Below are 47302 nucleotides of genomic sequence, written 5' to 3'. Positions count from 1 at the left end.
GAGCCCGTGCACCCGACGTACCACCGCCAGCTCTCCCAGGCACAGGTCCCGCACCCGCGGCGTGCCCTCACCACCGATGTCGACCAACCGGTCCCACCCCGACGCCCCCGGGTCATCACGCGGGTCACTGCCGTGCAGCAGCGCCCACTGCGCCACCAGCCGCAGGTCCTCCACCTCCACCGCCCGCCGCGCCACCAACGCACACTCCGCCCGTTCCAGCACCCCCGCAGCATCCAGCTCGTCGAGAGGGAGCACCTGCCCCTCGATCGACCCGCAGGCACTCGGCAACGTCATAGACCCCAGCATATTCGAACAGGTGTTCGAGGACTATCGCCCAGACTGGGGATCCGATTGACGGCCGGCGACTCGCCTAGTCGGAGCCGAAGAGGTCGCGGGTGTAGACGCGGTCGGCCACGTCTGCGATGTCGTCGGTGAGGCGGTTGGCGACGATGACGTCGGCGGTCTTCTTGAACTCGTCGAGGTCGCGGATGATGCGGGAGCCGAAGAAGGTGTCGTCGGTGAGCTCGGGTTCGTAGACGATGACCTCGATGCCCTTGGCCTTGATCCGTTTCATGATTCCTTGGACCGAGGAGGAGCGGAAGTTGTCGGAGCCGGCCTTCATGATGAGGCGGTGGATCCCGACGACGGCGGGTCCTCGGGCGAGGATGTCGTCGGCGATGAAGTCTTTGCGGGTGCGGTTGGCGGTGACGATGGCGGAGATGAGGGTCTGGGGGACTTCGGAGTAGTTGGCCAGGAGCTGCTTGGTGTCCTTGGGCAGGCAGTAGCCGCCGTAGCCGAAGGAGGGGTTGTTGTAGTGGGTGCCGATCCGAGGGTCCAGGCCGACGCCGTCGATGATGGCGCGGGTGTCGAGGCCGCGGGTGATGGCGAAGGAGTCGAGCTCGTTGAAGTAGGCCACGCGCATGGCGAGGTAGGTGTTGGCGAAGAGCTTGATGGCCTCGGCCTCGGTGGGGGCGGTGAGCAGCACGGGGACGTCGTGGTCCAGGGCTCCGGCCAGGAGGAGGTCGGCGAAGCGTCGGGCGCGGGGTGAGTTCTCGCCGACGATGATGCGGGAGGGGCGCAGGTTGTCGAGCAGTGCTTTGCCCTCGCGGAGGAACTCGGGGGAGAAGATGATGTTCTCGGTGCCCGTGCGGGCGCGGATGTCTTCGACGTACCCGACGGGGATGGTGGACTTGATGACCATGACCGCGTCTGCGTTGGCGGCCAGGACCGCGGTGATGACGGCTTCGACGCTGGAGGTGTCGAAGTAGTTGGTCTGGGCGTCGTAGTCGGTGGGGGTGGCGATCACGACGTACTCGGCGTCGGCGTACGCGGCGGCGGGGTTGAGGGTGAACGTGAGGTCGAGGTCGCGGGTGGTGAGGTAGTCCTCGATCTCGGGGTCGTGGATCGGGGAGCGACGGGCGTTGAGGGCCTCGACCTTGTCGGGGTCGACCTCGAGGCCGACGACCTCGTTGTGCTGGGAGAGCAGTACCGCGATGGACAGCCCGACGTACCCCAGCCCGACGACGGCGATCTTGGTGGTCACGGCGGTGAGTCTAGGGCGCCGGCGCCAGTCACAGCGCCGCCGCGACCTCGGTCCCCTGACGGATCGCGCGCTTGGCGTCCAGCTCGGCTGCCACGTCCGCGCCGCCGATGAGGTGCACGCCGCCACCGATCAGGCGGCCCTGCTCCTCCAGGGTGTCGTAGAGCTCCCGGACCGACTCCTGTCCGGCGCACACCACGACGTGGTCGACCTCGAGCAGGCGCTTCTCGTCGCCCACGACCAGGTGCAGGCCCGCGTCGTCGATCCGGTCGTACGTCGCCCCGCTGACCTGGATGACCCCGGACTGCTTGAGCACCGCCCGGTGCGCCCAGCCCGACGTCTTGCCCAGCCCGATGCCGATCGGGGTCTCCTTGCGCTGGACCAGCGTCACCTCGCGGACGGAGTGCCGGGGCTTCTTCTCCATCAGCCCGCCGCGGTGCAGCGACGGGTCGCCGACGCCCCAGTGGGCCATCCAGTCCTCCTGGGTCTCGCCCGCGTCGTGGGTCAGGAAGTGGCTGACGTCCACGCCGATGCCGCCCGCTCCGATCACCGCGACGCGCCGGCCCGGGATTACCCGGCCGGACAGCACGTCGGCGTAGGAGACCGACTTGGGGTGGTAGATGCCCTCGATCTCGGGCATCCGGGGCTCCACGCCGGTCGCCACGACGACGTGGTCGAAGTCCTCCAGCTGCCCGGCGCTGGCGCGGGTGCCTAGGCGTACGTCGACCCCGAGCACCTCCAGGCGTCGCCCGAAGTAGCGCAGCGTCTCCGCGAAGTCCTCCTTGCCGGGCACCTGCATGGCCAGCCGGAACTGGCCGCCGATGTCGCCGGACTGCTCGAAGAGCGTGACGGCCAGGCCACGCTCGGCCGCGCTGACGGCGGCGGAGAGCCCGGCCGGCCCCGCGCCGACCACCGCGACACTCTCGCGACGGCGTACCGGCCCGAGGACGAGCTTGGTCTCGTGGCAGGCGCGCGGATTGACCAGGCAGGAGGCGGTCTTGTTCTCGAAGACGTGGTCCAGGCAGGCCTGGTTGCAGGCGATGCAGGTGTTGATCTCGTCGGCGCGACCGGCCGCGGCCTTGTTGACGAACTCCGGGTCGGCCAGCAGGGGCCGGGCCATCGAGACCAGGTCGGCCTCGCCCGCGGCCAGGATCTCCTCGGCTGTGGTGGGGGAGTTGATCCGGTTGGAGGCGCAGACCGGCACCGAGACCGCCGCCTTGAGGCGGGCGGTGACCGAGCGCCAGGCGCCCTGCGGCACCTGGGTGATGATCGTGGGCACCCGGGCCTCGTGCCAGCCGATGCCGGTGTTCAGGACGGTGACCCCCGCGTCGGTCAGCCGGTGGGCGAGCTCAGTCGTCTCCTCCCAGGTCTGGCCGTCCTCGACGAGGTCGAGCAGCGAGATCCGGTAGATGATCGGGAAGTCGCCGACCAGCTCGCGGGCCCGGCGCACGACCTCGACGGGGAAGCGCATCCGCTTCTCGGCGGTGCCGCCCCACTCGTCGGTGCGCTCGTTGGTCCGGGGCGCCAGGAACTGGTTGATCAGGTAGCCCTCCGAGCCCATGATCTCGACCGCGTCGTAGCCGGCCTTGCGGGCCAGCGCGACGGACTTGGCGAAGTCGGTCGCCGTCGCGTCCACCGCCTTGGCCGACAGGGCGCTGGGCTTGAACGGGTTGATCGGCGCCTGCTTGGCCGAGGCGCTCACGCTGAACGGGTGGTAGGCGTAGCGGCCGGCGTGCAGGATCTGCATCGCGATGGCGCCTCCCTCGGCGTGCACCGCCGCGGTCACCCGACGGTGCCGCATCGCCTGCAGCCGGGTGGTCATCTCGGAGCCGAGCGGCTTGAGCCAGCCGCGCTTGTTGGGTGCGTAGCCGCCGGTGATGATCAGTCCGGTGCCGCCGCGGGCCCGCTCGGCGAAGTACGCCGCGAGCCGGTCGATGTGCCACGGCGCGTCCTCGAGGCCGGTGTGCATCGAGCCCATCACCACCCGGTTGCGCAGGGTCAGCGGCCCCAGGGTGAGCGGGGTCAGGAGGTGCGGGAAGTCGGTCACGTGGTCGTCCTTGTCGTGGGGGTGGCGGTGCTGCGCTCGTGGGCGGCGAGGTAGTCCTCGAGCCAGGCGATCCAGAACTGCTCCAGGCCGATTCCCCCTCGGAGCACGAGGTACTGGTCGAGCTCGTGGCCGGTCAGGGTCGACGGGTCGTCGTACTCCTTCTCCAGCTGGCGGTAGTGCGCGAGCCGGAGCTGGTGGTCGGCGGCGTTGCCGCGCAGCACCTCGAGCACCGCCTTGCGGTCGCCGAAGGAGGCGCCGCGCATCCGGACCGCGACCTCGCTGCGCAGCTCCTCCATCGGGGTCGGCGCGGCCAGCCAGTCGCTCAGCGCCTGCGCGCCGGCGGTGGTCACCCGGTAGACCTTCTTGTCGGGCTTGCCGGACTGGCCCACGACCTCGACGGCGAGCCAGCCGTCGCCCTCCATGCGGCCCAGCACCCGGTAGATCTGCTGGTGCGTGGCGTGCCAGAAGAAGCCGATGGAACGCTCGAAGCGGCGCGCCAGCTCCAGCCCGGAACCGGGCTTCTCGCTGAGCGCCACCAGGAGCGCGTGTTCAAGAGCCACCGGGGGAGGATGGCACAGCTATGCAACTCGTTGCAACGACGCCCGGGCGGCTGGCCTGTGCCGGAACCTGCCGGGACTGTGACAGTGGTTCTGTCACAATGCCGACATGGTCTACGAACTCGGTCAGGGCACGGGCCCGCTCAGGGGCGTCAAGGTCGTCGAGATCGCCGGCATCGGTCCCGGGCCGCACGCGTGCACGATCCTGGCCGACCTCGGCGCCGACGTGATCCGCGTGGAGCGCCCGGGCGGCAACCCGCTCGGCGGCGGACCGAGCGACCTGCTGACGCGTGGGCGCCCCAGCGTGGCGCTCGACCTCAAGCGCCCCGAGGCGGTGGCCGCGGTGCTGGAGTTGGTCGCGAGCGCCGACGTACTGGTCGAGGGCATGCGGCCCGGGGTCACCGAGCGCCTGGGGCTGGGCCCCGACCAGTGCTGGGAGCGCAACCCCGCCCTGGTCTACGGGCGGATGACCGGCTGGGGCCAGGACGGCCCGCTCGCCGAGGTCGCCGGCCACGACATGAACTACCTCGCCCTCTCCGGGGTCCTGCACGGCCTGGGCCAGGACCCCGCCCGGCCGCACTTCCCGACCAACCTGCTCGGCGACTTCGGGGGCGGCTCCACCTACCTGGTGATCGGGGTGCTCGCCGCGCTGCTCGAGGCGAAGGTCTCCGGTCGGGGTCAGGTCGTGGACGCCGCCATCGTGGACGGCGCCGCCCACCTCAACACCATGTACGCCGGCCTGCTGGGGATGGGCGTGCAGCGCGAGCAGCGGGCGGTCTCCCTGCTCGACGGCGGCGTGCCCTTCTACGACGTCTACGAGACCAGCGACGGCCGTCACCTCTCGGTGGGTGCGCTGGAGCCCCAGTTCTACGCCGAGCTGTTGCGGCTGCTCGACCTCGAGCAGCTGCCGGACCGCAACGACCCGGCCAACCTGGCCACCATCCGCGAGGCCTTCACCGCGCGCTTCGCCGAGCGCACCCAGGCGGAGTGGGCCGAGGTCTTCGACGGCACCGACGCCTGCGTCGCGCCGATCGTGCCGATGACCGAGGCCGCCCGGCACCCGCACCTGGTCGCGCGGGGCACCTACGTCGAGCGGGACGGGGTCGTGCAGCCCGCGCCCGCCCCGCGCTTCTCCCGGACCCGGCCCACGATCGCGATGTCGCCGCCGGCCACCGGCGGGCAGACCCGTGAGGCGCTCGCCGCCTGGGGGGTGACGGCGGTGGACGCGCTGCTCGATTCCGGGGCCGCCGTCCAGGCCTGACGGTGTTGGAAAAGTCCGGGGCACCGACGGTGGGTGGGCCTAGGCTGGTACGGACATGCTGATCCGACTTCTGCGCGAGCACCTCGCGCCCTACCGCTCCTGGCTCGTGGCAGTCGTCGCCCTCCAGGGTGTCAGCGTGCTTGCCGCGCTGGTCCTGCCCAGCCTCAACGCCGACATCATCGACAACGGGGTGACCACCGGGGACACCGGCTACATCGTCCGGGTGGGCGCGGTGATGCTGGCGGTCTCCCTGGTCCAGATGGTGGGCTCGGTCGGCGCCGCCTGGTTCGGGGCGCGCACCGCGATGAGCGTGGGCCGGGACCTGCGCGCCGCGCTCTTCCACCGGGTCGGCAGCTTCTCCGCACGCGAGGTGTCGCAGTTCGGGGCGCCCTCGCTCATCACCCGCACCACCAACGACGTCCAGCAGGTCCAGATGCTCGTCGCGATGGCCTGCATCATCGCCGTCACCTCACCACTGATGATGGTCGGCGGGGTGGCGATGGCACTGCGTCAGGACCCGGGCCTGGGCTGGCTGCTGGCCGTCGTGGTGCCCGCGCTCATCATCAGCGTCGGCTTCGTGGTGAGCCGGATGGTGCCGAGCTTCCGGCTCATGCAGGCCCGCCTCGACGCCGTCAACCGGATCCTGCGCGAGCAGATCGCCGGCATCCGGGTGGTCCGCGCCTTCGTCCGCGAGCCGTACGAGACCGCCCGATTCGGCCGCGCCAACGACGAGCTCACCGAGGTGGCGGTCCGCGCCGGCAGGTGGATGGCCACGCTCTTCCCGCTGGTGATCCTGCTGGTCAACCTGGGCAGCGTCGCGGTCATCTGGTTCGGCGGCCACCGGGTCGACTCCGGGGACTCGGGCGTCGGCTCGCTCACCGCGTTCCTGTCCTACCTGATGCTCATCATGATGAGCGTGATGATGGCGACCTTCATGCTGATGCAGGTCCCCCGCGCCTCGGTCTGCGCCGACCGGATCACCGAGGTGCTGGACACCCGGACCTCCCTGACCGCGCCGTCGGACCCGTTGCCCCTGGACCCGGCCCGGCGCGGCTGGGTCGACCTGGACCGGGTCACCTTCGCCTATCCGGGCGCGGCCGACCCGGTGCTGAGCGAGGTCTCGTTCTCGGCCCGTCCGGGCCAGACCGTGGCCGTGGTGGGGTCCACCGGCTCCGGCAAGACCACTCTGGTCAACCTGGTGGCCCGGCTGGTCGACGTCACCGGCGGCGAGATCCGGGTCGGCGGTCACGACGTACGCCGGCTGGAGCCGCAGACCCTGTGGGCGGGGATCGGCCTGGTGCCCCAGAAGGCCTGGCTGTTCAGCGGCACCGTGCGCAGCAACCTGCTGCACGGTCGCCCGGGCGCCAGCGAGGACGACCTCTGGGCCGCGCTGGAGATCGCGCAGGCGCGCGACTTCGTGGCGGCGCTGCCCGAGGGGCTGGACGCCCCGGTCTCCCAGGGCGGCACCAACTTCTCCGGCGGCCAACGGCAACGCCTGGCCATCGCCCGCGCCCTGGTGCGCCGTCCCGCGGTGTACCTCTTCGACGACTCCTTCTCCGCCCTCGACGTCGCCACGGACGCCCGGCTGCGGGCGGCGCTGCGGCCCGTCACCCGGGACGCGACGGTCATCGTGGTGGCGCAGCGGGTCTCCTCCATCACCAGCGCCGACCAGATCGTGGTCCTCGACGACGGCCGGGTGGTGGGGCACGGCACGCACGCCGAGCTGCTGACCGACTGCCCGACGTACCAGGAGATCGTCACCTCCCAGCTCGGCACCGACGAGGGGGCGCTGGCATGAGCGAGTCCCAGGACCGGCCCCTGAGCCAGACCTCGAGTCAGGACCCGGACCAGGTCAAGCGCCCGCAAGGGCTCAAGGAGACCGAGCGGATCGCCCCGCCCGGCCCGGGCCACGGGCCCGGCGGCGCGATGGTCGCCCAGAAGGCCGAGAGCTTCGGGGAGTCCGGCAAGCGGCTGATCGGGCTGCTCCGCCCGGACCGGGTGACCGCGTCGCTGGTGGTGGCGTTCGGCGCGCTCTCGGTCGTCCTGACCGCGATCGGCCCCCGGATCCTCGGCCACGCCACGGACCTGATCTTCACCGGCGTGCTGGGCCGGCAGTTCGCCCCCGGCACCCCCGACTCCGAGCTGCCCGAGGCCATCCGCGGCCAGGACGTGGTGCCCGGCGCGGGCGTCGACTTCGGCGCGGTCGGCCAGGTGCTGCTGATCGTGGTGGCCGTCTATGCCGCGGCGTCGTTGCTGGCCTGGCTCCAGGGCTACCTGGTCAACGACGTGGTGCAGAAGACCGTGCGCCGGATGCGTGCCGGGGTGGAGGAGAAGATCCACCGGCTGCCGCTCGCCGCGGTCGACAGGTCCTCGCGCGGGGAGCTGCTCAGTCGCGTCACCAACGACATCGACAACGTCAGCCAGAGCCTGCAGCAGACGATGAGCCAGCTGCTCACCGCGGTGCTGTCGGTGTTCGCGGTGCTCGCGATGATGTTCTGGATCTCGCCCACCCTGGCCCTGGTCTCCCTGGTCTCGGTGCCGCTCTCGCTGCTGATCACCCGCGCCATCATGAAGCGCTCCCAGGGCAAGTTCGTCGCCCAGTGGCGGCGTACCGGCGCGCTGAACTCCCAGGTGGAGGAGGCGTTCTCCGGGCACGCGCTGGTCAAGGTCTTCGGTCGGCAGGAGGAGATCGAGCACACCTTCGCCGAGGAGAACCAGGAGCTGTTCCGGGTCAGCTTCGGCGCGCAGTTCATCAGCGGCCTGATCATGCCGGCGATGATGTTCGTCGGGAACCTGCTCTACGTCGTGATCGCGGTGCTGGGCGCCCTGCGGGTGGCGAGCGGGACGATGACCCTCGGCGAGGTGCAGGCCTTCATCCAGTACGCCCGCCAGTTCAACCAACCGCTGACCCAGGTCGCCTCGATGGCCAACCTGCTGCAGTCCGGGGTGGCGTCGGCCGAGCGGGTCTTCGAGCTCCTCGACGCGGACGAGGAGCCGGCCGACCCGCCGCCCTCGCAGGCGGCGATCACCCGCGGTGAGGTGGTCTTCTCCGACGTCTCGTTCTCCTACGACCCGCAGCGCCCGCTGATCAGCCACCTGTCCCTGGTCGCCCGGCCGGGGCAGACGGTCGCGATCGTCGGCCCCACCGGCGCCGGCAAGACCACCCTGGTCAACCTGCTGATGCGCTTCTACGACCTCGACGGCGGCCGGATCACCGTCGACGGGCACGACATCGCCGAGCTGCCCCGCGCCGAGCTGCGCGGACGCGTGGGGATGGTGCTCCAGGACTCGTGGCTGTTCCAGGGCACCATCCGCGACAACATCGCCTACGGCCGGCCCGGCGCCGACGAGGAGGAGGTGCTGGCGGCGGCGCGGGCCACGTTCGTGGACCGGTTCGTGCACTCGCTGCCCGAGGGCTACGACACCGTCATCGACGAGGAGGGCTCCAACCTCTCGGCCGGGGAGCGGCAGCTGGTCACCATCGCCAGGGCGTTCCTGATCGACCCGGCGCTGCTGATCCTCGACGAGGCCACGTCCTCGGTCGACACCCGGACCGAGCTGCTGCTCCAGCAGGCGATGACGGCGCTGCGCACCGACCGCACCTCGTTCGTCATCGCGCACCGGCTCTCCACGATCCGCGACGCGGACCTGATCCTGGTGATGGAGTCGGGGGCGATCGTCGAGCAGGGCACGCACGAGGAGCTGATCGCCGCCGACGGTGCGTACGCCCGGCTGCACCGCGCACAGTTCGCTGCTGCGGTCACGTGAGTACTGGGAGTATGTTCCCCGCATGAACGCGCAGCCGGATGCCGGCGACTCCGTCCAGCACGTCGACGTCCTGATCATCGGCGCTGGGCTGTCGGGGATCGGGGCCGCCAGCCAGCTCACCCGCGAGCTGCCCGGCAAGAGCTACCTGGTGCTGGAGAGCCGCCCCCGGATGGGCGGCACCTGGGACCTCTTCCGCTATCCCGGCGTCCGCTCGGACTCCGACATGTTCACCCTCGGCTACCGGTTCAAGCCGTGGCGCGGGGACAAGGCGCTGGCCGATGGCGCCGCCATCCTCGACTACGTGCGCGAGACCGCCGGGGAGTACGGCGTGGACCGGCACATCCGCTACGACCGCCGGGTGGTGGCCGCGGACTGGGACTCCGAGGCCGCCCGCTGGAGCGTCACCGTGGAGACCGAGCGGGAGGACGTCGGGGGCGGGTCGCTGAAGGTGCGCGAGCACTACACCTGCTCGTTCCTGTGGGCCTGCAGCGGCTACTACGACTACGACCAGGGCTACTCACCGTCGTTCCCGGGCATCGCCGACTTCGCCGGCACCGTGATCCACCCCCAGCACTGGCCCCAGGCGCTCGACGTCGAGGGCAAGCGCGTGGTGGTGATCGGCTCCGGGGCCACCGCGGTCACCCTGGTGCCCGCGCTGGCCCAGGCCGGGGCGGGTCACGTGACGATGCTGCAGCGCTCCCCGACGTACGTCCTGCCGGTGCCGGGGGTGGACGTGATCGGGCAGAAGCTGAAGAAGGTGCTGCCCGAGAAGGCTTCCTACATGGTGACCCGGTGGAAGAACGTCGCCCAGGCCACGCTGCTCTTCCAGGCCTCCCAGCGCTGGCCCGGCCCGGTACGCCGACTGATCCGCCGCCTCAACGCCCGGATGCTGCCCGAGGGCTATCCGGTCGACACCCACTTCAAGCCGACGTACGGCCCCTGGGACCAGCGGATGTGCCTGGTGCCGGACGGCGACCTCTTCCGCGCCATCAAGCAGGGCGGGGCGTCAGTGGCCACCGGGACCATCGAGACCTTCGACGAGACCGGCATCCGGCTCGCCTCGGGGGAGCACCTGGACGCCGACCTGGTGGTCACCGCCACCGGGCTCAACCTGCTGGCCTTCGGCGGGATGACGCTCTCGGTCGACGGCGAGCCGATCGACCTGACCCAGACCATGGCCTACAAGGCGATGATGCTCTCGGGCATCCCCAACTTCGCCTACACGATCGGCTACACCAACGCCTCCTGGACGTTGAAGGCCGACCTGGTGGCCGAGTACGTGTGCCGGCTGCTCGCGCACCTGGACGCCACCGGCGCCCGCACGGCGGTGCCGGTCCGCGACCCGGAGATCGCTGAGGAGCCGTTCATGGACTTCTCCGCCGGCTACGTGCTGCGGGCGCTGGACCGACTGCCCAAGCAGGGGTCGACCGAGCCGTGGAAGCTGCGGCAGAACTACGTCCACGACGTCCGCACGATCCGGCGGGGGGCCATCGACGACGGGGTGCTGTCCCTGCGGTGAGCCTGGGCTGCCTGCTGAGGTGTATCTCAGGTCACACCAGTAACACCAGGATTCTCCGCTGAGCGGACGTACGGGCTACTCTGGCGTCAGACGGCTCGTCAAGTCTTGCCTCGACCGTCCTGCGGGAGCGACACGCTCGAATCCCGCCCTCACTTCTCGTGAGGCACACGCAGCAGTCCTTGACTGCCAGCCCCGCCATCCGGCGGAAGCGCGTTGGTGAGACACCAACCGAAAGATCATCACATGAACTTCGCCGAACTTGGCGTGCCCTCGAACCTGTCCGCAGTGCTCGAGGCGCAAGGCATCACCATCCCCACCCCGATCCAGGCGGCCACGCTGCCTGACTCCCTGGCCGGCCGCGACGTGCTGGGCCGGGGTCGCACCGGATCGGGCAAGACCTACGCCTTCCTGCTCCCGCTGGTCGCCCGCCTCGACGCGAGCAAGATGCCGGCCATGCCGCGCAAGCCGCGCGCGCTGATCATGGCGCCGACCCGCGAGCTGGTCACCCAGATCCGCGAGGCGCTGCTGCCCCTGGCCAAGGAGGCCGGGCTCTCCACGCTCACCGTCTTCGGTGGCGTCGGCCAGAACCCCCAGGTCGCCGGCCTGAAGAAGGGCGTCGACATCGTCATCGCCTGCCCGGGTCGCCTCGAGGACCTGATGGGCCAGGGTCACTGCGACCTCTCCGCCGTCGAGACCACCATCCTCGACGAGGCAGACCACATGGCCGACCTGGGCTTCCTGCCCGGCGTCCGCCGGATCATGGACAAGACGCCCCAGCAGGGTCAGCGGCTGCTCTTCTCCGCGACCCTGGACAAGGCGATCGACGTCCTGGTCAAGCGCTTCCTGCACAACCCGGTCACCCACGAGGCCGACTCGGCCCAGTCGCCGGTGGCGAAGATGTCCCACCACGTGCTGCACATCGGTCGCGAGCAGAAGGTCTCGGTCCTGGTGGACCTGACCAGCGCGCCCGGCCGCACGGTGATCTTCACCCGCACCAAGCACGGGGCCAAGGCCCTGGCCCGCCAGCTCAACAGCAAGGGCGTGCCCGCCGTCGAGCTGCACGGCAACCTGTCGCAGAACGCGCGCACCCGCAACATGGAGGCGTTCCACTCCGGCAAGGCCTCCACGCTGGTGGCCACCGACGTCGCGGCCCGCGGCATCCACGTCGACGACGTGGCGCTCGTGGTCCACGCCGACCCGCCGTCCGAGCACAAGGCCTACCTGCACCGCTCGGGCCGCACCGCCCGCGCCGGTGCCGAGGGCACCGTCATCACCCTGATGACCGACGACCAGGTGCGCGACGTCCGCGACCTGACGCGGCTGGCCGGCATCAAGCCGACCACCACCAAGGTCACCTCGGCGGGTCACCCGATCCTGACCGAGCTGGCTCCCGGTGCTCGCACCCTGGTGCCCGGTGGCTACGCGGCGCCGGCCCCCGCGGGTGGTCGCAGCAGCGGTGAGTCCAGTGGCGCACGCAGCGGTGGCGGCGGTCGCAACCGCTCGCGCACCGGTGGCGGCGCGCGTGGCGCGAAGAGCACCACGTCCGGCCAGTCGCGCGGCGGCTCCGGTGGCCAGTCCGCCGGCGGCCAGCGCACCCCGAAGAGCCCGGCCACCGGCGGTCGCCCCGCCGGCGGCGGTGCACGCCGTCGTCCCGCAGCAGCGGGTTCGGCCGGGAGCGGCAGCCACAGCGCCTCCAGCTTCAGCGGACGCCGCTGACGCCCAACAGCGTGAGCTGAGGAACTCCTCGGTGTGACGGTGCGTTGATCTCGTGCCGCCACCCGAGGAGTTTCTCCATGTCCGGACCTGTCCCGCATCCCCTCCAGCCCCAGGTGGACCGCCTGGTCGAGCTCGGCTACCCCGCGCTCGCCGGGCTCGACGAGACCGCCTTCCGCGCCCGGCTGGCGCCGCTGCTCGCACTCGAGCTGCCCCAGTCCGCCGGAGTCCCCGCGGACCCGCTCGAGGCGGGGCGCGTCCCCTACGTCGTGGTCGTGGACCGGACGCTGGTCGCCCCCGAGCAGACGGTGCCGCTGCTGCGTCTGCCGGGCAGTAGCCGGCCCGGGACCGTGGACCGGCACCACCCCCAGGGCGGGCTGGAGGCCTACCTGCCGCTCTCCGAGCTCGACGTGCCCGCCGGCGGGTCCTATCTGCTGGTCGACGTCGACCGCGGGGAGAAGTTCTGCGGGGTGGCTCCCGAGCAGGCCCTCGGTGTGATCCGGGAAGGCGGTCGCACCCCGCTGACCATCGAGGAGGGCATCGCGGTCCTCACCCAGGCGCCGTACCTGCTGGAGCGCAACAAGTGCTTCTCGCTGGCCGGCTCCCGCCGCGGCGACCGCAGGGTGCCGGGGCTGTGGATCAGCGACCGGGCACCCAAACTGGGCTGGTGCTGGGACGGCAACCCCCACGACTGGCTCGGCGTCGCCTCGGCCGGCGCCCGCTTGTCCGCCCCGTAGAGTCGGCCTCGTCGGCCGCGAGGTCGAGTGAGGCGGGGACATGAGCGCTGACGCGGGCGAGCGAGCTGGGTCGCCGGTGCAGATCTGGCTCCGTCGGGCCCTGTGGGACGTGGTCCCCCGGGACCAGCGCGACACCGCCGAGGGACTGCGGCGCCGCCAGGTGGTCACCCTCGCCGTGGCGGTGGTCGGCGCCCTGGTGCTCGGCTGGTCGATCCGGCTGGAGCCCGGGGACTCGCTGTTCTACGTCGGCACGTTCGCGCTGGCGGCGGTGTGGACGGTCGGTGCCTTCGCCTCCGGGCGGCTGCACCTGGGGCGGATCGCCTTCGGTGACCGGCTCACCCGCCCGGTGCTCACCCCGCTGGTGATCGGCTTCGGCCTGGCCGGGGTGTTCGTGGCCGGGGCGCTCGTGGTGCGCCAGATCCCCTGGCTCGACGAGCAGGTGCGCTCGGTGCTGGACTTCGCCGACCAAGGGTCGGTGCCGTTGCTGGTGCTGATCACCACGGTCAACGGGATCGCCGAGGAACTCTTCTTCCGGGGGGCGGCGTACGCCGCGGTGCCCCGGCACCCGGTGCTGTGGACGAGCCTGGCCTACCTGGTCGTCACCCTGGCCACCGGCAACGTGATGCTCGCCTTCGCGGCCGCGCTGCTCGGCGTGCTGTGCGGGCTGGAGCGCCGCGCCTCCGGGGGCATCCTGGGCCCGATCCTGACGCACGTGAGCTGGTCGGTCACCATGCTGCTGGTGCTCCCGCTGGTCTTCGCCTGAGGCCGACCTCCCGGGCCAGGGCCTCGCTCAGCGGCCCTGCTCGTCCAGCGCCCGGCGGACCGCCTCCTGATAGCTGAGCGGCTCGCCCGGGACCAGCTCGCGGATCGAGTGGTCGCTGACCACCACCTCGACGCCCATGGAGTCGATGAGGTTGCGTCCCGTGGTGGTGTCGGTGTCGGTGACCAGGGAGAGCCAGTGCGAGGAGAGCCGCGGGCTCATCACGGGCACCGAGACGATGGGCACGGCGTCGCCGGTCATCACCTCGGAGGCGACCTGGAGCATCTGGGTGTAGGTCATCGCCTCGGGGCCGCCGATCTCGAAGACCCGGCCGAGCGCCTGGTCGTTGTCCACCACCCCCACCAGATAGCGGATCACGTCGTCGAGGGCGATGGGCTGGGTCTTCGTCTGCGCCCACCGGGGCACCACCATGGCCGGCAGGTTCTTGACCAGCTGCCGGGTGATCTCCCAGGAGATGCCGCCTGCGCCGACCACGATGGCCGCGCGCAGCACGGTCACCGGCACCCCCGCCTCGCCGAGCAGGGACTCCACCTCGCGGCGGCTGCGCAGGTGGGCGGAGAGCTTCTGGTCGTCGGCTCCGAGCCCGCCGAGGTAGACGACCTGGCGCACCCCGGCGGCGGCCGCGGCCTTGCCGAAGGCTCGCGCCGCGTCGCGGTCCTTGGACTCGAAGTCGTCGTGGTCCAGGCTGTGCACCAGGTAGACCGCCACGTCGATGCCGTCCAGGACCGGACCCAGGGTGGTCTCGTCGTCCACGTCGGCGCCCACCGGCGTCCCCGGGCCGTCGTACTCCTGGGGGCGCCGGGTCATCGCCCGTACGTCGTACCCCTGGTCGATCAGGGCCGGCACCAGACGGCTGCCGACGAAGCCGGTGGCGCCGGTGACCAGGACGCGCGATGTCTCGGTGGCGGTCATGCTCGCCAGCGTAGGTCCGGGGTGGGCGAGTGCCCCGGCCGTCCCGCCCTGTCGGAGTACGACCAAAGGTAGTAATTTCGCCCCATGATCGGTGATGAGTCCTTTGTCCAGCTCGACGAGGCCGAGTGCTGGGAGTTCTTGCGCAGCCACGAGTTCGGCCGGATGGCCTACCACCTGGTCGAGGAGGTGCACATCGCCCCGGTCAACTACGCCGTCGACCACGGCACCCTGCTCTTCCGCACCGCGGAGGGCAGCAAGCTGCTGGGCGTGGTGATGAACCCCGACGTCGCCTTCGAGGTCGACGAGTACGACGACCGGCAGGCGGTCAGCGTCATCATCCGCGGGGTCGCCCGCAAGCTGGAGGAGGACGAGGAGCACCGGGCCGAGAACGTCCCGCTGCGGCCCTGGGTGACGTCGCTGAAGTACAACGTGGTCGAGGTGCGGCCCACCGAGATCAGCGGCCGCCGCTTCTCCCTGGCCAAGCCCTGGACGCACATGCGGCCCGACCCGGAGTGACCACGCCGCCCGAGGCGTCGACGTGACGGCTCAGCGGGCGCGCTTGCGGATGCCCTCGCGCTTGGTCTCGTCCATCGCCGCCTCGTACGCCGAGACCAGGGCGGCGACGGAGAGCGGCTTGAGGCGCTCCACGACCTCCTTGAGCCGGTCCGGCGTCATGCCCGACTCCTTGTACTTGGGCCAGACCATGGTGCGGAACAGCTCGTAGAGCTCGTGGGCGATCTCGCGTCCGTGGCGGGCGTACAGCTCGCTCGCGGCTCGTGCGGCCTCCACCGGATAGCCGAGCTCCAGCAGTCCCAGGCCGACGGAGAGCTGCGAGACCGCGACCCGGAACTGGCCCCGGGCGGCCGGCAGCACGATGTTGAGGGCTTCCAGGGTGGACAGGTCGTCCTCGGTCAGCTCCCGGCCGGCCCGGCCGCAGAGCTCGGCGCGGGACATCTCCACCGGCATCTCGTCCATCCACGGAGCGAGCATGGTGCGGTGCAGCGCGACGTCCTCGGCGCTGGCGTCGCCGGGGATGCCGGCGACGTACTTCTCGATGGCGGCGAGGGTGAAGCCGTGGCTCTGCAGCTCTTGGACCAGCTCCAGCCGTGCGACGTGGTCGGCGGAGTAGTAGCCGGAGCGGCCGCGGCGGATCGGCGGCGGCACCAGGCCCTTGGTGGTGTAGAAGCGGATGTTGCGCACGCTCATGCCGACCCGGGCGGTGAGCTCCTCCAGGGTGAGCAGGCCGCGGGCCGCGTCGCCGGCGCCCGCCGGGGTCTCGTGCACCGGTTCGGTCACCTCGTCTCTCCCTTGGCTGAGCGGTGCTGCTTCGTGGTCCGGATCACATCCACAAAGACTGCTTGACGATTGTGACAGTAATGATGTCACAATCGAGGGAGCACCCGCGTCATCGCGACGCGACACCGCACGTCACACCCAAGGACGGTCATGGCAGAAGCATTCGTGTACGACCACATCCGCACGCCCCGCGGCAAGGGCAAGGCGGCCGGTAGCCTCCACGAGGTCAAGCCCATCGACCTCGCCGTGGGCCTGCTCGACGCCGTCCGGGAGCGCAACCCCGGGCTCGACCCGGCCCGCGTCGACGACGTCGTGCTCGGCGTGGTGTCCCCCCTCGGCGAGCAGGGTGGGGACATCGCCAAGACCGCGGCCATCGCCGCCGGCTACCCCGACACCGTCGCGGGCGTGCAGCTCAACCGCTTCTGCGCCTCGGGCCTGGAGGCGGTCAACCAGGCCGCCTCGCGGGTGCGCGGGGGCTTCGAGGACCTGATCCTGGCCGGTGGCGTGGAGTCGATGAGCCACGTCCCGATGGGCTCCGACGGCGGCGCCTGGGCCCAGGACCCCGCCACGGCGCTGAAGACCGGCTTCGTGCCCCAGGGCATCGGCGCCGACCTGATCGCCACCGTCGAGGGCTGGAACCGCGACGACGTGGACGCCTACGCCGCCCAGTCCCACCACCGCGCCGCCAAGGCGTGGGCCAACGGCTACTTCTCCGGTGCCGTGGTGCCGGTGCGCGACGCCAACGGCCTGGTCGTGCTGGACCGTGACGAGACCATCCGTCCCGACACCACCGCCGAGAGCCTCGCGGGCCTCAAGCCGTCGTTCGCCCAGATCGGCGCGGACGCCGGCTTCGACGACGTGGCGCTGGAGAAGTACCACTGGATCGAGCGGATCAACCACGTCCACCACGCAGGCAACTCGTCCGGGATCGTCGACGGCGCCGCGCTGATGGCCATCGGCAGCGAGCAGATCGGCAAGGACCTCGGCCTGACCCCGCGGGCCCGGATCATCTCCACCGCCGTCTCCGGCGCCGACCCGGTGATCATGCTGACCGGTCCCGCGCCGGCCGCCCGCAAGGCGCTGGCCAAGGCCGGGCTCGAGGTCGGCGACATCGACCTGTTCGAGATCAACGAGGCGTTCGCCGCGGTCGCCATGCGCTTCATGCGCGACATGGGGATCAACGACGAGATCACCAACGTCAACGGCGGCGCCATCGCCATGGGTCACCCGCTGGGCGCGACCGGCGCGATGATCCTGGGCACGCTCATCGACGAGCTCGAGCGGCGCGACCTGCGCCGCGGCCTCGCCACGCTCTGCGTCGGCGGCGGCATGGGCATCGCCACCATCGTCGAGCTCGTCTGAGAAGGGACCACCACACACATGAGCACCACCCACAACGACCAGACGGCCGACCAGACCGCCGTCCACTACGAGCGGGACGCCGACGGCGTCGTCACCCTGACGATGGACGACCCGACGTCGAGCGCCAACACCATGAACGAGATCTACCAGCGGTCCATGGAGGCCGCGGTCGCCCGCCTCTACGACGAGGTGGACAGCGTCACCGGCGTCGTGGTGACCAGCGCCAAGAAGACCTTCTTCGCCGGCGGCGACCTGAAGATGATGGCGAAGGCGACCAAGGACGACGCCGCCCTGATCTTCGACAGCGTGGAGCAGCTGAAGTCGACGCTGCGCCGGCTCGAGACCTACCCCCGTCCCGTGGTGGCCGCCGTCAACGGCACCGCCCTGGGCGGTGGCCTGGAGATCGCGCTGGCCACCAACCACCGCATCGTCGTCGAGGACCCCAAGGTCAAGATCGGCCTGCCGGAGGCGACGCTGGGCCTGCTGCCCGGCGGGGGCGGTGTCACCCGCACCGTGCGGATGCTCGGCCTGCAGACGGCGCTGATGGAGGTGCTGCTCCAGGGGCCGCAGTTCAACCCCGCCGCGGCCAAGGCCAAGGGCCTGGTCGACGAGCTCGTCGCCACCCGGGAGGAGCTGGTGCCGGCGGCCAAGGCCTGGATCGCTACGCACCGCGACGACGCGGACGCCGCGAAGAACCCCTGGGACCGTCCCGGCTACAAGATGCCCGGCGGCAGCCCCAAGTCCCCGGCGCTGGCGGCGTTCCTGCCCGCCTTCCCGGCCCTGCTGCGCAAGCAGCTCAAGGGTGCTGACTACCCGGCGCAGAAGGCCATCCTGGCCGCTGCCGTCGAGGGCGCGAACACCGACTTCGACACCGCCTCGCGGATCGAGTCGCGCTACCTGACCACGCTGGTCTGCGGGCAGAACTCCACCAACATGATCCAGGCGTTCTTCTTCGACCTGCAGGCGATCAACTCCGGCTCCCTGCGCCCCCAGGGGATCGCGCCGTTCAAGGCGACCAAGGTCGGCGTCCTCGGCGCCGGGATGATGGGCGCGGGCATCGCCTACGTCTGCGCCCGCGCCGGCATGCAGGTCGTGCTCAAGGACGTGGAGCAGGCCAACGCCGAGAAGGGCAAGGCCTACTCGGAGAAGATCAACGCCAAGGCTGTCTCCCGCGGCAAGCTGACCCAGGACAAGAGCGACGAGCTGCTGGGGCGGATCACCCCGACCGCGGACCCGGCCGACCTGGCCGGCTGCGACCTGGTCATCGAGGCCGTCTTCGAGGACGCCTCGCTCAAGGCGAAGGTCTTCGCCGAGGTAGCGCCGTACGTAAACGCGGACGCGCTGCTGTGCTCCAACACCTCCACCCTGCCGATCACCGAGCTGTCGACCGGGGTGGATCGTCCGGCCGACTTCATCGGGCTGCACTTCTTCAGCCCCGTCGACAAGATGCCCCTGGTCGAAATCATCCGCGGCCGCGAGACCTCCGACGAGGCGCTCGCGAAGGCGTACGACGTGGTGCAGCAGATCCGCAAGACCCCGATCGTGGTCAACGACAGTCGCGGGTTCTACACCTCCCGCGTCATCGGCACCCAGATCAACGAGGGCCTGCGGATGCTGGCCGAGGGCGTCCACCCGATGTCGCTGGAGCGCGCCGCGACCCAGGCCGGCTACCCGGTGGGCCCGCTGCAGATCAGCGACGAGCTCAACCTGGAGCTGATGAAGAAGATCCGGATCGCCAACGAGGACGCGTGGCGTGCCGAGAGCAAGGACGTCGCCGCCGACCCCTCGACCCAGGTCGTGGAGAAGATGCTGGAGATCGGTCGCCCCTCCAAGCTGAAGGGCGCCGGCTTCTACGACTACGACGAGGCCGGCAAGCGGACCGCGCTGTGGTCCGGCCTGGCCGAGACCTTCCCGCCCGCCGAGCAGCAGCCGCCCCTGGCCGACATCAAGGACCGGATGCTCTTCATCGAGGCGCTCGAGACCGCGAAGTGCTTCGAGGAGGAGGTGCTCACCTCGGCGGCGGCCGCCAACATCGGCTCCATCATGGGTATCGGCTTCCCGGCGCGCACCGGTGGCGCCGCGCAGTTCATGACCGGCTACGAGGGTGCTGACGGCACCATCGGCCTGGGTGCCTTCCTGGCCCGCGCCGAGGAGCTGGCCGCAGCGTACGGCGAGCGGTTCGCGCCCACGCCGTACCTGAAGGAGTTGGCGGAGAAGGGCGAGTCCTTCCCCGCCTGACGCCTCCCGCCGGGTTTCCCGCCGCACCATCCATGTAACGCGCTGTTGGTCGCGCTCCACGTCCCCACTGGCGGGGGGTGGAAGTGCGAAAAACAGCGCGTTACATGCGTTCAGCGGCCAGAATCAGCGGGTGACCCCGCCAGAGCCCGCCCCCAGGCCAGCCGTCGCCGTCGACGACCTGCACGTGCGGTTCGGCGAGGTGGAGGCGGTCACCGGCGTCTCGCTTCAGGCGTACGCCGGCCAGGCGACCGCGCTGCTCGGGCGCAACGGCGCCGGCAAGTCGACCACCATGCGGGTGCTGGCCGGGGTGGTGCCGCCCACCTCGGGCAGCGTGCTGGTCGCCGGGCACGACGTGGCCCGCGACGCCCTGGCGGTCAAGCGCGCCGTGGGCTACTGCCCCGACGTCGGGGGCCTGGTGCCCCGCGCCACGCCGTGGGAGCACCTGCAGCTCGCCGCCCGGCTGCGCCGGATGCCCGAGCAGGGCGCCGAGGGCTGGGAGCCGCGCGCCCGCGAGATGCTCGAGCGGTTCGAGCTCGGCGACGTGGCGCACCGGGTCACCGCCGGGTTCTCCCACGGCATGGGGAGGCGGCTCTCGGTGATCCTGGCCGCCTTCCACCGCCCCGACGTACTGCTGCTGGACGAGCCCTTCGACGGGGTCGACCCGATCGGCGTGGAGGCCACCTTCGAGGTGGTGGCCGACGCCCGCGCCCGGGGCGCCTGCGTGCTCCTCTCCACCCACCTGCGCGAGCTCGCCATCGGCACCTGCAGCTCCGCCCTGGTGCTGCGCGGTGGCGCCCAGGTGGCCGACCTCGACGCCGACGAGCTCTCCGGGGAGGCCGGGGCCAGTGCCTACCGCGCCCTCCTCGACTGAGGTGTCGACCCGGGCCCGACTGGCCGAGCTCTGCTGGGCGCCCGTGGTCGACACCGCGCACCTGCTGCGCTTCCGCTCCGCCTCGGTACGCCGTCCCCTTGCGCGCCGCGTCGGCTGGTCGGTGCTGCTGGTGATCACCCTGGGGGCCGCCACGCTGCCGGCCCTGGCGCCGTCCGCTGGCGGCGAGGGCAGGGCGTTCGACACGTTGCTGCTGCTGCCCAGCCTGATGGCCGGCTTCGGGATGCTGGCCATCGTCTCGGCCGTGGCCAGCGGCGGCGGCCGTGAGCTGCTGGCGCACGAGCACGCGGTGGCGTTCCCGGTCAGCCCGACCACCGACCACCTCGGGGCGCTGCTGATGGCTCCCCTCAACATCGCCTGGCTGCTCCAGGCCTGGTTCCTGCTGGGAGCCGCTGCGTTCGGCCAGGGACTCTCCGGACTGCCCGGGGTCCAGGTGGTGATGGTGCTGTGGCTGCTGGTCGCCACCACCGCCGCGCAGGCGGTCGCCTGGACGATGGAGGCGATCCGGCGCAGCAGGCACGGCGTGGCCGCCTTCCGGACCATCAGCGGGGGAGTCGGTGCCGGGGCGGTGTGGCTCCAGCTCTCGGGCAACCTGGGCTCCTTCCTGGACGTCGTCCCGACCCTGCACCTGCTCGTCGCGGCCCGCTCGGGTCTCGGGGTCGACTGGGCGGGCGCGGTGGCGGTGGAGCTGCTGCTGACCCTGGGCGCCGTGGTGCTGGGGGCCTGGCCGGCCCACCTCGCCGCGCGGCGGCTCGCCCGAGACGAGCTGAAGGCGGAGAGCAACGTGCACCCGGCTCGGGCGCTGCCGCGGTCGGCGTTCGCGATGCTGGTGCGGATCGACCGGGCCTCGGTGTGGCGGGCGGTGCCGATGCGGCGCGGGCTGGCGGTGCTGGCGCTGGGACCCGGGCTGGTGGCCGTGGCCGGGGCCATGACCTGGGACACCGTGACGATCCTGCCGGGCCTGGTGGTCAGCGGCGGGGTGCTGCTCTTCGGGGTCAACGCCTGGTCGCTGGACGGTCGCGGGGGCCTGTGGCGCGAGAGCCTGCCGGTGGACCCCGCCTTGGTGTTCCGGGCCCGCAGCGCGGTGATGACCGAGTGGCTGCTGGCTGCGGCGATGATCACCGTGGTGCTGGCGTCGTTGCGTGCCGGGACCCCGACGACCTCGGAGCTGACGGCCCTGGCCTGCACGGTGCTGGTGGTCACGGTGCAGGTGGTGGCGGTGGCGATGACCTGGTCCGCGCGCCGTCCCTTCGCGGTCAACCTGCGCTCGGCCCGCGCCACCCCGGCGCCACCGATCGTGATGGTCGGCTACTCGGCTCGGCTGGCGACAAGCACCACACTGACTGCCATGGTGTTCTCCACGCTCTCCCAGGCGGCTCCGTGGTGGGTCGTCGCCGCGGTCGCGGTTCCGTTCCTCAGCTGGTCGACGGTGCGGTGGTGCCGGGCCTCGCGGGTGTGGCAGGACCCGGCGGCCCGGGCGGTCGTGGTCACCACGGTGGCCGCCTGATGGGGCAGGTGCTGCTGGTCCGCCACGGCCAGGCGTCCTGGGGGGCTGCGGACTACGACGTGCTGTCCGAGACCGGTCGCCGGCAGGCGGAGGTGGTCGGGCGTGCCCTGGCCGACCTGGCTCCCGACGTCGTGGTGCACGGCGCCATGGCCCGGCAGCGGGACACCGCCGAGCTCGCGGCCGCGGCCGCCGGGTGGTCGGTGCCCCTGGTCCTCGACGCCCGCTGGGACGAGATGGACCACCTGGCGATGCTGGACCGGCAGCCGGCCGAGCACACCGGCGAGCCGGACCGCCGGCAGTTCCAGGCCTGGTTCGAAGCGGCCACGCAGAGGTGGACGTCGGGGGAGCACGACGACACCTACGACGAGTCGTTCCCGGCGTTCCGGGAGCGGGTGCTGGCCGGTCTGGCCGCCCTGACCGAGGCCGGGACGGCGGTCGTGTTCACCTCCGGGGGGCCGGTGGCGGCTGCGGCGACCCGCCTCATGGAGGCCGGCACCGCGGCGTACGTCCGGCTGGCGCCGGTGGTGGTCAACACCTCGGTCACCCGGATCGTGAGCGGACGCCGTGGGCTGAGCCTGGTCTCGTTCAACGAGCACCAGCACGTGCCGCGGGAGCTGCTGACCTATCGCTAGCCCAGCACCTGGGACTGCGCGAGGCAGTAGGCCTCCGCCGCGCGGAGCTCGCGCCAGGCGGGGGACTTGAAGTTGCGGATCAGGGCGGCACGCGTCGCCTGCTTGGCCCGGGCCTCGCCGATGCGCCGGCCGAAGCAGGTGCTGTAGGTCAGGATGTCGAGCTGGTTGTTGGTCGCGAAGGCCTGGGCGCGGCTGGCCAGCTTGATGTAGCTGGTGCACGCGAACTGGGAGTCGGCCCACAGGGTCGCCATCCGCTTGGGGACCCGGGGCACGAAGCCGTCGGCCTTCTCGGGCGAGAGCACGTCGGCCTCGACCAGCTCCTCCTCGCTGACCTGGGCCAGCACCTTGTCGGCGAAGCACTGCCCCTCGGCGATGTCCTCCTCGGTGGCGTAGGCGCCGACCACGAAGCTCACCAGCTGGTCGCGCACGCTGGGCGGCTCTGCGGGGCCCCCCTCGCCACCGGGGTTGGCGTCGCTGCTCGCGCAGGCGGTGATCAGCGTGGCGGACGCGAGCAGCGTCGCGGCGGTCGTGAGCGCTCTCCGAAACATGGTCGGCTCCCATCGACTCATGGTTCTCCCTCAAGCACCGCGCACTGTGAGCCGCGACACTCCTCCAGGTAGTGACGCTACCCGACCGTAGCCATGCCAGCCATGCTCGAAATTAGGTACGGCCGCCAGGGCCGCCCTAGACGAGCTTGCGGAAGAGCGGCAGCGGCGCGTGCTTGATCAGCACCGACATCGGCCCCCAGGGCAGCCGGGGGACCGCCGTGGAGGTTCGTTCGGCCTCAATCGCCCGCACCATCGAGCGGACCCCGCGCCGGGTCGAGGCCATCAGCGGCGGCGGGGTGGCGGACGGGCCCGTCTGGTTCATCTCCGAGGCGATGTAGCCGGGGTAGATGACCGAGACCTTGATGGCCGACCCGTGCAGCTCCGCCCGCAGGCCCTCCGCCAAGTGCGCCACTCCGGCCTTGGTGGCGGCGTAGGTGGCCATGGACTTGGGCATGCCGCGCACCGCGGAGATGCTGGAGATCATCACCAGGTGCCCGTGCTCCTGAGCCCGGAAGATCTCCATGGCCGCCTCGGTCTGGGCGAGCGCGCCGACGAAGTTGGTCATCGCGGTCTCGCGGTTGGCGTCGAACCGGCCGGTGCCCAACGGGGCGCCCTTGCCGAGGCCGGCGTTGACGATCACCCGGTCCAGGGTCCGCCCCTCGGCGGTGAGCTCCTCGGCGAAGCTCCTGAAGACCTCGAAGACCCGGTCGTGGTCGTTGACGTCGAGTGCCCGGATCGAGACCGGGTGCCCGGGGTGGGTCGCCTGGATCTCGGCGCGCAGCTCCTCCAGCCGGTCGGTACGCCGGGCGCAGAGCGCGAGCGCGTGGCCGGCGTCGGCGAACTGCCGGGCCATCTCAGCCCCCAGCCCGCTGCTGGCGCCGGTGATCAGGATGGTCTTGCGGGGAGGCGGCTGGGTCATGGCCGGAGTGTAGGACTCGTCTCGGCCCGCGTCAGCGGAGCCGCTGGTGGATGTCCTCGCTCATCCGCACGATCGCGACGTAGAACTCCAGCGTCATCCGGATGAAGCACAGGTAGAGCAGGAACATGAAGGCGCCGACCACGAGGAAGAGCAGGCCCACGGCGGGGGAGTCGGAGACGAAGCCGGCGATGGTGAAGAAGAGCCAGGTCAGGCCCAGGCCGATCACCGACAGGATGTAGACCAGCTTGACGACCATCGGCGTGATGAAGCTGCTGAAGGAGAAGTCGAAGAGGCTGGCGAAGAACCCCTTGCGCGACGGGCCCTGCGGGCCGCCGGGGTAGTCGGCGGGTTCGCCGTAGCCCTGGGTGTAGGGGTTGGTGTCGCCGGGACCACCGGGGGGCTGGGCGCCGTAGGGATTGGTCTGGGCGTACGGGTCCTGCGGCGGGTTGCCGTAGTTGGACATGCTGATTCTTCCCCTCGTCGTGGTCGCGGTCTCGGGAGCCGCGCCGCCTGCGGCGTCACCCTAGTGACGCCTGGCCCCTATGCCCGGCTGGGCGCGGGTAAAACCTGGCGCGTCTCTCGACAGGAATCTGCATACTTGGTATACATACCGAGTATTCAGGCGCCACCGGGGCGCGGCGGATCGCCAGGAGGCTGAGATGTCAGTGCGCCAAGCCATGCTGGCGCTGCTGGAGCAGGGGCCGAAGTACGGCTACCAGCTCCGTGCGGAGTTCGAGCAGCGGACCGGGTCCACCTGGCCGCTCAACATCGGGCAGGTCTACACGACCCTGGCCCGGCTGGAGCGGGACGGACTGGTGGAGGCGGACGCCGCCGACGTCCAGGGGCACGTGGTCTACCGCGCGACCCCCCGGGGCCGGGACGAGGCCGCGACCTGGTTCACCACGCCGGTGCCCCGCGACCAGCCGCCGCCGCGAGACGAGCTCGCGATCAAGCTGGCCATCGCGGTCACCCTGCCTGGCGTCGACGTGGGCCAGGTGATCCAGCAGCAGCGCACCGCCACCATGACCGCGCTCCAGGACTACACCCGGCTCAAGCGCTCCGGCCGGGGCGCCCGGCCGACCGAGCCCGAGGACCTGGCCTGGAGCCTCGTCCTCGACTCGCTGGTCTTCACCTGTGAGGCGGAGCTCCGCTGGCTCGACCACTGCGAGGCGCGGCTGCGGCGGGTCGCGGCGGAGCGAGCGGCCGCGCCTGATCAGACCACCTCGGCACCGACCACCCAGGCACCGACCAGCAGGGAGAACCGATGAGCGCCGAACCGATCGTCCGACTTCACGACGTCAGCCGGGTCCACGGCTCCGGCGCCGGGCAGGTGCATGCGCTGCGCGGCGTCTCCTTCCAGGTCCGCCCCGGCGAGCTCGTCGCGGTGATGGGGCCCTCGGGCTCCGGGAAGTCCACCCTGCTCTCCCTGGCCGGTGGTCTGGACCAGCCCACCTCGGGCACGGTGAGCATCGAGGGCGTCGACCTCGGGTCGCTGGGTCAGGCCGACCGCGCCCGGATCCGGCGTACGTCGGTGGGCTACGTCTTCCAGGACTTCAACCTGATCCCCGCGCTGACCGCGGAGGAGAACGTGGCACTGCCGCGCGAGCTGGACGGCGTAGGTGGCCGGGAGGCTCGGGAGGCCGCGCGCGCCGCGCTGGCCGAGGTGGGGGTCGCCGACCTCGCCGACCGGTTCCCCGACGACATGTCGGGCGGGCAGCAGCAGCGGGTGGCCATCGCCCGCGCCATCGTCGGCGATCGGCGGCTGATCCTGGCCGACGAGCCCACCGGGGCCCTGGACACCGACACCGGCGAGCAGATCCTGAGGTTGCTCCGGGACCGCTGCGACGCCGGCGCGGCCGGGGTGCTGGTCACCCACGAGGCGCGGCACGCGGCCTGGGCGGACCGGGTCGTCTTCATCCGCGACGGGGTCGTGGTCGACGAGGCCGGCGCCGACGACCCCGACGACCTGCTCGAGTCCAGCGCTACCGGGGGACTGTGATGCGGGGCTGGCGGCCGCTGCTGCGGCTGGCCTGGCGCGACGTGCTGAGGTCCAAGGGTCGCAGCGCCCTGGTGCTGGTGCTGATCGCGCTGCCCGTGCTGGCGGTGACCGTGGCGCTGACCGTGATGGCCACCTCGGAGGTGACGGGCGGCGAGGCTCTGGAACGACGGCTCGGCGCCGCCGACGCCCGGATCTGGGTCGACGGGTCCAGGAGGGTGGCTCACGGGTTCGATCCCGATGCCGGCATGACCGTCGGCGAGGGCGCGGGGCGAGCGCTCACCGCCGCGGAGATCGCCGAGCTGCTCGGTCGCGACGTCCGGGCGATCGAGTGGCGCGAGAGCCAGCGGGCCGTGCGGACCGACGGCGGCGCCACCCAGGCCCGCGTGGCCTACCTCGACCTCGCCGACCCGCTCGCCGAAGGGCTGGCCCGACTGGAGGGGGGTCGACTGCCGACATCGCCCGGCGAAGCGCTGGTCAACCGCGCGTTCACCGAACTCGGAGTCGAGCTCGGGGAGACGCTCACGCTGGGCGACGGGACCACGTTCGAGGTGGTCGGCGTCGGGGAGGGCGCCTCGCAGAAGGCCCTCCCGCAGCTCTTCACGCCGCCCCCGCCCGGGGCAGCGCCTCCCAGCCTTGGCAGCTGGCTAGTGCAGGCGGGTGGCGTCACCTGGCCCGAGGTCAGGGTGCTCAACGAGCAGGGCGCCAGGGTGCTGTCCCGGGCCGTGATGGAGGACCCGCCGCCCAGCTCCGAGCTGCCCGCGGAGATCTCGGAGTACTCCAGTGACGACGCGGTCTTCGCCGTCGTCGTCCTGGTGGTGGTGATGGTGCTGCTGGAGGTGGTGCTGCTCGCCGGCCCGGCGTTCGCCGTCACCGCCCGGCGCCAGGCGCGGACCCTCGCGCTGATGAGCGCCGTGGGCGGCACCCCGTCCCAGGCCCGCCGCACGATCCTCTCGATCGCCGTGGTGCTGGGCGGCCTGGCCGCGCTGGTCGGGGTGGCCGGCGGCATCCTGTTCGCCCGACTCGTCGCGGTGCCGGTGGCACAGCACTACAGCAGCGACTGGTTCGGGCCCTTCGACGTGCCCTGGCTCTGGGTGCTGGTGGTCGATGCCTTCGGCCTGGCCTCGGCGCTGCTGGCCGCGGTGGTGCCCGCCCACCTGGCCTCGCGGATGGACGTGGTCGCGGTGCTGGCCGGCCGACGAGGCGACACCGGGCCCTCGGTCCGCTCGCCACTGCTCGGCCTGCTCCTGCTGGGCGCCGGCATCGGCGGTGCGGTGGTCGGGGCCAACCTGCAGACCGGCGGCGAGGTGCCCATCGCGGGATCGGCCATCGTCTCGGTGCTCGGGATGATCCTGCTGGTGCCGGTGGTCCTCTCCGCGCTGGCCCGGCTCGGTGGGCGGCTCCCGCTGCCCCTGCGCTACGCCCTGCGTGACGCGGTACGGCACCGCGCCCGCACCGTCCCCGCCGTGGCCGCGGTGGCGGCCACCGTCTGCGGCGTCGTGGCGCTCGGCATCAGCACCAGCAGCGACGCCAGGGAGGAGCGGGAGACCTACACCCCCCGGCTGGTGCACGGCGACGGCATCGTCACCGTCAGCGACGCCACCCCCGCCCAGTGGAGCCAGGTCGAGCAGATCGTGCGTCGTGAGCTGCCGAGGGCGACGGTGACCCCGGTGGTGGGCGTCCCGGAGCGCACGGACGCCTACGTCGACGTGAGCTACCGCGTGCCGCGGTCCGAGGACACCCTGCTGGACTGGGCCGGTGGCTCGCTGGGTTCGATGACGCTGGTGGGCGAGGAGATCCCGAGCATGCTGTCCGACGTCAGCGCCGACGAGCGGGCCCAGGGCGACGCGGCGCTCGCCCAGGGGCAGGTGGTGGTGTTCACCAACCACCCGGTCGACGCCGACACCGTGCGGATCAAGGGCTCCACCTGGGACGACGGCACCGGGAGGGAGCGAACCCTCTTCGGGCCGGCCACCGTGCCCGCGACCTACGTCGTGGTCGAGCGCACGGGCTTTCCGGCGTACGGCGTGGTGCCCACCACCGTGGCCGACGAGCTGGGCATCGAGTCCGGAGTCGTCTCGGTGCACGTGACCGGGGCCGAGATCACCGGCGATCAGCGGGAGGCGATCGGTGAGGCGGTCGCAGGGTTCGGCACCTATGCCGACTTCTACCTGGAGCGGGGGTACGTCGAACGGGACGAGGTGCTGCTGCTGTGGGTGCTCGGCGGGCTCGGTGCGGTGCTGATGCTCGGCGGCACCCTCACGGTCACCTTCCTGGCGCTCAGCGACGCCCGGCCGGACCTGGCAACCCTGGCAGCAGTCGGAGCCGCCCCCCGCACCCGGCGTGCGGTGGCGGCGTCGTACGCCCTGGTGGTCGGGCTGGTCGGCGCGGTGCTCGGCGCCCTGGTGGGGCTGGTGCCGGGGATCGCGGTGACCTACCCGCTCACCCGCAGCACCGGAATCTGGAGCATCGAGGGCGAGGGCATGACCTCGGTCTCCGGGGAACCCCCGATGATCGGGCCGTTCCTGGAGATCCCGTGGCTGATGATCGCCGTCGTGGTGCTCGGGCTGCCGCTGCTCACCGCGCTGGTCGTAGGCGCCACGGCCCGCTCCCGGCTGCCGATGGTGGCCCGCCTGGACTGAGTGGTGCGACCGCGAGTCTGGTGGGCGGGGAATGTCGCACCGGGTCCACGAGGTTGACCCGGAGTGACCTCTCCCGCCCTGCCCGCCATGCCCGCCCTCTCCGTGCTCGACCTGGTGCCGGTGCGCACCGACCAGACCACCGGCGACGCCATCAACGCCTCGCTGTCGCTGGCCAAGGTCGCCGACGAGCTGGGCTACCGGCGCTACTGGCTGGCCGAGCACCACAACATGCCGGCCGTGGCGGCCACCAACCCGCCGCTGCTGATCGCCATGGTGGCCGGCGCGACCTCGCGGATCCGGGTGGGCAGCGGCGGCGTGATGCTGCCCAACCACGCCCCGCTGGTGATCGCCGAGCAGTTCGCGCTGCTCGAGGCGGCCTACCCCGACCGGATCGACCTGGGCATCGGCCGGGCGCCCGGCACCGACCAGCTCACCCGCTACGCGCTGCGCCAGGGCGCGGGCGGTGAGGACCCGGTCGCGGAGTTCCCGCGCTACGTCGACGACATCGGCGTGCTGATGTCCGAGCACGGTGCGGCGATGGCCTTCAACGGCCGCGAGCACCCGCTCAAGGCCACCCCCAAGGCCGCGTCGGTGGCGCCGATCTGGCTGCTGGGCTCCTCGGACTACTCAGCCCGGCTCGCCGCCTCCCGCGGTCTGCCGTACGTCTTCGCGCACCACTTCGCCGGGCAGGGCACCGCCGAGGCGCTCGAGCTGTACCGGACCTCCTACCAGCCCTCCGAGCGGTTCCCCGAGCCGCGGACCTTCCTCACCGTCAACGCCTGCGTGGCGAGCAGCGCCGAGGAGGCCGAGCGCCTGGCGCTGCCGCAGGTGCTGCAGATGCTGGCCATCATGACCGGCGCGCCGCTGACTCCGCAGCGCCTGGTCGAGGAGGCCGAGAAGGTCGAGGTGCCCCGCGGCCAGCAGGGCATGGTCGACGGCATGCTGCGCCGCTGGGTCGTGGGCGACGCGGAGTCCTCGCGGACCCGGATCGCGCAGCTGGCCGCGGAGTTCGGCGTGGACGAGGTGATGATCCACCCGGTCGCCGGCTCCTTCACCGGTACGCCGGCCGCCGCGACGCCGGCGCGCGAGGAGACGCTCCGGCTGCTCGCGGCCTGAGCGCACCGCTGGCTCACCAGGTGGCCGGCTTGATCGGGGCGACGACCCAGGCGTCGAAGAGCGGGTCCAGGTCCTGGCCGGTGACCCGCTCGGCGAGCCGCCGGAACTCGCGCGTGCCGGCTGATCGGCCGCCGTACTTGGCGACCCAGGCCCTGGCGAGGCGGAAGAACAGCTCGTCGCCGACGCGCTGGCGCAGGGCGTGCAGGGTGGCGGCGCCGCGGTCGTAGATCGCGTCGGAGAAGATCCCGAGGCGACCGGGATCGGAGACCACCGTGGTCCAGAACTTGTCGCCGGCCTTCCGCGCCAGCACCTTCTCGTAGGCCTGCTGGGCGGTCGTGCCGCCGCGGGCCTCGGTCCACAGCCACGTCGCGTACTCCGCCCAGCCCTCGTTGAGCCAGATGTCGGCCCACCGACGGAGGCCGACGTGGTCGCCCATCCACTGGTGAGCGAGCTCGTGCGCGGCCGTGGCCTCGCTCGCCTCGCGGCTGAAGAACGAGCGCGTCTGGGTCTCGAGTGCGTAGCCGACGGAGTTGTCGTCGACGATCGAGCCGTACGAGACGAACGGGTAGCGCCCGAACCGCTCCTCGAAGAAGGCGACCATCTCACCGGTCAGGGCCAGGCTCGCCTTGCTGCGCGCCCGCTTGGCGGCGGGGAGGTCCCGGTCGAGGAAGTCGAGCACCGGGAGACCGCCGGGGGTGGTGGAGCGCCGCATCTTGAAGTTCCCGATGGTGGCGGTCGCCAGGTAGGACGACATCTGGTCCGGGGCGTCCCAGACCCAGGTGGTCCGGCCCTTCTTGGTTCGCCGGCTCTCGAGCAGCCCGTTGGCGGCCACCGTCAGCCCCTTGGGCACCGTCACCTTGAAGCGGTAGGACGCCTTGTCGCTGGGGGTGTCGTTGACCGGGAACCAGGTGGCGGAGCCGTCGGGCTCGCTGACCACCATGGCGCCGTCGCGGGTGGTGACCCAGCCGTAGAGCGCGTCCTCGATGTCCTTGGGGCGCCCGGTCGCGCCGCCGTACCTGACCACCACCTTGTGCTTCTTCCCGGGGCTCATCGAGGACCGCGGGGTGACCACCAGCTCGTTGTCGAGCGTCTGGCGGAAGCGGGCCAGGCGGCCGTCGACCGTGACCGAGCTGGCCACCAGGCCACGCAGGTCCAGGTTGAACCGGCGCAGCCGCTGGGTGGGCACCAGGCGGATCTTGGCGACCCCGTCGAGCCGGCCCACCAGCCGCGCCGGCGCGGGCCGCGGCGGGGTGTAGTCGAGGTCGAGCGCGTAGTGCTGGACGTCGTAGCCGCGGTTGCCCGCCAGCGGGAAGTACGGGTCGCCTCCGCCGGGTCCGCCGATGACGCCCTGGGGACGGGCCGCCGGGTCGGGACCCGGAGCGGCCTGGGCCGGGCTGAGGGCGGGGACGAGCAGGGCGCCGAGGACGAGGCCGGCGATACCGAGGCGGCGGGGGGTCTCCATCCGGCGACTGTAGACCTCGGACCGGACGTCCCGCGTGGGGCAATCCCCGGGATAGAAAAAGTCAGGCTTGACTGTTTGTTAGTTGCCGGGTCAGGATGGTCTCGTGAGCAGCCAGCCGATCCGTGTCCCGCAGGAGGAGCGCACTCGCGCCATGCGGGCGCGACTGCTGGAGGCCACCGTCGAGTGCCTGGTCGAGTTCGGGTTCTCCGGCACCTCCACCACGCTGGTCAGCCAGCGCGCGGGCGTCTCCCGGGGTGCGCAGCTGCACCACTTCCCGACCAAGAACGACCTCGTCGTCGCGGCCGTGGAGCACCTCAGCGCCCTGCGCGGCGCCGAGCTCGCCGACACCCTCGCCGACGTGCCGGGGGGCCCGCAGCGCACCCGCACGGTGCTGCGGATCCTCGCCGACCACTTCACCTCGCCCGTCTTCGCCGCGGCCCTGGAGCTCTGGGTCGCCGCCCGCACCGACGAGACCCTGCTCGCGGCCGTGCAGCCGCTGGAGCAGCGGGTCGGGCGCGAGGCCCACTTCCTGACCGCCGCCGCCCTCGGTGTCGACGGCACCGCTCCCGGCACCCGGGAGCTGGTGCAGGCGACCCTCGACCTGCTCCGCGGGCTGGGCCTGGCCAACACCATCTCGGATGACACCCGGCGTCGCGAGCGGATCCTCGACCAGTGGGCCACCACGCTCGAGAGCACGCTCGGCATCTCCGGCAGTAACCCCGACTCCAGCCCTCACGAAGGAGCATGACCTTGCTCGACGACGTCCTGTCTGACCTCACCGCCGAGGGGGACAGCCTGGAGGCTCTCGTCTCCTCGCTGGCCCCCGAGCAGTGGCGCACGCCGACGCCGGCAGCCGGCTGGGACGTGGCGACCCAGGTCGCCCACCTGGCCTGGACCGACGAGGTCGCCGTCAAGGCGGCATGCGACAAGGTGGCCTGGGACGCCGAGGTGATGGGCGCCATCGGCAACCCCGAGGGCTACGTCGACGAGATGGCGCTGACCGGCGGTGCCGTCGCCCCCGCCGCGCTGCTCGCCCGCTGGCGCACCGCGCGCACGACGCTGGTCAAGACGCTCGCCGAGCTCCCCGAGGGCCACAAGCTCCCGTGGTTCGGCCCCCCGATGTCGGCGACCTCGATGGCCACCGCCCGGCTGATGGAGACCTGGGCGCACTCCCTCGACGTGCACCAGGCGCTCGGCGCCGAGCCGGAGGTCACGGACCGGATCCGGCACGTCACCCACCTCGCGGTCCGCACCCGCAACTACTCCTTCGTCAACCGGGGCCTGGAGAAGCCGGCCGAGGAGTTTCGCGTCGAGCTCGTCGCACCGTCGGGCGAGGTCTGGAGCTACGGCCCCGAGGACGCCGCGCAGAGGGTGAGCGGACCGGCGTACGACCTGTGCCTGCTGGCCACCCGCCGGGTCAACCGGAGCCAGACCGCCCTGGTGGCGACCGGCGCCGAGGCCGAGGTGTGGCTCGACATCGCCCAGTGCTTCGCCGGTCCCGCGGGAGCGGGCCGATGAGCGCGGGCACCAGCGCGGTGCGGATCGGCAACTGCTCCGGCTTCTACGGCGATCGCCTCTCGGCGATGCGCGAGATGCTGGAGCAGGGCGAGCTCGACTACCTGACCGGTGACTACCTGGCCGAGCTGACGATGCTCATCCTGGGCCGCGACACCATGAAGGACCCGAGCCTCGGCTACGCCCGCACCTTCGTCCGGCAGGTCGAGGACACCCTCGGCCTGGCCCTGGAGCGGGGCGTCAAGATCGTCGCCAACGCCGGCGGCCTCAACCCCGCAGGCCTGGCCGACAAGCTGCGCGAGGTCGCCAAGGGCCTGGGCGTGGACGTCGCCGTCGCCCACGTCGAGGGCGACGACCTGCGCGCCAAGGCCGCGGACCTGGGGTTCACCAACGCGCTGACCGCCAACGCCTACCTCGGCGGCTTCGGCATCGCCGCGGCCCTGCGCGGCGGCGCCGACATCGTGGTCACCGGCCGGGTCACCGACGCCTCCGTCGTCGTGGGCCCCGCCGCCTTCCACCACGGCTGGACCCCCGAGCAGTACGACGAGCTGGCCGGCGCGGTGGTGGCCGGACACGTGATCGAGTGCGGCACCCAGGCGACCGGTGGCAACTTCTCCGGCTTCCTCGGCCTGGACCGGACCCGCCCGCTGGGCTTCCCGCTGGCCGAGATCGCCGCCGACGGGTCCAGCGTGATCACCAAGCACGCCGGCACCGGGGGAGCGGTCACGATCGACACCGTCACCGCCCAGCTGGTCTACGAGATCCAGTCCTCGCGCTACCTCAACCCCGACGTGACCACGCACCTGGACTCGATCCAGCTGACCCAGGCCGGACCGGACCGGGTGGCGATCACCGGGGTCCGTGGCGAGGCCCCGCCCGCCCAGCTCAAGGTCTGCGTCAACGAGCTCGGCGGCTGGCGCAACAGCATGGAGATCCTGCTCACCGGCCTCGAGATCGACGCCAAGGAAGCCTGGGTCCGCGAGCAGCTGGTGGCCGCATGGGGCGATCACCCGCCCGCCGAGGTGGCCTGGTCGCGCTCCGCCCCGCCGGTCAAGGACCCGGAGTCCCAGGCGCTCGCCTCGTGCGTGCTCCGGGTCACCGTCCTGGACCCCGACCCCAAGGTGGCCGGCAAGGGCTTCACCGCGCCCGCGGTGGAGACCGCGCTCGGCTCCTTCCCCGGCTTCACGCTGATGGCCCCGCCGTCGCCCGCGACGCCGTACGGCATCTACCGCCCCGAGTACGTCGACCGCGAGGTCGTGACGCACACCGTCGTGCACGCCGACGGCAGCACGGAGGTCATCGGAGATCCCGGCACCTACTGCCCGCCCGAGCGGCGCGACGCAGTGGCCGACCAGGGACGTCGGCCCTCGCCGTTCCCGGCGCCGGTCGACCAGGTCAACCGGGTGCTGCCGCTGGGCACGTTCGTGCACGCCCGCTCCGGCGACAAGGGCGGCGACGCCAACCTCGGGCTGTGGGTCTCCCACGACGACGAGGAGAAGCGCGCCGCGCGGGTCACCTGGCTCACCAAGCTCATCACCGCCAAGAAGATCCGCGAGCTCGTCCCCGAGGCCGCCGACCTGGAGATCGACGTCTACTCGCTGCCCAACCTGGGCGCGGTCAACGTCGTCATCCGCGGCCTGCTCGGCGCAGGCGTCGCGGCCTCCACCAGGACCGACCCCCAGGCCAAGGCCCTCGGCGAGTGGGTCCGTTCCCGGCACGTCCACATCCAAGGAGAGCTGTTGTGAGCACAGCCGAAACGCTCGAGGAGCGTTCGTCGGTCCAGGAACGGGCGGCGCTGCGGCAGGCCGCCGCGGAGTTCACCCGACGCGAGATCGCGCCCCACCTGCAGGAGTGGGAGGACGCCGGCGAGCTGCCGCGCAGCCTGCACCTGGCCGCGGCCCGCGCCGGCCTGCTGGGCGTGAGCCTGCCCGAGAGCATGGGCGGCAGCGGCGGCGACCTGCTCGACACGATCGCGCTGCAGGAGGGGATGTTCTCCGAAGGTGCCTCCAGCGGCCTGATGTCGGCGCTGTTCACCCACGGGATCGCGCTGCCGCACATTGCGGCCCACGGCTCGCCCGAGCTGGTCGACCGCTACGTCCGGCCCACGCTGGCCGGGGAGCTGATCGGCGCGCTCGGCATCACCGAGCCCGGCGGCGGCTCCGACGTCGGCAACCTGCGCACCACCGCGGTCCGGGACGGTGAGGAGTGGGTGATCAACGGTGCCAAGACCTTCATCACCTCCGGCACCCGCGCCGACTTCGTCACCACCGCGGTCCGTACCGGCGGCCCGGGTGCCGGCGGCATCTCGCTGATCGTGGTCCCCACCAGCACCCCCGGTTTCACCGTGGACCGCAGGCTGGCCAAGATGGGCTGGCACTGCTCCGACACCGCAGAGCTGAGCTACGTCGACGTCCGGGTGCCGGCGGGCAACCTGGTGGGCGAGGAGAACGCCGGCTTCTGGTACATCGCCGAGCAGTTCGTGGTCGAGCGGATGGCTCTGGCCATCCACGGCTACGCCATCGCGGAGCGCTCACTGGCACTCACCCACGCCTACTGCCGTGAGCGCAGCACCTTCGGCGAGCCGCTGATCAAGCGCCAGGTGGTGCGCCACAAGCTGGTCGAGATGCGCCGCCAGGTGGAGGCCGCCAAGGCCTACACCTACGCGGTGGCCGAGCAGTACGTCGCCGCTGGCGGCCCGAACGAGCAGGTCATCGCTGCCGCGTGCCTTGCCAAGGAGACGGCGTGCAACGCCGCCACCTATGTCTGTGACCAAGCCGTCCAGCTGCACGGCGGGACGGGATACATGCACGGGACCGAGGTGGAGCGGCACTACCGCGACGCCCGGCTCCTGCCAATCGGAGGAGGAGCGACCGAGGTGCTGACCGACCTTGCCGCCAAGCTGTTGGGGTACACCAAGTGAGCGCCGTGACGACTGAGGAGACGCCTCAGCCGGGACGGCGCGAGCACCTGCTCGCCAAGATCGCCGAGCTGGACGAGCAGAACGCCAAGGCCGTGGCCGGCGGCGGCGAGAAGTACATCGCCCGCCACCACGCCCGCGGCAAGCTGCTGCCCCGCGAGCGCATCGAGCTGCTAATCGACGAGGGCTCGGCGTTCCTGGAGCTCTCCCCGCTGGCCGGCTGGGGCACCGACTTCACCGCCGGCGCCTCCGTGGTCTGCGGCATCGGGGTGATCGAGGGCGTGGAGTGCATGATCACCGCCAACGACCCCACCGTGAAGGGTGGCGCCTCGAACCCGTGGACGTTGAAGAAGACGTTCCGGGCCGCGCAGATCGCCCAGGAGAACGCCCTGCCCACGATCTCGCTGGTGGAGTCCGCGGGCGCGGACCTGCCGACCCAGAAGGAGATCTTCATCCCGGGCGGCAAGATCTTCCGCGACCTGACCCGGGCCAGCGCCCGGCGCGAGCCCACGATCGCCCTGGTCTTCGGCAACGCCACCGCCGGCGGCGCCTACGTGCCCGGCCTCTCCGACTACACCGTGATGGTCAAGGAGCAGGCGAAGGTCTTCCTGGCCGGCCCCCCGCTGGTCAAGATGGCCACCGGGGAGGAGACCGACGACGAGACCCTCGGTGGCGCCGAGATGCACGCCCGCACCTCGGGCCTGGCCGACTTCCTGGCCGAGGACGAGCGCGACGCGATCCGCATCGGACGCCGCATCGTGGCCCGGCTCAACTGGCGCAAGGCGCGTCCGGAGCCGAGGGCCTACGCCGAGCCGGCCGAGAGCCCCGACAGCCTGCTGGACCTGATCCCCACCGACCTCAAGGAGCCGTTCGACCCGCGCGAGGTCATCGTCCGGATCGTCGACGGCGTCAGCGCGGGCAACGAGGTGCCGTTCGACGAGTTCAAGCCGCTCTACGGCTCGTCGCTGGTCACCGGCTGGGCGCAGCTGCACGGCCGTCCCATCGGCATCCTGGCCAACGCCCAGGGCGTGCTGTTCTCCGAGGAGGCCCAGAAGGCCACCCAGTTCATCCAGCTGGCGAACGCCAAGGACACGCCGCTGCTCTTCCTGCACAACACCACCGGCTACATGGTGGGTGCGGAGTACGAGCAGGGCGGCATCATCAAGCACGGCGCGGCGATGATCAACGCCGTCTCCAACTCCACGGTGCCGCACATCTCGATCCTGATCGGGTCGTCGTACGGGGCGGGCAACTACGGCATGAACGGCCGCGCCTACGACCCGCGGTTCCTGTTCACCTGGCCCAACGCCAAGTCCGCGGTGATGGGCCCGGCCCAGCTGGCCGGCGTGCTCTCGATCGTCTCCCGAGCCGCGGCCGAGGCCAAGGGCAAGGAGTACGACGAGGAGGCCGACGCCGGGATGCGCACCTTCGTCGAGGCGATGATCGAGGAGCAGAGCCTGCCCTTCGCACTGTCCGGGATGCTCTACGACGACGGGGTCATCGACCCCCGGGACACCCGGACCATCCTCGGCATCTGCCTGTCCGCCATCGACACCCAGGCCACCGCGGGCACCGACCGCTTCGGCGTCTTCAGGATGTGAGCACCCACATGAACAGCAGCACCCCTCCCTCCACCACGATCACCCGCGTCCTGGTGGCCAACCGCGGCGAGATCGCCCGCCGGGTCTTCGCCACCGCGCGCCGGCTCGGCATCGACACGGTCGCCGTGCACTCCGACGCCGACGCCGGCCTGCCCTTCGTCGCCGAGGCCGACCAGGCCGTGCGGCTGCCGGGCAACACCCCGGCCGAGACCTACCTGCGCGCCGACCTGGTCCTGGACGCGGCGCGCAGGACCGGTGCCGACGCGGTCCACCCCGGCTACGGCTTCCTCTCGGAGAACGCCGAGTTCGCCCGCGCCGTCGTCGCCGCCGGCCTGACCTGGCTCGGCCCGGACCCCAGCTCGATCGAGTCCATGGGCTCCAAGATCGAGTCCAAGAAGCTGATGGAGGCCGCCGGCGTGCCGGTGCTGGCCGACCTCGGCACCAGTGCCACCGAGGCCGACCTGCCGTTGCTGGTCAAGGCGTCGGCCGGCGGCGGCGGTCGCGGGATGCGGATCGTGCGCTCCCTGGCCGACCTGCCCGGCGAGGTCGAGAAGGCCTCCGCCGAGGCGGCGTCCGCCTTCGGCGACGGCACCGTCTTCGTCGAGCCGTACGTCGAGCACGGCCGCCACGTCGAGGTGCAGGTCGTGGGCGACCGGCACGGCACCGTCGCGGTCTTCGGCGAGCGCGACTGCTCCATCCAGCGCCGTCACCAGAAGGTCGTCGAGGAGGCTCCCGCCCCGGGGCTGAGCGAGGAGACCCGCTCCGCGCTGCACGAGGCGGCCCGTGCGGCCGCCGCCGCCATCGACTACGTCGGCGCCGGCACCGTGGAGTTCCTGCTGGACGCCGCCGACCCGACCCGCTTCTGGTTCCTGGAGATGAACACCCGCCTCCAGGTGGAGCACCCGGTGACCGAGGCGATCTTCGGCGTCGACCTGGTCGAGGCGCAGATCTCGGTCGCCGAGGGCAACCCGGTCACTGCCCCCCAGGAGGGCCCGCGCGGTCACGCCGTCGAGGTCCGCCTATACGCCGAGGACCCCGCGGCCGACTGGCAGCCGCAGTCCGGGGTCCTGACCACCTTCGAGATCCCCGGCGTGGAGGTCGAGTTCGCCAACCCGGCCTCGGGCGGTCTGCGCCTGGACACCGGCTTCGTCGGCGGCTCCGAGGTGGGCACGCACTACGACGCGATGCTGGCCAAGGTGATCTCCTTCGCACCGACCCGACAGCAGGCGCTGCGCCAGCTCGCCGGCGCCCTGGCCAAGGCCCGGCTGCACGGCCTGACCACCAACCGCGACCTGCTGGTCGAGGTGCTGCGCCACCCGCGCTTCGTCGCGGGCGACGTGAGCACGGACTTCTTCGGCACCGAGGAGCTGGCCACCAGGTCGGCCGCCCAGCCCACGGAGGGTGTCGGGCAGGCGGCGTTCGCCGCGGCGGTGGCGCTCGCCGAGCGGGACCGGCTCGCGCGCACCGTGCAGCGGGGCATCCCGGTGGCGTGGCGCAACGTGCTCAGCCAGCCGCAGCTCACCTCCTTCGAGGTCGCCGGAAGCGACGAGCCGTTCGAGGTGCGCTGGACCGGGGGTCGCGACGGCTACGCCGGCGACGGCGTGACCGTGCTCGCGGCGTCGGTGGAGTCGGTGACGCTCGAGGTCGACGGGGTCGCCACGACGTACGAGGTGGTGGTGGACGCCGGCCGGCTGGACGCCCCGGTGGTGCACGTGGACTACCCGCACGGCTACCACCGGCTGACCAAGGTCCCGCGGTTCACCGACCCGTCGGAGCAGGTGGCCACCGGCTCGCTGCTGGCCCCGATGCCCGGCAGCGTGATCAGCGTGGCCGTCGCGGCGGGCGAGACCGTGACCGCCGGACAGACCGTGCTGGTGATGGAAGCGATGAAGATGCAGCACACCGTGGCCGCGCCGACCGACGGCGTGGTCACCGAGCTCAACGTGGCCGTCGGCAGCCAGGTCGCCTCCGGCGACGTGCTCGCCGTGGTCTCCGACAGCTCAGAGAACTCAGGCAACGCAGGCAACGAGGAGCAGGAATGACCGAGAACGCGTTCGTCGAGTCCGAGGAGCGGCGCGAGCTGCGCAAGGCGGTCTTCGCCCTCGCCTCCAAGTACGGCCACACCTACGTCGCCGAGAAGGCCCGCGAGGGCGGCAAGGTCATCGAGCTGTGGCAGGACATGGGCAAGCACGGCTTCCTGGGCGTCAACATCGCCGAGGAGTTCGGCGGCGGTGGCGGCGGGATCGGGGACCTCGCCGCGGTGCTCGAGGAAGCCGCGGCAGCCGGGGCCCCAATGCTGATGATGGTCGTCTCCCAGGCCATCTGCGGATCGGTCATCGGCCGTTTCGGCACCGAGGAGCAGAAGCGGCGGTGGCTGCCGGGGATCGCCGACGGCTCCTACACGATGGCCTTCGCCATCACCGAGGCCGACGCGGGCTCCAACTCCCACAACATCACCACCACCGCGACCCGCGACGGTGACCAGTGGGTGCTGAAGGGGTCGAAGACCTACATCTCCGGGGTCGACGAGGCCCAGGGGATCCTGGTCGTCGGCCGCGCCGCGGACGCCAAGACCGGCAACCTCAAGCCGTGCCTCTTCGTGGTGCCGACGGATGCCGCGGGCCTGGAGAAGCAGGTCATCGACATGACCTTCGACGCCCCGGAGAAGCAGTTCACCCTGTTCTTCGACGACGTCCGGTTGCCCGCCGACGCGCTGGTCGGGGACGAGGACGCCGGCCTGCTGCAGCTCTTCGCCGGCCTCAACCCGGAGCGGATCATGGGCGCGGCCTACTCCAACGGCATGTCGCGCTTCGCCCTGACCAAGGCGGTCGAGTACGCCAAGACCCGCACCGTGTGGCGGGACCGGCCCATCGGCACCCACCAGGGCATCGCGCACCCGCTGGCCAAGATCAAGATCGAGCTCGAGCAGTCCAAGCTGCTCCAGCAGAAGGCCGCGGCGCTCTACGACGCCGGCGACGACATGGGGGCCGGCGAGTACGCCAACATGGCCAAGTACGCCGCCGGGGAGGTGGCGTGCAACTCCACCGACGTCGCCGTGCACACCCACGGTGGGTCCGGCCTGACCACCGAGCTGGGGCTGGCCAACATGCTGGTCGCCGCCCGACTGGGTCGGATCGCGCCGGTCAGCCGGGAGATGATCCTCAACTTCGTGGCCATGCACTCGCTGGGGCTGCCGAAGTCCTACTGAGCGTCGAGACCGACAATTGAAAGTGGGACAAATTCCTGCCCCTTTTGTGGGTATTTGTTGCCTGCGCACATAGACACGCTGGCGTTGCCGTCTTCTCGCCCGCTAGCGTCGCGCTTGCTGAATTCACGGAGTAGAGAAGGCAATTTCGGGGGAAATCTCGATCCACGGGGGACGACAGGGTTCGGCGACGGGGTGCGTGTGTCGTGCACGCTTTTCAATTCCTCGTCGGCGCACGGCAATTCTTGAGGTGCTTGGCGGCCGACCAGCCACCTCGCTCAGTGACGCCTTTTCTCAGGTTCGGCGCCGTCGCACGATCGTGCGGCGGTCTCGCAGTGCCCGGCAGGCCGGGACCGAACAGGAGAAGAAGAATGACGAATGCACTAGTCGAGAATGTCAACGGAGCGCACGACGCAGTGGGGCTGACCGCGTGGGAGCGCCTCCAGGCGGAGTCGATCCTGATGCAGGTCGACCCGCTGAGCCCAGTCAAGGCTGCAGCGCAGCTCAGGCGGCCCACCACGGTGATGAACTGGGTGTGGATCGTCCTGATCGTCGCCATCGCCGTGGTCGCGAGCATCGGCATCATGGCCTACGTCGCGACCGTCTGCATCAAGCGCGGCGGCAGCTACAACGGGGGCTTGAGCATCGGCACGAACGGGTGGAAGGTCTGGGAGTACACGCTGAAGTTCAAGTGCTCGCGCTGATCAGGCACGGGGACTGAGGGGCCGAGGGGTCGCAGGGGGATGGTGGACATGGTGAAGAGCCGTGGGGAATGACATCGTGGCCGCCGTCGAAGCGGCAGCCCTGACCAAGCGATATGGCACAGGGGAGGCCGTCTCAGACGTGTCGGTCTCCCTGGCGCCGGGGAGCTGTACGGCGATCGTCGGGCCCAACGGCTCTGGCAAGACGACGCTGCTCCACATGCTGTCAGGGCTGCTGCGCCCGACGTCAGGCGTCCGCAGCGTGCACGGCGTACCGGTCGACTCCGATTCGGCCAAGCCGCTCATCGGTTTCGCGCCCGACGACCTCCCGCTGCCGCTCAGCCTGACCGGCGACGAGATGGTGGGCCTGACGCTGCGCCTCCGTCGCTGCGAGCCGGTCATCGACGTCGACCGCGTGCTGCACATCCTGGGCATCCTGCAGGACATGGACAGGCCCATCGGGCAGTACTCCCACGGGATGAAGCGCAAGCTCCAGCTGGTGTGCGCCGTGATGCACGGACCCCGGGTGCTCTTCCTCGACGAGCCCTACCGCGGGCTGGACCCGATGTCGGAGATGCTGCTGCGGCGACTGATCCGCACCATCGTCGAGGGCGGGGCGACGGTGGTCTCCTCGACGCACTCCCTCGAGGTGACCGGGTCCGACTATGACCACCTCCTGGTGATGGACGACGGGCGACTGGTGGCAGCGGGCCGAGTGTCGGACCTGCTCGTCGAGCACGGGGCAGCAAATGTCACCGAGCTCTTCTTGCGGGTCACCGGCCGCGATTCATCTGCTCGCCTGGCTGAAGACGACCTCGCTGAGGAATTCCGGCGGATCTACGCCACAACCTCGAGAGGTTCCGACGATATTCACGCGACTAAGACGAAAATGGAATCCGTATGAACAGAATTGTTGTGCGCAGTTCGCTGGGATTCGCTGTCGGACTCCTGATGGCCGCCGTGCTCTCTGCATTGACCGTCTTCTTGGCGGTCAACGGGGAAGAGACGGTGCGACTAGGGCCCGTGGCCACCACCGAATACACCGCCTTCGATGACGTCGAGTTCGAGATCGAGTTCTTCCTGGGATGGCTCGGCTACGCGCTGCCCGCGCTCGGGTTGGTCGTGGGCGGCCTGCTCGGTCTGGTCGCCAGGCCAAGGTCGAGAGGTGTGGCAGAGGAGGCATGAACCTGTTCGCGTTGTCCCTCGCCTCCTACGGGCGTCACCTGCGGGGCGCGCTCGGCGTTCCCCGCGCCGGACTGATGGCGATCGGGGCAGTGGTCTTCCTGCTGTGTCTGTCGGCCACCGGGCTGTCCGTGGCCGCCGTGCTGTCCATGGAGCTGGGCGCGGCTGACCCCGGCCAGCTGGCCCTGCTCCGGGACGACTTCGGGCGAGGACTGGTCTTCCTCGCGATGTGCGGCGGGGTCTTCGTCGCGGCCACCACGGTTCCGGGCACCGCCTTCCGTGTCCTGCTGCGGGGCACGGGCGGCTCCCGGCGCGACCGGTACCTGCTGCTCGGGGCCATTCGCGACGTCCTGTGCGTCGTCGTCCCGCTCATGCTGTGTGCGGTGGCCTACGTTCCTCTCGCCACTCTGCTGCGGGAGTCCATCGGCCTGGTCCCGGGTCTCCTGCTCGGAGCGGGAGCAGCGATCCTGGTGTGCCTGGGCAGCTCAGGCCTGGTCGAGTGCGCCCGGACTGCACTCAGGGTGCTCCGTCCGGGTGTGCCCGAGGCGTTCGCGACTGCGGCCGCCTGTGCCTTCGTCCTCGCGACCGGCCTGGCGCTGGCGCCGCTCTCGCTGCTCCCGTGGGATGCGGTGGTCCCGTGGAGCCTCTTCACCGAGGAGGGACGAATCGACGGACCACACGGGGGCGGACTCCTGGTGTTCCTCCTGCTGGTGTCAGGGGTGTGGCTGGCGTGCTTCTCCCTAAGCGCTACGTCCGAGCGGATGACGCCCGTGCTCCAGGGTCCCACCTCCTTCAGCATCGTCCGGGTCGGCGGCCGGGGACCCGTCACCACGCTGATCTCCCTGTTCACGGCCGCGACGCTGCGGGTGCCGACCGTCCTCGCCCTGGTCGCCTTCGCCTGGATCTTTGCCGGGCTCGCGCACAGCGCCGGTACCGAGCTCGGTGCGGCGCTGGCCCTGATCGCGGCGGCCGGGCTCGCCGGGTCGATCGGGCTCCGGGCCCACGGGGCCGAGCTCCCAGCGCGGTGGCTGGTCCTGCCACTGGCGCCCAGTTCGAGGTCCGTCGCCTGGACCCTGCCGATGGGGAGCCTCCTGGTCTGCCTCCTCGGCGTGCTCCCGGCCATGCTCTCGGCCTGGGCGATCTTCGACGTCAGGGCGGGCGGCTATTTCGCCGTCACAGCGCTGACCACCTACGCGTTCACCCTGTTCGCCGGGACGCTCGTGCCGGTCTCCGCGGAGGAGCCACTCTCGGCAGTGACCGCGGGGGCGGTGTCGTTCGCCCTCTCGGGCGGAGTCGTCGGGCTGATCGAGTCCGGCCTGGCGGATCGTTCCGAGGCGGTGGCGGCACTCACCGCCGTAACGGTGGCCGCGGCAGCAGTATCGATGTCCGTCCTCGTGGCCTGGCGACGGTACGAGCGGTCAGTCCTGCCATGAGGATCTTCCTTCGCGTGTCCGTGCTGGGGACGCTCTCCAGCCTGCCGCTGGGGGGTGCGCTCGGCCTGGTGCTCGGACTGCTGCAGACCCAGACACAAGGGGTGAGCTTTCCCCTGTGGATCGTCGGAGTCCTCTTCTCGACCGCCGTGGTCATGCACGAGATGGGACACGGACTCGCCCTGGGTGTGCTGCGAATGCCAGTGGAGGCGGTGCGCATGCACTGGGGAGGTCTCTCCATCGAGGTCGGGGAGGCACCGCCACTCCAACGGCTGGTCGCTGCGGCCGCAGGTCCGTTGACCGCCGCCCTGAGTGGATGCCTCTGCATCGTCGTCTGGGCGGGTGCCCCCGCAGCCGGCATCTACCTGGTCCTCGGGCTAGCGCACGGACTCACGCTGCTGATGCCCAGCGGGGACGCTCGAGCGGTCCTCGCCTCCGGCAAGGAGCTGCGACGTGGGCTGCCGCAGTCCTACTAGACGTCAGCCGCGTCAGCCGAACCATCGGCGCCGGCGCGGACGCCCCCCCGCGGCGTCCGCGTCGGGCACCTGATCCTGGTACAACGACTCGGCTGCCGTCTGGGTCACGGCCTGCACGCGCTCGCGTACCGAGATCGGCACCGGCAGCTCGATCCCGGCGCTGAGCAGCTCGGCGGCGTCGCGCAGGTCCTCGACGTCGCCGCGGCACCGCTGGCACTGGGTCAGGTGGGACTCGTACGAGAGCCGGTCCAGCCCGTCGAGCCCGTCCAGGGCGAAGACCGCGGAACGGTCGTGCACGTCGCTCATGCCGAGACCGCCTCGACCTCGTCGTTAACCGCCTCGGCGAGGTGCAGCATCGCCTCGTGCAGCAGCCGCACGGTGGTGCCGGGCCGCAGCCGCAGCCGGGCGTCCACCTGGTCATGGGGCCGGCCCAGCAGGTAGACCTGCGAGAGCGCCTCGCGCTCGGCCCCGCTGAGCATCGGGAGCCAGTCGGCGTCGGGCGGGAACGCCGGCGGACCGGCCGGGATCGCGCCGCTGCGCTGCCGCGGGACCGAGCCCCGGTGCGTCGTCACAGCCTGTCGGTGGGCGACCGCCAGCAGCCACGGCAGCGTGCTGTCCGCCTCCGGCTGCTCCTCCCCGTTCCAGATCGACTCGTAGCAGCGAACCGTCGCCTCGTGCGCGCCGGGGCCTGGACCCAGCACCCGTGAGACCAGGCCAAGCACCCGGCTGGCGGTGGCGTCGAAGAGCTCCAGCATCGCCGGTGCGTCACCGCGGCTCGCTCGGGCGAGCAGTCCCTGGATGCTCGCAAAGGCCGAAAGGGTCGACTGCGCGTGCGCAGAGGCAGATTCGGTCATGACCGTCATCGTGGCCTGAGAGCGGTGCCCGGAGGAGGGTCCAGGTGCCAACCTCCCCAATTCGGAGTAAAAGTCTTTACTTTGCCGCTACCTCGTCACCAGGGGCACGAACGAGTAGTGCCCGTGCTCGCTGATCTCGTCGTGGGTCACGCGCAGCATCGTGCCCCGGACCGGCACCACCATCACCCCGTCGTCGCTGAGCTGGGCGCGCAACGAGGAGGGCAGCCGCTCGGCCATCGCCGAGACCAGCACCCGGTCGTACGGCGCGTGCTGGGGCAGGCCCAGCACCCCGGGGCGCGCCGGCTCCACGGTGACCCACGGCTGGACGTCGTGCGCCAGGTTGCCTCGGGCGAAGGTCACCAGCTCACCGAGGAGCTCGACGCCCCGCACCCGGCCGGTCGGCCCCACCAGGTCGCCCAGCAGCGCGGCGGTCCAGCCGGAGCCGGAGCCCACGTCGAGGACGTGCTGGCCGGGCCGCACGTCGAGCAGCCGGAGCATGGCGGCCACGGTCCGCGGCTGCGAGCTGGTCTGGCCGCCGCCGATCTCCAGGGGGCCGTCGTACGACGCGCGGCGGCGCAGCCTGGGGGGCAGGAAGTGCTCGCGCGGGTGCGCCTGGAACGCCGCTGCGATCGGGTCCGCGATCGGGCCGGTGGCGTCCATGAGTCCATCGAACGCGCAGCGGCCGGCAAGTTCAAGGGCGGCTAGGCCAGCTCGAAGAGCGCGACCAGCTCGCCGTCGGGCTTGGGCGAGCCGCCTTCGGGCTCCACGGTGATGCCGACGCCGGTGGCGTCCCGGGCGTCACCGTCGAGCAGCACCGTCTGGTCGGACTTTCTCGGCATCAGCCCGGCCGGCACCATGTCGCCCTCGGGCGACTGGAACCACAGCTCGTAGACGTGGCCCTCAGGCGCGGGTGGCATCGCCTCGGTGACCAGGACCGCCTTGCCGACCGACTTGGAGCGGACCAGGGTGGCCCGGGCGTCGCCCAGCTCCAGGGCGACCCGCTGCGCGTCGGCCGCGGCCAGCACCCGGTCGCTGGCGGTCAGCGTCCGGGAGGAGTCGTCGTCCTGCCACGGCTGGGTCACCGCGGCGCCCAGGCCGACGGCCGCGATCACCGCGGCGGCCGCCACGGCGGGGGCCCAGCGTCGGGCGGCAGTGCGGCGCGTCGTCAGCGGCGGCAGCGGTCGTACGGCGGCCACGTCGTGCAGCACCCGGGGACGCAGCTCGGCGGGCGGCTCGGTCGCGCTCAGCTGGGCGAGCAGCGCGGCGGTCTCCCGGAAGGAGTCGACCTCGGCGCGGCACTCGGGGCACCCCTCGAGGTGCCGCTCGAACTGGGCCTGCTCGAAGTCGTCCACCGCGTGGATCGCGTAAGCACCTGAGAGCGCGTGGATGTCGCTCATGACTGCACTCCCATCTGGTCGCGCATCCTGATCAGTCCGTCGCGGATGCGGGTCTTGGCGGTGCCGACCGGCAGGTCGAGCAGGGTGGCCACCTCGGTGTGGGTGTAGCCGCCGAAGAAGGCGAGGCCGACGGCCTCGCGCTGGACCTCGGTCAGGCCGGCCAGCGCCTGGCGGACGCGGACCGCCTCCAGGCCGGCGGTGGCGGCGTCGGCGGTGGCGTCGTGCGCCACCTCGTGGCTCTGGTCGTGGTACGTCGTGTCGCGCCGGCTGCTGGCCTCCGCGGCACGGACCCGGTCGACCGCCTTGCGGTGCGCGATGGTCAGGAGCCAGGAGACCGCGGACCCGCGCTGGGGGTCGAACCGGGCGGCGTTGCGCCAGATCTCCAGGAAGACCTCCTGGGTGACCTCCTCGGACTGAGCCGGGTCGCGGACCACCCGGAGCACCAGCCCGTGCACCCGCGCCGCGCACGCGTCGTACACCTGGCGGAAGGCCTGCTGGTCGCCGCGCGCCGCGGCGCGAAGCAGCTCAGCCAGGTCAGCGCCGTCCGTCCCCTCCGGAGGACCGGAGGGGACGGACGAGAGG

Annotated in this window: 44 protein-coding genes; 29 read left to right on the top strand and 15 right to left on the bottom strand. The window is 71.6% G+C overall.

Features of this window, described 5'->3' with window-relative positions; all coding sequences use genetic code 11:
• The 4 genes from C5H89_RS01335 to C5H89_RS01320 form a co-directional block, all read right to left on the bottom strand.
• A partial coding sequence (locus C5H89_RS01335) for a hypothetical protein (RefSeq protein ID WP_205304800.1) occupies positions 1 to 294 on the bottom strand: 294 nt, incomplete at its 3' end.
• Positions 295 to 370: 76 nt separating this feature from the next.
• Positions 371 to 1543 carry a nucleotide sugar dehydrogenase gene (locus C5H89_RS01330; RefSeq protein WP_104105311.1) on the bottom strand — a complete coding sequence of 391 codons (1173 nt, stop codon included), beginning with the start codon at positions 1541 to 1543 and terminating at the stop codon, positions 371 to 373.
• Positions 1544 to 1571: 28 nt separating this feature from the next.
• Complete coding sequence (locus tag C5H89_RS01325; protein WP_104105310.1) at positions 1572 to 3587, bottom strand: NADPH-dependent 2,4-dienoyl-CoA reductase; 2016 nt, start codon at positions 3585 to 3587, stop codon at positions 1572 to 1574.
• Entirely contained in the window at positions 3584 to 4147 is a 564-nt protein-coding gene (locus C5H89_RS01320) for a PadR family transcriptional regulator (protein WP_104105309.1), read from the bottom strand. Before C5H89_RS01320 ends, C5H89_RS01325 begins: the two co-directional genes overlap by 4 nt.
• 106 nt (positions 4148 to 4253) lie before the next feature.
• Between C5H89_RS01320 and C5H89_RS01315 the strand changes: the two genes are divergently transcribed.
• The 7 genes from C5H89_RS01315 to C5H89_RS01285 all read left to right on the top strand — a co-directional run bounded on the left by C5H89_RS01315 (position 4254) and on the right by C5H89_RS01285 (position 13905).
• Positions 4254 to 5405 carry a CaiB/BaiF CoA-transferase family protein gene (locus tag C5H89_RS01315; RefSeq protein WP_104105308.1) on the top strand — a complete coding sequence of 384 codons (1152 nt, stop codon included), beginning with the start codon at positions 4254 to 4256 and terminating at the stop codon, positions 5403 to 5405.
• Positions 5406 to 5460: 55 nt separating this feature from the next.
• Positions 5461 to 7203, top strand: a complete 1743-nt coding sequence (locus tag C5H89_RS01310) for an ABC transporter ATP-binding protein (RefSeq protein WP_104105307.1) — start codon at positions 5461 to 5463, stop codon at positions 7201 to 7203.
• 128 nt (positions 7204 to 7331) lie between these two features.
• Complete coding sequence (locus C5H89_RS01305; RefSeq protein WP_104105319.1) at positions 7332 to 9173, top strand: ABC transporter ATP-binding protein; 1842 nt, start codon at positions 7332 to 7334, stop codon at positions 9171 to 9173.
• A 22-nt stretch (positions 9174 to 9195) separates the two neighbouring features.
• Entirely contained in the window at positions 9196 to 10692 is a 1497-nt protein-coding gene (locus C5H89_RS01300) for an NAD(P)/FAD-dependent oxidoreductase (RefSeq protein WP_104105306.1), read from the top strand.
• A gap of 243 nt (positions 10693 to 10935) precedes the next feature.
• Positions 10936 to 12408 (top strand): DEAD/DEAH box helicase, encoded by a 1473-nt coding sequence (locus tag C5H89_RS01295; protein ID WP_104105305.1) that lies wholly within the window; start codon positions 10936 to 10938, stop codon positions 12406 to 12408.
• A gap of 77 nt (positions 12409 to 12485) precedes the next feature.
• On the top strand, positions 12486 to 13142 hold the full coding sequence (locus tag C5H89_RS01290; protein WP_104105304.1) for a DUF5701 family protein: 657 nt from the start codon (positions 12486 to 12488) through the stop codon (positions 13140 to 13142).
• Positions 13143 to 13182: 40 nt separating this feature from the next.
• The gene (locus tag C5H89_RS01285) at positions 13183 to 13905 is read left to right on the top strand and encodes a type II CAAX endopeptidase family protein (RefSeq protein ID WP_104105303.1); all 723 of its coding nucleotides are present in this window, start codon (positions 13183 to 13185) and stop codon (positions 13903 to 13905) included.
• Positions 13906 to 13932: 27 nt separating this feature from the next.
• Here the strand turns inward: C5H89_RS01285 and C5H89_RS01280 are convergent, their stop codons facing one another.
• Positions 13933 to 14835, bottom strand: coding sequence for an NAD(P)H-binding protein (locus C5H89_RS01280; RefSeq protein WP_104105302.1), 903 nt, complete (start codon positions 14833 to 14835; stop codon positions 13933 to 13935).
• Between the two features lie 84 nt (positions 14836 to 14919).
• On the opposite strand from C5H89_RS01280, the gene C5H89_RS01275 reads away from it, so the two are divergent.
• A complete protein-coding gene (locus C5H89_RS01275; RefSeq protein ID WP_104105301.1) occupies positions 14920 to 15351 on the top strand; it encodes a pyridoxamine 5'-phosphate oxidase family protein in 432 nt (143 codons plus the stop codon).
• Positions 15352 to 15381: 30 nt separating this feature from the next.
• Here the strand turns inward: C5H89_RS01275 and C5H89_RS01270 are convergent, their stop codons facing one another.
• On the bottom strand, positions 15382 to 16131 hold the full coding sequence (locus C5H89_RS01270) for a MerR family transcriptional regulator (protein ID WP_240181634.1): 750 nt from the start codon (positions 16129 to 16131) through the stop codon (positions 15382 to 15384).
• Positions 16132 to 16281: 150 nt separating this feature from the next.
• On the opposite strand from C5H89_RS01270, the gene C5H89_RS01265 reads away from it, so the two are divergent.
• From C5H89_RS01265 to C5H89_RS01245, 5 genes are all read left to right on the top strand, one after another.
• A complete protein-coding gene (locus C5H89_RS01265) occupies positions 16282 to 17493 on the top strand; it encodes an acetyl-CoA C-acetyltransferase (RefSeq protein ID WP_104105300.1) in 1212 nt (403 codons plus the stop codon).
• 18 nt (positions 17494 to 17511) lie between these two features.
• Positions 17512 to 19731 carry a 3-hydroxyacyl-CoA dehydrogenase NAD-binding domain-containing protein gene (locus C5H89_RS01260; RefSeq protein ID WP_104105299.1) on the top strand — a complete coding sequence of 740 codons (2220 nt, stop codon included), beginning with the start codon at positions 17512 to 17514 and terminating at the stop codon, positions 19729 to 19731.
• Positions 19732 to 19861: 130 nt separating this feature from the next.
• On the top strand, positions 19862 to 20602 hold the full coding sequence (locus tag C5H89_RS01255) for an ABC transporter ATP-binding protein (RefSeq protein ID WP_104105298.1): 741 nt from the start codon (positions 19862 to 19864) through the stop codon (positions 20600 to 20602).
• On the top strand, positions 20577 to 22127 hold the full coding sequence (locus C5H89_RS01250; protein WP_162799141.1) for a hypothetical protein: 1551 nt from the start codon (positions 20577 to 20579) through the stop codon (positions 22125 to 22127). Before C5H89_RS01255 ends, C5H89_RS01250 begins: the two co-directional genes overlap by 26 nt.
• The gene (locus C5H89_RS01245) at positions 22127 to 22759 is read left to right on the top strand and encodes a histidine phosphatase family protein (RefSeq protein ID WP_104105317.1); all 633 of its coding nucleotides are present in this window, start codon (positions 22127 to 22129) and stop codon (positions 22757 to 22759) included. The genes C5H89_RS01250 and C5H89_RS01245 overlap by 1 nt, the downstream gene beginning before the upstream one ends.
• Here C5H89_RS01245 and C5H89_RS01240 read toward each other — a convergent pair.
• The 3 genes from C5H89_RS01240 to C5H89_RS01230 all read right to left on the bottom strand — a co-directional run bounded on the left by C5H89_RS01240 (position 22756) and on the right by C5H89_RS01230 (position 24689).
• A complete protein-coding gene (locus tag C5H89_RS01240) occupies positions 22756 to 23307 on the bottom strand; it encodes a hypothetical protein (RefSeq protein WP_104105296.1) in 552 nt (183 codons plus the stop codon). The two genes, C5H89_RS01245 and C5H89_RS01240, sit on opposite strands and share 4 nt — an antisense overlap.
• A 136-nt stretch (positions 23308 to 23443) precedes the next feature.
• Positions 23444 to 24226: an SDR family oxidoreductase gene (locus C5H89_RS01235; RefSeq protein WP_104105295.1), complete on the bottom strand. Its 783-nt coding sequence runs from the start codon at positions 24224 to 24226 to the stop codon at positions 23444 to 23446.
• Between the two features lie 31 nt (positions 24227 to 24257).
• On the bottom strand, positions 24258 to 24689 hold the full coding sequence (locus C5H89_RS01230; protein WP_104105294.1) for a DUF4282 domain-containing protein: 432 nt from the start codon (positions 24687 to 24689) through the stop codon (positions 24258 to 24260).
• A 196-nt stretch (positions 24690 to 24885) separates the two neighbouring features.
• Between C5H89_RS01230 and C5H89_RS01225 the strand changes: the two genes are divergently transcribed.
• The 4 genes from C5H89_RS01225 to C5H89_RS01210 all read left to right on the top strand — a co-directional run bounded on the left by C5H89_RS01225 (position 24886) and on the right by C5H89_RS01210 (position 29980).
• Positions 24886 to 25494, top strand: a complete 609-nt coding sequence (locus tag C5H89_RS01225; RefSeq protein ID WP_104105293.1) for a PadR family transcriptional regulator — start codon at positions 24886 to 24888, stop codon at positions 25492 to 25494.
• Positions 25491 to 26225 carry an ABC transporter ATP-binding protein gene (locus tag C5H89_RS01220; protein WP_104105292.1) on the top strand — a complete coding sequence of 245 codons (735 nt, stop codon included), beginning with the start codon at positions 25491 to 25493 and terminating at the stop codon, positions 26223 to 26225. Before C5H89_RS01225 ends, C5H89_RS01220 begins: the two co-directional genes overlap by 4 nt.
• Complete coding sequence (locus tag C5H89_RS01215) at positions 26225 to 28864, top strand: ABC transporter permease (RefSeq protein ID WP_104105291.1); 2640 nt, start codon at positions 26225 to 26227, stop codon at positions 28862 to 28864. The genes C5H89_RS01220 and C5H89_RS01215 overlap by 1 nt, the downstream gene beginning before the upstream one ends.
• A 63-nt stretch (positions 28865 to 28927) precedes the next feature.
• Positions 28928 to 29980: an LLM class flavin-dependent oxidoreductase gene (locus C5H89_RS01210; protein ID WP_240181633.1), complete on the top strand. Its 1053-nt coding sequence runs from the start codon at positions 28928 to 28930 to the stop codon at positions 29978 to 29980.
• Positions 29981 to 29993: 13 nt separating this feature from the next.
• On the opposite strand, the gene C5H89_RS01205 is transcribed toward C5H89_RS01210, so the two are convergent.
• Complete coding sequence (locus C5H89_RS01205) at positions 29994 to 31442, bottom strand: M1 family metallopeptidase (protein ID WP_104105290.1); 1449 nt, start codon at positions 31440 to 31442, stop codon at positions 29994 to 29996.
• Positions 31443 to 31545: 103 nt separating this feature from the next.
• Between C5H89_RS01205 and C5H89_RS01200 the strand changes: the two genes are divergently transcribed.
• From C5H89_RS01200 to C5H89_RS01145, 12 genes are all read left to right on the top strand, one after another.
• Positions 31546 to 32190 (top strand): TetR/AcrR family transcriptional regulator, encoded by a 645-nt coding sequence (locus C5H89_RS01200; RefSeq protein WP_240181632.1) that lies wholly within the window; start codon positions 31546 to 31548, stop codon positions 32188 to 32190.
• Positions 32187 to 32960: a TIGR03084 family metal-binding protein gene (locus tag C5H89_RS01195; protein ID WP_104105289.1), complete on the top strand. Its 774-nt coding sequence runs from the start codon at positions 32187 to 32189 to the stop codon at positions 32958 to 32960. Before C5H89_RS01200 ends, C5H89_RS01195 begins: the two co-directional genes overlap by 4 nt.
• Positions 32957 to 34702, top strand: a complete 1746-nt coding sequence (locus tag C5H89_RS01190; protein WP_104105288.1) for an acyclic terpene utilization AtuA family protein — start codon at positions 32957 to 32959, stop codon at positions 34700 to 34702. Before C5H89_RS01195 ends, C5H89_RS01190 begins: the two co-directional genes overlap by 4 nt.
• Complete coding sequence (locus C5H89_RS19050) at positions 34699 to 35877, top strand: acyl-CoA dehydrogenase family protein (protein ID WP_240181631.1); 1179 nt, start codon at positions 34699 to 34701, stop codon at positions 35875 to 35877. The genes C5H89_RS01190 and C5H89_RS19050 overlap by 4 nt, the downstream gene beginning before the upstream one ends.
• Positions 35878 to 35882: 5 nt before the next feature.
• Positions 35883 to 37475, top strand: a complete 1593-nt coding sequence (locus C5H89_RS01180; protein WP_104105313.1) for a carboxyl transferase domain-containing protein — start codon at positions 35883 to 35885, stop codon at positions 37473 to 37475.
• An 8-nt stretch (positions 37476 to 37483) separates the two neighbouring features.
• The gene (locus tag C5H89_RS01175; RefSeq protein WP_104105287.1) at positions 37484 to 39517 is read left to right on the top strand and encodes a biotin carboxylase N-terminal domain-containing protein; all 2034 of its coding nucleotides are present in this window, start codon (positions 37484 to 37486) and stop codon (positions 39515 to 39517) included.
• A complete protein-coding gene (locus C5H89_RS01170; protein ID WP_104105286.1) occupies positions 39514 to 40683 on the top strand; it encodes an acyl-CoA dehydrogenase in 1170 nt (389 codons plus the stop codon). Before C5H89_RS01175 ends, C5H89_RS01170 begins: the two co-directional genes overlap by 4 nt.
• 368 nt (positions 40684 to 41051) lie before the next feature.
• Positions 41052 to 41384, top strand: a complete 333-nt coding sequence (locus C5H89_RS01165; RefSeq protein WP_162799140.1) for a hypothetical protein — start codon at positions 41052 to 41054, stop codon at positions 41382 to 41384.
• Positions 41385 to 41445: 61 nt separating this feature from the next.
• Positions 41446 to 42285 (top strand): ABC transporter ATP-binding protein, encoded by an 840-nt coding sequence (locus C5H89_RS01160; protein WP_104105284.1) that lies wholly within the window; start codon positions 41446 to 41448, stop codon positions 42283 to 42285.
• A gap of 47 nt (positions 42286 to 42332) precedes the next feature.
• On the top strand, positions 42333 to 42566 hold the full coding sequence (locus C5H89_RS01155; RefSeq protein WP_162799139.1) for a hypothetical protein: 234 nt from the start codon (positions 42333 to 42335) through the stop codon (positions 42564 to 42566).
• Positions 42563 to 43996 carry a hypothetical protein gene (locus C5H89_RS01150; protein WP_104105282.1) on the top strand — a complete coding sequence of 478 codons (1434 nt, stop codon included), beginning with the start codon at positions 42563 to 42565 and terminating at the stop codon, positions 43994 to 43996. Before C5H89_RS01155 ends, C5H89_RS01150 begins: the two co-directional genes overlap by 4 nt.
• Positions 43993 to 44469, top strand: a complete 477-nt coding sequence (locus tag C5H89_RS01145; protein ID WP_104105281.1) for a hypothetical protein — start codon at positions 43993 to 43995, stop codon at positions 44467 to 44469. Before C5H89_RS01150 ends, C5H89_RS01145 begins: the two co-directional genes overlap by 4 nt.
• Positions 44470 to 44481: 12 nt before the next feature.
• Here C5H89_RS01145 and C5H89_RS01140 read toward each other — a convergent pair whose 3' ends face one another.
• From C5H89_RS01140 to sigK, 5 genes are all read right to left on the bottom strand, one after another.
• Positions 44482 to 44775 (bottom strand): hypothetical protein, encoded by a 294-nt coding sequence (locus C5H89_RS01140; protein ID WP_104105280.1) that lies wholly within the window; start codon positions 44773 to 44775, stop codon positions 44482 to 44484.
• Positions 44772 to 45323 (bottom strand): hypothetical protein, encoded by a 552-nt coding sequence (locus C5H89_RS01135; RefSeq protein ID WP_162799138.1) that lies wholly within the window; start codon positions 45321 to 45323, stop codon positions 44772 to 44774. Before C5H89_RS01135 ends, C5H89_RS01140 begins: the two co-directional genes overlap by 4 nt.
• Positions 45324 to 45410: 87 nt before the next feature.
• Positions 45411 to 45983 carry a protein-L-isoaspartate O-methyltransferase gene (locus tag C5H89_RS01130; RefSeq protein WP_104105278.1) on the bottom strand — a complete coding sequence of 191 codons (573 nt, stop codon included), beginning with the start codon at positions 45981 to 45983 and terminating at the stop codon, positions 45411 to 45413.
• A gap of 41 nt (positions 45984 to 46024) precedes the next feature.
• Entirely contained in the window at positions 46025 to 46720 is a 696-nt protein-coding gene (locus tag C5H89_RS01125) for an anti-sigma factor (protein WP_104105277.1), read from the bottom strand.
• The coding region (gene sigK / locus C5H89_RS01120; protein ID WP_240181630.1) for an ECF RNA polymerase sigma factor SigK at positions 46717 to 47302 on the bottom strand (586 nt) is incomplete at its 5' end. The genes C5H89_RS01125 and sigK, both read right to left, overlap by 4 nt.

The sequence above is a fragment of the Nocardioides sp. 616 genome, assembly GCF_002930065.1.
GTDB lineage: Bacteria > Actinomycetota > Actinomycetes > Propionibacteriales > Nocardioidaceae > Nocardioides > Nocardioides houyundeii.
Note: the sequence above shows the minus strand (reverse complement) of the source record. Positions and strands in the feature narration are given on the sequence as shown.

What these genes read in the sequence shown, in the direction of transcription:
- C5H89_RS01315 (WP_104105308.1), top strand. Translation starts at nt 4,254, where the DNA reads ATGGTCTACGAACTCGGTCAGGGCACGGGCCCGCTCAGGGGCGTCAAG.
- C5H89_RS01310 (WP_104105307.1), top strand. Translation starts at nt 5,461, where the DNA reads ATGCTGATCCGACTTCTGCGCGAGCACCTCGCGCCCTACCGCTCCTGG.
- C5H89_RS01305 (WP_104105319.1), top strand. Translation starts at nt 7,332, where the DNA reads ATGGTCGCCCAGAAGGCCGAGAGCTTCGGGGAGTCCGGCAAGCGGCTG.
- C5H89_RS01300 (WP_104105306.1), top strand. Translation starts at nt 9,196, where the DNA reads ATGAACGCGCAGCCGGATGCCGGCGACTCCGTCCAGCACGTCGACGTC.
- C5H89_RS01295 (WP_104105305.1), top strand. Translation starts at nt 10,936, where the DNA reads ATGAACTTCGCCGAACTTGGCGTGCCCTCGAACCTGTCCGCAGTGCTC.
- C5H89_RS01290 (WP_104105304.1), top strand. Translation starts at nt 12,486, where the DNA reads ATGTCCGGACCTGTCCCGCATCCCCTCCAGCCCCAGGTGGACCGCCTG.
- C5H89_RS01285 (WP_104105303.1), top strand. Translation starts at nt 13,183, where the DNA reads ATGAGCGCTGACGCGGGCGAGCGAGCTGGGTCGCCGGTGCAGATCTGG.
- C5H89_RS01280 (WP_104105302.1), bottom strand. Translation starts at nt 14,835, where the DNA reads ATGACCGCCACCGAGACATCGCGCGTCCTGGTCACCGGCGCCACCGGC.
- C5H89_RS01275 (WP_104105301.1), top strand. Translation starts at nt 14,920, where the DNA reads ATGATCGGTGATGAGTCCTTTGTCCAGCTCGACGAGGCCGAGTGCTGG.
- C5H89_RS01265 (WP_104105300.1), top strand. Translation starts at nt 16,282, where the DNA reads ATGGCAGAAGCATTCGTGTACGACCACATCCGCACGCCCCGCGGCAAG.
- C5H89_RS01260 (WP_104105299.1), top strand. Translation starts at nt 17,512, where the DNA reads ATGAGCACCACCCACAACGACCAGACGGCCGACCAGACCGCCGTCCAC.
- C5H89_RS01245 (WP_104105317.1), top strand. Translation starts at nt 22,127, where the DNA reads ATGGGGCAGGTGCTGCTGGTCCGCCACGGCCAGGCGTCCTGGGGGGCT.
- C5H89_RS01240 (WP_104105296.1), bottom strand. Translation starts at nt 23,307, where the DNA reads ATGTTTCGGAGAGCGCTCACGACCGCCGCGACGCTGCTCGCGTCCGCC.
- C5H89_RS01235 (WP_104105295.1), bottom strand. Translation starts at nt 24,226, where the DNA reads ATGACCCAGCCGCCTCCCCGCAAGACCATCCTGATCACCGGCGCCAGC.
- C5H89_RS01230 (WP_104105294.1), bottom strand. Translation starts at nt 24,689, where the DNA reads ATGTCCAACTACGGCAACCCGCCGCAGGACCCGTACGCCCAGACCAAT.
- C5H89_RS01225 (WP_104105293.1), top strand. Translation starts at nt 24,886, where the DNA reads ATGTCAGTGCGCCAAGCCATGCTGGCGCTGCTGGAGCAGGGGCCGAAG.
- C5H89_RS01220 (WP_104105292.1), top strand. Translation starts at nt 25,491, where the DNA reads ATGAGCGCCGAACCGATCGTCCGACTTCACGACGTCAGCCGGGTCCAC.
- C5H89_RS01215 (WP_104105291.1), top strand. Translation starts at nt 26,225, where the DNA reads ATGCGGGGCTGGCGGCCGCTGCTGCGGCTGGCCTGGCGCGACGTGCTG.
- C5H89_RS01205 (WP_104105290.1), bottom strand. Translation starts at nt 31,442, where the DNA reads ATGGAGACCCCCCGCCGCCTCGGTATCGCCGGCCTCGTCCTCGGCGCC.
- C5H89_RS01195 (WP_104105289.1), top strand. Translation starts at nt 32,187, where the DNA reads ATGACCTTGCTCGACGACGTCCTGTCTGACCTCACCGCCGAGGGGGAC.
- C5H89_RS01190 (WP_104105288.1), top strand. Translation starts at nt 32,957, where the DNA reads ATGAGCGCGGGCACCAGCGCGGTGCGGATCGGCAACTGCTCCGGCTTC.
- C5H89_RS01175 (WP_104105287.1), top strand. Translation starts at nt 37,484, where the DNA reads ATGAACAGCAGCACCCCTCCCTCCACCACGATCACCCGCGTCCTGGTG.
- C5H89_RS01170 (WP_104105286.1), top strand. Translation starts at nt 39,514, where the DNA reads ATGACCGAGAACGCGTTCGTCGAGTCCGAGGAGCGGCGCGAGCTGCGC.
- C5H89_RS01165 (WP_162799140.1), top strand. Translation starts at nt 41,052, where the DNA reads ATGACGAATGCACTAGTCGAGAATGTCAACGGAGCGCACGACGCAGTG.
- C5H89_RS01155 (WP_162799139.1), top strand. Translation starts at nt 42,333, where the DNA reads ATGGCCGCCGTGCTCTCTGCATTGACCGTCTTCTTGGCGGTCAACGGG.
- C5H89_RS01150 (WP_104105282.1), top strand. Translation starts at nt 42,563, where the DNA reads ATGAACCTGTTCGCGTTGTCCCTCGCCTCCTACGGGCGTCACCTGCGG.
- C5H89_RS01145 (WP_104105281.1), top strand. Translation starts at nt 43,993, where the DNA reads ATGAGGATCTTCCTTCGCGTGTCCGTGCTGGGGACGCTCTCCAGCCTG.
- C5H89_RS01140 (WP_104105280.1), bottom strand. Translation starts at nt 44,775, where the DNA reads ATGAGCGACGTGCACGACCGTTCCGCGGTCTTCGCCCTGGACGGGCTC.
- C5H89_RS01135 (WP_162799138.1), bottom strand. Translation starts at nt 45,323, where the DNA reads ATGACCGAATCTGCCTCTGCGCACGCGCAGTCGACCCTTTCGGCCTTT.
- C5H89_RS01130 (WP_104105278.1), bottom strand. Translation starts at nt 45,983, where the DNA reads ATGGACGCCACCGGCCCGATCGCGGACCCGATCGCAGCGGCGTTCCAG.
- C5H89_RS01125 (WP_104105277.1), bottom strand. Translation starts at nt 46,720, where the DNA reads ATGAGCGACATCCACGCGCTCTCAGGTGCTTACGCGATCCACGCGGTG.